General features: G+C 54.1%; 57 protein-coding genes and 3 pseudogenes (2 of these 60 only partly in view). 37 read left to right on the plus strand and 23 right to left on the minus strand.

All coding sequences use genetic code 11. The features are described 5' to 3' along the window. From A3OW_RS0104655 to A3OW_RS0104735, 18 genes and pseudogenes are all read left to right on the plus strand, one after another. On the plus strand, nt 1-199 hold the 3' portion of the coding sequence (locus tag A3OW_RS0104655; RefSeq protein WP_026223334.1) for a VOC family protein. 278 nt of this gene lie to the left of the window's left edge; only the last 199 of its 477 coding nucleotides appear in the window; its start codon lies beyond the left edge, outside the window; it ends in the stop codon at nt 197-199. Nucleotides 200-292: 93 nt separating this feature from the next. Next, nucleotides 293-807, plus strand: a pseudogene (locus A3OW_RS28465) (SRPBCC family protein). A 54-nt stretch (nt 808-861) separates the two neighbouring features. Then, the gene (locus A3OW_RS29005) at nt 862-975 is read left to right on the plus strand and encodes a hypothetical protein (protein ID WP_020562266.1); all 114 of its coding nucleotides are present in this window, start codon (nt 862-864) and stop codon (nt 973-975) included. A gap of 10 nt (nt 976-985) precedes the next feature. Further along, nucleotides 986-1,087: pseudogene (locus A3OW_RS29010) on the plus strand (DUF899 family protein); the annotation flags it as partial. Nucleotides 1,088-1,124: 37 nt separating this feature from the next. Beyond that, a pseudogene (locus tag A3OW_RS25875) lies at nt 1,125-1,700 on the plus strand (DUF899 family protein); the annotation flags it as partial. Between the two features lie 51 nt (nt 1,701-1,751). Next, nucleotides 1,752-2,147, plus strand: coding sequence for a dihydrofolate reductase family protein (locus A3OW_RS24070; protein WP_198291289.1), 396 nt, complete (start codon nt 1,752-1,754; stop codon nt 2,145-2,147). Nucleotides 2,148-2,210: 63 nt separating this feature from the next. After that, nucleotides 2,211-2,612 carry a VOC family protein gene (locus A3OW_RS0104680; RefSeq protein ID WP_020562269.1) on the plus strand — a complete coding sequence of 134 codons (402 nt, stop codon included), beginning with the start codon at nt 2,211-2,213 and terminating at the stop codon, nt 2,610-2,612. A 142-nt stretch (nt 2,613-2,754) separates the two neighbouring features. Continuing rightward, nucleotides 2,755-3,177: a VOC family protein gene (locus A3OW_RS0104685; protein ID WP_020562270.1), complete on the plus strand. Its 423-nt coding sequence runs from the start codon at nt 2,755-2,757 to the stop codon at nt 3,175-3,177. A gap of 96 nt (nt 3,178-3,273) precedes the next feature. Continuing rightward, entirely contained in the window at nt 3,274-3,759 is a 486-nt protein-coding gene (locus A3OW_RS0104690; protein WP_020562271.1) for a VOC family protein, read from the plus strand. A gap of 204 nt (nt 3,760-3,963) precedes the next feature. Next, nucleotides 3,964-5,077 (plus strand): IS630 family transposase gene (locus A3OW_RS26890; RefSeq protein WP_085984325.1). Its coding sequence is split into 2 segments (ribosomal slippage): nt 3,964-4,391 and nt 4,390-5,077, totalling 1,116 coding nucleotides; the frame shifts between segments, so codons are not numbered across the junction. A 39-nt stretch (nt 5,078-5,116) separates the two neighbouring features. Continuing rightward, the gene (locus tag A3OW_RS0104705) at nt 5,117-5,692 is read left to right on the plus strand and encodes a class I SAM-dependent methyltransferase (protein WP_020562273.1); all 576 of its coding nucleotides are present in this window, start codon (nt 5,117-5,119) and stop codon (nt 5,690-5,692) included. 84 nt (nt 5,693-5,776) lie between these two features. After that, complete coding sequence (locus A3OW_RS0104710; RefSeq protein WP_020562274.1) at nt 5,777-6,322, plus strand: DUF4256 domain-containing protein; 546 nt, start codon at nt 5,777-5,779, stop codon at nt 6,320-6,322. A 72-nt stretch (nt 6,323-6,394) separates the two neighbouring features. Continuing rightward, nucleotides 6,395-6,493, plus strand: a complete 99-nt coding sequence (locus tag A3OW_RS26895; protein WP_083918141.1) for a DUF1428 family protein — start codon at nt 6,395-6,397, stop codon at nt 6,491-6,493. Nucleotides 6,494-6,562: 69 nt separating this feature from the next. Further along, on the plus strand, nt 6,563-6,994 hold the full coding sequence (locus A3OW_RS0104715; protein WP_020562275.1) for a VOC family protein: 432 nt from the start codon (nt 6,563-6,565) through the stop codon (nt 6,992-6,994). Nucleotides 6,995-6,999: 5 nt separating this feature from the next. Then, complete coding sequence (locus A3OW_RS0104720; RefSeq protein WP_157385790.1) at nt 7,000-7,410, plus strand: SgcJ/EcaC family oxidoreductase; 411 nt, start codon at nt 7,000-7,002, stop codon at nt 7,408-7,410. A 646-nt stretch (nt 7,411-8,056) separates the two neighbouring features. Then, the gene (ygfZ, locus tag A3OW_RS0104725; protein WP_020562277.1) at nt 8,057-9,061 is read left to right on the plus strand and encodes a CAF17-like 4Fe-4S cluster assembly/insertion protein YgfZ; all 1,005 of its coding nucleotides are present in this window, start codon (nt 8,057-8,059) and stop codon (nt 9,059-9,061) included. Beyond that, entirely contained in the window at nt 9,061-10,083 is a 1,023-nt protein-coding gene (locus A3OW_RS24075; protein WP_020562278.1) for a COX15/CtaA family protein, read from the plus strand. Before ygfZ ends, A3OW_RS24075 begins: the two co-directional genes overlap by 1 nt. Nucleotides 10,084-10,568: 485 nt before the next feature. Then, on the plus strand, nt 10,569-12,218 hold the full coding sequence (locus A3OW_RS0104735) for a SulP family inorganic anion transporter (RefSeq protein ID WP_020562279.1): 1,650 nt from the start codon (nt 10,569-10,571) through the stop codon (nt 12,216-12,218). A 168-nt stretch (nt 12,219-12,386) separates the two neighbouring features. Here A3OW_RS0104735 and A3OW_RS0104740 read toward each other — a convergent pair whose 3' ends face one another. The 13 genes from A3OW_RS0104740 to A3OW_RS0104800 form a co-directional block, all read right to left on the minus strand. Then, nucleotides 12,387-13,829: an efflux transporter outer membrane subunit gene (locus tag A3OW_RS0104740; RefSeq protein ID WP_020562280.1), complete on the minus strand. Its 1,443-nt coding sequence runs from the start codon at nt 13,827-13,829 to the stop codon at nt 12,387-12,389. Then, nucleotides 13,826-14,803 carry an efflux RND transporter periplasmic adaptor subunit gene (locus A3OW_RS0104745; RefSeq protein ID WP_020562281.1) on the minus strand — a complete coding sequence of 326 codons (978 nt, stop codon included), beginning with the start codon at nt 14,801-14,803 and terminating at the stop codon, nt 13,826-13,828. Before A3OW_RS0104745 ends, A3OW_RS0104740 begins: the two co-directional genes overlap by 4 nt. A gap of 24 nt (nt 14,804-14,827) precedes the next feature. Continuing rightward, nucleotides 14,828-15,535 (minus strand): ABC transporter ATP-binding protein, encoded by a 708-nt coding sequence (locus A3OW_RS0104750; protein WP_020562282.1) that lies wholly within the window; start codon nt 15,533-15,535, stop codon nt 14,828-14,830. 3 nt (nt 15,536-15,538) lie between these two features. Continuing rightward, complete coding sequence (locus tag A3OW_RS0104755; protein WP_020562283.1) at nt 15,539-16,699, minus strand: ABC transporter permease; 1,161 nt, start codon at nt 16,697-16,699, stop codon at nt 15,539-15,541. Continuing rightward, nucleotides 16,696-17,337 (minus strand): CerR family C-terminal domain-containing protein, encoded by a 642-nt coding sequence (locus A3OW_RS0104760; protein WP_020562284.1) that lies wholly within the window; start codon nt 17,335-17,337, stop codon nt 16,696-16,698. The genes A3OW_RS0104755 and A3OW_RS0104760 overlap by 4 nt, the downstream gene beginning before the upstream one ends. A 233-nt stretch (nt 17,338-17,570) precedes the next feature. Next, nucleotides 17,571-18,701, minus strand: a complete 1,131-nt coding sequence (gene arsB / locus A3OW_RS0104765) for an ACR3 family arsenite efflux transporter (RefSeq protein ID WP_020562285.1) — start codon at nt 18,699-18,701, stop codon at nt 17,571-17,573. Between the two features lie 10 nt (nt 18,702-18,711). Further along, nucleotides 18,712-19,200 carry an arsenate reductase ArsC gene (locus A3OW_RS0104770; RefSeq protein WP_020562286.1) on the minus strand — a complete coding sequence of 163 codons (489 nt, stop codon included), beginning with the start codon at nt 19,198-19,200 and terminating at the stop codon, nt 18,712-18,714. Between the two features lie 49 nt (nt 19,201-19,249). Further along, entirely contained in the window at nt 19,250-19,702 is a 453-nt protein-coding gene (locus A3OW_RS0104775; protein WP_020562287.1) for an ArsI/CadI family heavy metal resistance metalloenzyme, read from the minus strand. 127 nt (nt 19,703-19,829) lie between these two features. Beyond that, entirely contained in the window at nt 19,830-20,183 is a 354-nt protein-coding gene (locus A3OW_RS0104780) for a metalloregulator ArsR/SmtB family transcription factor (protein WP_020562288.1), read from the minus strand. A gap of 224 nt (nt 20,184-20,407) precedes the next feature. After that, a complete protein-coding gene (locus A3OW_RS0104785; RefSeq protein WP_020562289.1) occupies nt 20,408-21,181 on the minus strand; it encodes a hypothetical protein in 774 nt (257 codons plus the stop codon). Between the two features lie 105 nt (nt 21,182-21,286). Then, nucleotides 21,287-22,681, minus strand: coding sequence for a cytochrome C (locus A3OW_RS0104790; protein ID WP_198291290.1), 1,395 nt, complete (start codon nt 22,679-22,681; stop codon nt 21,287-21,289). A 284-nt stretch (nt 22,682-22,965) separates the two neighbouring features. Next, nucleotides 22,966-23,523 carry a hypothetical protein gene (locus A3OW_RS0104795; protein WP_157385791.1) on the minus strand — a complete coding sequence of 186 codons (558 nt, stop codon included), beginning with the start codon at nt 23,521-23,523 and terminating at the stop codon, nt 22,966-22,968. A 539-nt stretch (nt 23,524-24,062) separates the two neighbouring features. Further along, entirely contained in the window at nt 24,063-25,625 is a 1,563-nt protein-coding gene (locus A3OW_RS0104800) for a sigma 54-interacting transcriptional regulator (RefSeq protein ID WP_020562292.1), read from the minus strand. Between the two features lie 202 nt (nt 25,626-25,827). On the opposite strand from A3OW_RS0104800, the gene A3OW_RS0104805 reads away from it, so the two are divergent. Together A3OW_RS0104805 and A3OW_RS0104815 are read left to right on the plus strand one after the other, a co-directional pair. After that, complete coding sequence (locus tag A3OW_RS0104805; RefSeq protein WP_026223338.1) at nt 25,828-26,481, plus strand: DUF938 domain-containing protein; 654 nt, start codon at nt 25,828-25,830, stop codon at nt 26,479-26,481. 240 nt (nt 26,482-26,721) lie between these two features. Beyond that, the gene (locus A3OW_RS0104815) at nt 26,722-27,456 is read left to right on the plus strand and encodes an SDR family NAD(P)-dependent oxidoreductase (RefSeq protein WP_020562295.1); all 735 of its coding nucleotides are present in this window, start codon (nt 26,722-26,724) and stop codon (nt 27,454-27,456) included. Between the two features lie 80 nt (nt 27,457-27,536). On the opposite strand, the gene A3OW_RS24080 is transcribed toward A3OW_RS0104815, so the two are convergent. The 4 genes from A3OW_RS24080 to leuS all read right to left on the minus strand — a co-directional run bounded on the left by A3OW_RS24080 (nt 27,537) and on the right by leuS (nt 33,827). Further along, the gene (locus tag A3OW_RS24080) at nt 27,537-29,513 is read right to left on the minus strand and encodes a sensor domain-containing protein (protein WP_020562296.1); all 1,977 of its coding nucleotides are present in this window, start codon (nt 29,511-29,513) and stop codon (nt 27,537-27,539) included. A 217-nt stretch (nt 29,514-29,730) separates the two neighbouring features. Next, nucleotides 29,731-30,759: a DNA polymerase III subunit delta gene (gene holA / locus A3OW_RS0104825; RefSeq protein WP_020562297.1), complete on the minus strand. Its 1,029-nt coding sequence runs from the start codon at nt 30,757-30,759 to the stop codon at nt 29,731-29,733. A gap of 1 nt (nt 30,760) precedes the next feature. Continuing rightward, a complete protein-coding gene (locus tag A3OW_RS0104830) occupies nt 30,761-31,258 on the minus strand; it encodes an LPS-assembly lipoprotein LptE (RefSeq protein ID WP_020562298.1) in 498 nt (165 codons plus the stop codon). A gap of 22 nt (nt 31,259-31,280) precedes the next feature. After that, the gene (leuS, locus tag A3OW_RS0104835; protein WP_020562299.1) at nt 31,281-33,827 is read right to left on the minus strand and encodes a leucine--tRNA ligase; all 2,547 of its coding nucleotides are present in this window, start codon (nt 33,825-33,827) and stop codon (nt 31,281-31,283) included. Nucleotides 33,828-33,911: 84 nt separating this feature from the next. Between leuS and A3OW_RS0104840 the strand changes: the two genes are divergently transcribed. The 3 genes from A3OW_RS0104840 (at nt 33,912) to lnt (ending at nt 37,158) form a co-directional block, all read left to right on the plus strand. Beyond that, a complete protein-coding gene (locus A3OW_RS0104840) occupies nt 33,912-34,397 on the plus strand; it encodes a zinc ribbon-containing protein (protein ID WP_020562300.1) in 486 nt (161 codons plus the stop codon). Between the two features lie 63 nt (nt 34,398-34,460). Continuing rightward, nucleotides 34,461-35,240 carry a ParA family protein gene (locus A3OW_RS0104845; RefSeq protein WP_020562301.1) on the plus strand — a complete coding sequence of 260 codons (780 nt, stop codon included), beginning with the start codon at nt 34,461-34,463 and terminating at the stop codon, nt 35,238-35,240. Between the two features lie 334 nt (nt 35,241-35,574). Then, entirely contained in the window at nt 35,575-37,158 is a 1,584-nt protein-coding gene (lnt, locus tag A3OW_RS0104850) for an apolipoprotein N-acyltransferase (protein WP_020562302.1), read from the plus strand. A 278-nt stretch (nt 37,159-37,436) separates the two neighbouring features. On the opposite strand, the gene aqpZ is transcribed toward lnt, so the two are convergent. Next, nucleotides 37,437-38,174, minus strand: coding sequence for an aquaporin Z (gene aqpZ, locus A3OW_RS0104855; protein ID WP_020562303.1), 738 nt, complete (start codon nt 38,172-38,174; stop codon nt 37,437-37,439). Nucleotides 38,175-38,633: 459 nt separating this feature from the next. Here aqpZ and A3OW_RS0104860 point away from each other — a divergent pair, with 459 nt between their 5' ends. Further along, the gene (locus tag A3OW_RS0104860; RefSeq protein WP_020562304.1) at nt 38,634-39,323 is read left to right on the plus strand and encodes a TIGR04283 family arsenosugar biosynthesis glycosyltransferase; all 690 of its coding nucleotides are present in this window, start codon (nt 38,634-38,636) and stop codon (nt 39,321-39,323) included. 133 nt (nt 39,324-39,456) lie between these two features. Then, on the plus strand, nt 39,457-40,080 hold the full coding sequence (locus A3OW_RS0104865; RefSeq protein WP_020562305.1) for a TIGR04282 family arsenosugar biosynthesis glycosyltransferase: 624 nt from the start codon (nt 39,457-39,459) through the stop codon (nt 40,078-40,080). 30 nt (nt 40,081-40,110) lie between these two features. Here A3OW_RS0104865 and A3OW_RS0104870 read toward each other — a convergent pair whose 3' ends face one another. The 3 genes from A3OW_RS0104870 to grxD all read right to left on the minus strand — a co-directional run bounded on the left by A3OW_RS0104870 (nt 40,111) and on the right by grxD (nt 43,400). Continuing rightward, entirely contained in the window at nt 40,111-40,806 is a 696-nt protein-coding gene (locus A3OW_RS0104870; protein WP_020562306.1) for a metallophosphoesterase family protein, read from the minus strand. Between the two features lie 157 nt (nt 40,807-40,963). Continuing rightward, nucleotides 40,964-42,934, minus strand: a complete 1,971-nt coding sequence (locus A3OW_RS0104880) for a cytochrome c peroxidase (protein WP_020562308.1) — start codon at nt 42,932-42,934, stop codon at nt 40,964-40,966. 145 nt (nt 42,935-43,079) lie between these two features. After that, on the minus strand, nt 43,080-43,400 hold the full coding sequence (grxD, locus tag A3OW_RS0104885; protein WP_020562309.1) for a Grx4 family monothiol glutaredoxin: 321 nt from the start codon (nt 43,398-43,400) through the stop codon (nt 43,080-43,082). Nucleotides 43,401-43,565: 165 nt separating this feature from the next. Here grxD and A3OW_RS0104890 point away from each other — a divergent pair, with 165 nt between their 5' ends. From A3OW_RS0104890 to cpdA, 9 genes are all read left to right on the plus strand, one after another. Continuing rightward, nucleotides 43,566-44,744: an acetylornithine transaminase gene (locus tag A3OW_RS0104890; RefSeq protein WP_026223339.1), complete on the plus strand. Its 1,179-nt coding sequence runs from the start codon at nt 43,566-43,568 to the stop codon at nt 44,742-44,744. Nucleotides 44,745-44,748: 4 nt separating this feature from the next. Beyond that, nucleotides 44,749-45,651: an ornithine carbamoyltransferase gene (gene argF, locus A3OW_RS0104895; protein ID WP_020562311.1), complete on the plus strand. Its 903-nt coding sequence runs from the start codon at nt 44,749-44,751 to the stop codon at nt 45,649-45,651. Between the two features lie 43 nt (nt 45,652-45,694). Continuing rightward, nucleotides 45,695-46,369, plus strand: a complete 675-nt coding sequence (locus A3OW_RS0104900) for a TIGR04211 family SH3 domain-containing protein (RefSeq protein WP_020562312.1) — start codon at nt 45,695-45,697, stop codon at nt 46,367-46,369. A 64-nt stretch (nt 46,370-46,433) separates the two neighbouring features. After that, a complete protein-coding gene (ilvD, locus tag A3OW_RS0104905; protein WP_020562313.1) occupies nt 46,434-48,131 on the plus strand; it encodes a dihydroxy-acid dehydratase in 1,698 nt (565 codons plus the stop codon). 4 nt (nt 48,132-48,135) lie between these two features. Continuing rightward, nucleotides 48,136-49,068, plus strand: coding sequence for a DUF5655 domain-containing protein (locus A3OW_RS0104910; protein WP_020562314.1), 933 nt, complete (start codon nt 48,136-48,138; stop codon nt 49,066-49,068). 129 nt (nt 49,069-49,197) lie between these two features. Next, entirely contained in the window at nt 49,198-49,404 is a 207-nt protein-coding gene (locus A3OW_RS0104915) for a type II toxin-antitoxin system HicB family antitoxin (RefSeq protein ID WP_020562315.1), read from the plus strand. Then, on the plus strand, nt 49,401-49,613 hold the full coding sequence (locus tag A3OW_RS26900; protein ID WP_083918142.1) for a type II toxin-antitoxin system HicA family toxin: 213 nt from the start codon (nt 49,401-49,403) through the stop codon (nt 49,611-49,613). Before A3OW_RS0104915 ends, A3OW_RS26900 begins: the two co-directional genes overlap by 4 nt. Nucleotides 49,614-49,647: 34 nt before the next feature. After that, entirely contained in the window at nt 49,648-50,964 is a 1,317-nt protein-coding gene (gene argA, locus A3OW_RS0104920; RefSeq protein WP_020562316.1) for an amino-acid N-acetyltransferase, read from the plus strand. 21 nt (nt 50,965-50,985) lie between these two features. Continuing rightward, nucleotides 50,986-51,780 (plus strand): 3',5'-cyclic-AMP phosphodiesterase, encoded by a 795-nt coding sequence (gene cpdA / locus A3OW_RS0104925; protein WP_020562317.1) that lies wholly within the window; start codon nt 50,986-50,988, stop codon nt 51,778-51,780. A 12-nt stretch (nt 51,781-51,792) separates the two neighbouring features. Here the strand turns inward: cpdA and A3OW_RS0104930 are convergent, their stop codons facing one another. Continuing rightward, entirely contained in the window at nt 51,793-52,350 is a 558-nt protein-coding gene (locus A3OW_RS0104930; protein ID WP_033411565.1) for an RNA pyrophosphohydrolase, read from the minus strand. Between the two features lie 159 nt (nt 52,351-52,509). Between A3OW_RS0104930 and A3OW_RS0104935 the strand changes: the two genes are divergently transcribed. Both A3OW_RS0104935 and A3OW_RS0104940 read left to right on the plus strand, forming a co-directional pair. Further along, the gene (locus A3OW_RS0104935; protein ID WP_020562319.1) at nt 52,510-53,196 is read left to right on the plus strand and encodes a histidinol-phosphatase; all 687 of its coding nucleotides are present in this window, start codon (nt 52,510-52,512) and stop codon (nt 53,194-53,196) included. A gap of 311 nt (nt 53,197-53,507) precedes the next feature. Continuing rightward, a complete protein-coding gene (locus A3OW_RS0104940; protein ID WP_232422334.1) occupies nt 53,508-54,461 on the plus strand; it encodes a transglycosylase SLT domain-containing protein in 954 nt (317 codons plus the stop codon). A 92-nt stretch (nt 54,462-54,553) separates the two neighbouring features. Here A3OW_RS0104940 and A3OW_RS0104945 read toward each other — a convergent pair whose 3' ends face one another. After that, a complete protein-coding gene (locus A3OW_RS0104945; RefSeq protein ID WP_083918143.1) occupies nt 54,554-55,873 on the minus strand; it encodes a TolB family protein in 1,320 nt (439 codons plus the stop codon). 466 nt (nt 55,874-56,339) lie between these two features. Between A3OW_RS0104945 and A3OW_RS0104955 the strand changes: the two genes are divergently transcribed. Then, on the plus strand, nt 56,340-56,973 hold the 5' portion of the coding sequence (locus A3OW_RS0104955) for a lytic transglycosylase domain-containing protein (RefSeq protein ID WP_020562323.1). 50 nt of this gene lie beyond the right edge of the window; 634 of the gene's 684 nt are visible here — the first part of the coding sequence; the start codon lies at nt 56,340-56,342; its stop codon lies off the right edge, out of view.

Raw genomic sequence — 56,973 nt, forward strand, 5'->3', positions numbered from 1 at the left:
GGACGCCACTTTTGCCGATGCCATCGAGGCGGGCGCCAAAGAAACCATGCCGCTGGATAACCAGTTTTGGGGAGATCGTATGGGCGGGCTGGTCGATCCTTTTGGCCATAACTGGCTGATCGCCACGCATGTAGAAGATGTCGATCCGAGTGAATTCCAAAGCCGAATGGAAGCTTGCTTCGCGGCAAAAACGGCTTGAGCTGGATTGTACATGGCCGTTGTTAACCCAACCCACGGAACGATTTAAACAACTTGGACAGAACTTAACGTGTAATTTTATAAGGAGGTGATGATGTCTAACTTAAACAAATTAAAACCGAACCCTGAACTGGACCTTCTATTTGAGCGCGTGGTGGATGTGCCGCGGAAGTTGTTGTGGGAGGCGTGGACAACACCTGAAAAACTGTTGCCGTGGTTTTGCCCATTACCTTGGAAGACTATTGCCTTTGAAATTGACCTGCGCCCCGGCGGGCGTTTTTACACCGTGATGCAATCGCCGGAAGGACAAACCTTCCCCAATGAGGTTGTTATTTGGAAATTATCGAAAACCAAAAGCTGATGTGGACGAATGCGCTCGAACCCGGCTTTCGCCCGGCCAAGCCGCTGGAAGCCAGCCCAGGCCATGAATGCGCCGAATTTTTCATGACGGCGACCATCGCGCTAGCGCCAGACGGCAACGGCACGAAATATACTGCGTTTGTGCAACACGCTAACGCAGAAGCGAGAATTAAACATGAAAAAATGGGCTTCAAAGAAGGCTGGGGGACTTGTCTTGATCAACTCGTGGCGATAATTAAGGCCATGTAAGCAACCGTTTTCAAAATATTTTTCACAGATTGCCGTTTATTCGGAGGAAATACTATGGTGACTCGAATCTTCGTCAACTTACCGGTAAAAAATCTCAATAAATCCGTCGAATTTTTCACCCAACTCGGCTACAGCTTCAACCAGCAGTTAGGCCGCACGAATGTATGAGGAGAACGTCATGAAAGAATCAGCAACTCCCAAAGTCGTTAGCCGTGATGAGTGGGAACGGGCTCGCGCTGAACTGCTAGTCCGCGAGAAAGAGCACACGCGTGCCGGCGACGAACTAGCCGCCGCTCGGAGGCGTCTCCCGATGGCGTCTCCCGATGACGCGGATGGAACCGGTCATGATCGTAGGTTCGGATGGCCCGGTCCGCCTTCACGATGTGTTCGAAGGCCGGCGCATGTTGATCGTGTATCACTTCATGTGGAACCCGGGCGCGCCTCACGAAAAACAATGTGAAGGCTGCACTCATAGTCAGGCGGCGATGAACTCGTCCGTTCGCGCCTACCTGGCCGAACGCGACGTGAACTACGCCGTCTTCAGCAGCGGCCCGTGGGCCGAGATCGCTGCTTATCGGGACTTTATGGGTTGGATGTCGCCGTGGTATTCGACGGCAGACTCCGGAGACGTGCTGGCGACCCGAAACGGGGGTGATCTCCGTTTCTACCTTCGGGTCGGCGACGAAGTGTTCGAATCGTATGAAACGAAGTGGCAGGGGATCGAGGCCATGTTGCCCACTCTCCAGTTGCTCGACCTCACTCCCTACGGTCGACAGGAGACGTGGGAGGACTCGCCGGTCGGCTGGCCGCAAGGGGACGAGGCTGGGTCATGGTGGCGGCGTGACGGCCGACCCGTTGCTCAATGGACGCGCACCAAGACGCCGGTCAAGTAGCGTTGCTGCTCGAACCCGTAGCTCGGTTTATACCTATATGATCGGTCCCTGGTGAACTCCATCGCTGCGGCCGAAACGCGGGCACGTACCGGTTTCGGTTCCGGAGTGGCCTCACGCTACGACAAAACTAGGAGGCGAGAGCGCGAACCTTGGGGCCGGCCGGGCGGGACGACATTCTACTTCGTCAACGACGGCCCGGAAAGCGCCCTTGAGCAGGCTAGAGAGTCTGCGGGCGGCCGCGATATTCGCATCTCGGGCGGCGCGGAAGTAATCCAGCAGTATTTAAACCTGGATGTAATCAATGAGCTGGAGATCGCACTAGCGCCAGTTATGTTCGGTCGAGGGCGACGCCTTTTCGATAATTTACGCGAGCCGTTGCCGCGGTTTCGAATTGACAAGGTGCTTGATAGTCCGGCTGCAACACACTTGCGCTATGTGCGTGAGTAAGGGCGGCCTAACCGTAGCGTTAACATCTTCACTTACTTACCTAAAACCAATTAAGGAGCCACTATGCCTACCCAAATTTTTGTCAACTTACCGGTAAAAAATCTGGATAAATCTATCGACTTCTTTACTCAACTTGGCTACAAATTTAATCCCCAGTTTACCGACGAAACCGCCACCTGCATGATAGTCAGTGACACCATCTTCGTCATGTTGTTGACGCACGAAAAATTCAAACAGTTCACCCCAAAAGCCATTTGCGACGCCACCAAGAACACCGAAGTACTGGTGTGCTTATCTTGCGAAAGCCGGGCAGATGTTGATGAGATGGTGCGTATAGCCGTTGACGCTGGCGGTACAACTTATAAAGAACCGCAAGATCACGGTTTTATGTATGCACATGGCTACCAGGATTTAGACGGGCATATTTGGGAGTTGATTTTTATGGAGCCTGAAACCGTAAAGTAAGCCTAATTGTAACTATTCAGCGAAAGCTGCGGAGGGGCAAGAGAGTTAACCGCCTTAACTGAAGGCATTGTTTCTTCGTAGAGGGCTTTAATCGCTTTTCGCTGAATAGTTACGAAAAAACTTAAACTTGAGGAGAAATAGTATGAATAGCAATCCAAGTAACCCCGTTGTCTGGTTTGAAATTTACGTGGAAAACATGGCGCGCGCCAAAACGTTCTACGAAGCCACTCTCGACGTTAAATTAGAAATAATGCAGCCCCCAACCGATGAAATGTGCAAGGAAGCGAACATGGAAATGTGGAGATTTCCGAAGCCAAAAGATAATGAAACCGCCATGACAACCCCGGGCGCAAACGGAATGCTGGTAAAAATGGAAGGCTACAAACCCGGAGTCGGCGGCACTCTGGCGTATTTTGGCTGTGAAGATTGCGGGGTAACCGCCGCGCGTGCCGCCAACAACGGCGGGCGCATCTGTAACGAAAAAATGTCTATAGGAGAGTATGGTTTTATTGCGCTGGTTCACGATACCGAAGGCAATATGATCGGCCTGCACTCCATGCAGTAAATTTCAAAACATGACATTCCTAATATTGAGATCATGCCCACAAAGGGCACTACAGCGGGACGGTTGTTACCCAGCCCGCCTTTTTGGAGAATTGATATGACAACACCAGCAAAAAATACGATTTGCCTTTGGTTTGACCGCGACGCCGAAGAAGCGGCACGGTTTTACGCCGCCACCTTTCCCGACTCATCTGTCGGTGCAGTGTACCGCGCACCGGGGGACTTTCCGTCCGGGAAGAAAGGCGATGTGTTGACGGTCGAGTTTACCGTGATGGGCATTCCGTGCCTCGGGCTCAACGGCGGGCCTGCGTTCAAGCACAGCGAAGCGTTCTCGTTTCAGGTTGCAACCACAGACCAAGCCGAAACGGATAAATATTGGAATGCTATCGTCGGCAATGACGGTCAAGAGAGCGAGTGCGGCTGGTGCAAGGACAAATGGGGCTTGTCTTGGCAGATCACGCCTCTGGCGCTAACCGAAGCGATTACTGATTCCGACCCCGCTGCCGCCAAACGCGCGTTCGATGCGATGATGACGATGCGCAAGATTGACATCGCCACAATCGAGGCGGCTCGGCGTAGCTGAAATGCAGGCGGTCCAACTTGCGTTCAAGCGGGACGCGCCTAAGCGTGGCGGTTTTGAAGGCTTATAGTAAGTTCGGCTTTGGTGGCTTCGCCAATTGTCCTTCATAGCCGCACCCTAGTAGTCAGTCAATTTAAATCAAAAGGATATATTGGGCTTGTAAGTCACTCTATAGTGGCATTGATGGTTACTGATTGAGGTCAAGCAATGCCAGCTCTTAAATACAAAGTCAATCTGACTGAAGACGAAAAGCGTGGCTTGGAAGCCATGATCAACAAAGGAAAAGCCGCGGCACGCCATCTGACACGCGCGCGAATTTTATTAAAAGCGGCAGCGGGTATTCAGGATAAAGACATTATCCAAGCTTTGGGTGTCTCGGAATCAATGGTGTTGACGACGCGCCAACGGTGTGTGGAAGAAGGCCCGGAAGCCGCCCTGAAAGAACGCCCCCGTCCAGGACGTGCCCCAAAACTGACGGAGAAGCAGGCCGCCCATATTATCGCCTTGGCTTGTAGTGAGGCGCCGACAGGGCATGATCACTGGACCTTGCGGTTGTTGGCGGACAAAGTGGTGGAATTAGCGTATGCCGACCGTTGCAGCTATGAAACCATCCGTCAGCTTTTAAAAAAACACTCTCAAACCCTGGCAGAAGCAAGAGTGGTGCATTCCCGAGGTGAGTGCTGAATTTGTCGCGGCGATGGAAGACGTGCTGGACCTTTATGAAGAACCCTACGATCCGTTGCGCCCGGTTGTGTGTTTCGACGAAAGTCCGAAGCAACTCATTGCGGAAGTCCGCCAACCTCTCCCGCCTGAGCCCGGTCAACCGGCCCGCTATGACACCGGCTATGAACGGAAAGGCGTCTGCGATTTGTTGATGATCTGCGAACCTAAACGCGGTTTTCGGCAGGTGGACATCACCGCGCGGCGGACCAAAATCGAATTCGCGCACAGCATGAAGCATATCGCTGAACTTTATCCGGACGCGGCGGTGATCCGGGTGGTGCTGGACAATCTGAATACCCATAAAATGGCGTCTTTGTATGAAGCCTTTCCAGCAGAGCAAGCCCGTGAATTGGCGCGACGGCTGGAGTTCCACTACACGCCCAAGCATGGCAGTTGGCTAAACATCGCTGAGATCGAACTGGCCGTCTTGTCGAACATGTGTTTATCACAGCGGATACCGGACACAGAGAGCCTCCGGCGTGAGGTCGAAGCCAATATCCTACCGCGCAACACCAAGGCGACGCCCGTCAATTGGCGATTTACGACGCAACAGGCACGACGTAAACTGGCTCGCCTGTATCCTTGTGTTTCTTCGTGACTGACTACTAGTTTTAGTCGGTATCAGGAGTCAGCATTGATGAGCATTATACACAGCATTTTTCTACGCATGTTCGGTCGTCCGAAGGGTATCCTGGGAAAATTAGGCGGCATTATCATGGTGCGCACGAATCAGAAATGCGCTGCGTGGGTAATTGGCTTGCTCGACATTCAAGCGCACGACAGAATCCTGGAGGTTGGGTTCGGGCCTGGAGCAGGCATTCAGCTTCTAGTCAAATCGGCATCCGCAGGCTATGTTGCCGGCGTGGATTATTCTACGGAGATGGTCGAACAAGCCACCACTCGCAATGCGGAAGCAATTGAAAGTGGCCGGTGCGACTTACGGCACGGCTCTGTGGAGTGTTTGCCTTTTGAAGACAATTCTTTCGATAAGGCAATGGCAATTAACTCCATGCAAGTCTGGCCAGATGCTTCGGCGGGGCTACAAGAAATGCAGCGAGCCCTCAAGCCGGGTGGCAGAATAGCGCTTGGTTTTACCCCCTATTCAGGGCAACCGCAGGACGGAGTGCCGGAACGGCTCACCGCTGCAGGCTTCACGGATGCGCACATAGTGGCGACAGAGCTGGGTTTCTGTGCGTTGGCGGTCAAGCCCTGACCAAGGTTCAAAGGTATGCAGGCGAAGGTTCTGGAACCGTAGCAAGCAGAGCATAACCACAGGGTTGCGCAGGAGGATATTAAAGTGGCAACAGAACTTCATGGTGAACTATTCAAAACTCTCAAAGATCGGTTCGCGAAAAACATGCGTCGTCATACTGGAATCGACTGGGGGCCAGTGCAGGCGAAATTGGAGGCGAGCCCTGAAAAAATCCAGGCACTTTATGAAATGGAACGTACCGGCGGCGAACCGGACGTCGTTAGTTATGACGGGAATACGGGTGAGTTCGTCTTCTGTGATTGTTCGCCTGAAAGTCCTATAGGCCGACGCAGCCTTTGTTATGACCGCGAGGCTCTGGACTCAAGAAAAGAAAACAAACCAAACGGAAATGCTTTAGAAATGGCGTCCATGATAGGTATTGAGTTACTTACAGAACAACAATATCGCGAATTGCAAGCGCTGGGAGAATTCGACAGGAAAACTTCGAGCTGGGTGAAAACACCGGACGAGATAAGAACCCTTGGCGGCGCCCTCTTCTGTGATCGGCGCTATGATCATGTTTTCGTGTATCACAACGGGGCCGAATCATACTACGCTGCCAGAGGTTTTCGGGGGCGGCTCAAAGTCTAGCAACCCATGCGAGCTGAATAACAGCATACCCATTGTACTTTATGAAAAAACTTAAACTTGAGGAGAAATAGCATGACTTATGTCGATGGCTTTGTCGCCGCAGTACCCACAGAAAATAAAAGCCTCTATAAAACCCATGCGGAAAAAGCTGCGGCCGTATTCAGCGCTTGATTTACGGCGGATTTGAAATGCTTGTTGATGAATAATCTATGTACTTAATCTACTTATTAAGGAGTTAACATGTCGAATTTATTAGTCCAACCTTACCTAACCTTCGGCGGCCGCTGCCAAGAAGCGCTTGAGTTTTACCGTACCGCGCTCGGTGCGCAGGTGGAGATGGTAATGCGCTTTAAGGACAGTCCTGAACCGCCTCCACCGGGAGTGTTACAACCGGGCTTTGAAAATAAAGTCATGCATTCCAGCTTCCGCATTGGTAATACCACAATCATGGCTTCCGACGGTTGCCAGGAAGGCTCGGCCTTCAGCGGCTTTGCGCTCTCGCTTACCGTGCCGACGGAAGCCGAAGCTGACCGCGCTTTCGCCGCGCTAGCCGATGGCGGCCAGGTAAAGATGCCCTTAGCCAAGACGTTCTGGTCACCGCGCTTCGGCATGCTGACCGACCGCTTTGGCGTCGATTGGATGGTCATTGTCGTGACTGAACCGGCACAATGAGACAGATGAATCCACCAACATCGGAAACACACCTCAGTAATGCTGCGAACGAAGCTGCCGTCCGCGCGCTTTATCAGCAGTTGATGGATGCCTGGAACAACGGTAGCGGCGATGACTATGCCGTTACCTTTGCCGAAGATGGCATTCTTGTCGGGTTCGATGGCACAGCCTTCAATGGGCGGCAGGAGATTGTTTCGTTTCATCAGCCATTGTTTGATAAGTGGCTCAAGGGAACACGTTTAACAGGAGACGTTACGCGCGTGCAGTTCCTAACCGCCGACATTGCCGTAATGCATGCTATCGGCAGTACAATTATGCGCGGTAAATCGAAACCCGACCCTGCAAGAGATTCCCTTCAGACTCTCGTTGCCGTGCGGGAGCATGGCGACTGGAAGCTCGCCGCCTTTCAAAACTAAAGGGGTGCCGATCCCCCAGACATAGCCGATGCCTGGCTGCTTGTTCGCTGGAGCGTTTGAATCGGTCGACTTGTCCAGAATTATTCGAGGCACCATTAACTCTCTGCGTTATGTATCGTCGCCATATCGGAACGATCCATCATAGACTCCAAATACGTACTGATGCGAGGGAAACAATTCAACAATGACCGAACGCCATCGGAAATCACCATAGCGCTGATCCGCGATGAAGCCGCAGCAAAAAAGGCGACATGCTCTTTCCCGTCAAAAACCTTCGAAACTGTTTTATTTATCCGTATTCTCGAGCCAGGCCCCTATTTTATTAATCCGGACGTAAAAAATGTGTAAAGAACGGTCATTTATTTTCGTGCCGGCCGCTCAAATTCTAAAATGATTGCAGGCGAATCCAGTGTTGACCGTTAATCTGTAAAGATCACAAAAAACATCTTTCTACCGTCTGTCGGACGAATGAATTCGCCTCTACAAAAGGCGCCCTAACCTGACATCGTCGGCAGCCGAATTCCGACGGAATGGTTGCCGGGATGACGCAAGCACAGCGCGAGGGCCGCAGGCGCTACCACTGACGATTCAACATCCTAGCGAAAGCGCGGTATAATAACCGCAATCCCATCTCAAGCACGCTTCCATGAATCAGGACTGGACTCAATTTTTACTTTCCCAACACGCGATCTTTACCCAGGATCAGCGCATCGATTTCGACTCGGAAATGCCGCAAGGCGGCAAGCGGATTTATCCCGTTCCGCAGTTGGCTGTATTAAAGGCATCCGGCAACGACGCGGCGAAATTATTGCAGGGCCAGATGACCTGCAACGTCAACGACGTCACCGAACACCGGAGCAGCCTGGGCGCTTTTTGTAATCCCAAGGGCCGAGCCATCGCCACTTTTTTACTGATCAAGCGCGGCGGCGATTTTCTGCTGGTGCTGCCGGCCGTGCTGCTGCCGTCGATTAAGGAGCGGCTGCAAAAATATATTTTGCGGTCCGACGTGCGAATTACGGACGGCTCGGAGGCGTTCTGCCTGATCGGTCTTCTCGAAGAAGACGAACCGAAGGAAGACTTCGGCCCGTTGTTCGCCACCCGTCAAGGGAAGGCCGTTTCGGTCAATCTTTCTTCCGGGCAAAACCGTTCGCTGATCATCGCCGAAGCAGAGCATGCCGCGGATTTCTGGACCGATAGGGTTCAACGGGAAAATTTCCGCCCGTCCGGTTCGGAACAATGGCGCTTTCTCGACCTGGTGGCGGGACTTCCCTGGCTGAGCACCGCGACCTCGGAGGAATTCGTTCCGCAAATGCTGAATCTCGACAAACTGGGCGGCATCAGTTTCAACAAGGGCTGCTATACCGGCCAGGAGATCGTGGCGCGCACCCATTATCTCGGCAAGGTGAAACGATCGCTCTTTCTCGCCGAAGCCGATACCGCCGACGCGCCCGCGCCGAATGCAGCGCTGGTGGACCACGCCGCCGATTCGGCGCAAAGCGCGGGCAATGTCTTGGCCGCCGCGGTCGAGGGCGGCCTTTGCACAATGCAGATCGTGCTGCAACTGGCCGACGATCAGGACCGCCACGCGTACGACTTGGCGCTCAAGGACCGTCCCGAACTCAAACTTCGTCTCATCCCATTTCAATCTTAATGAACCATCAGGCCATCCTTCGTTTTCGCCGTTTAGGCATTCTGACCATTATTGCCGTTTATTTGGTTATTCTGGCGGGAGGCATCGTCAGAGCCTCGGGCGCCGGTATGGGCTGTCCGGACTGGCCGACCTGCTTCGGGCAATGGATTCCGCCGACCGACGAAGCCCAACTGCCGGCCGATTATCACGAAATCTACGCCCGGCGCGGCTATGAAAACACCCAATTCAACCCGGTCAAGACCTGGACCGAGTACGGCAACCGCCTGGTCGGAGCCACGACCGGCCTGCTGGTCCTGCTCACCGCGTGGGCATCGCGTATTTTTCTGAGGATGGACAAGACCATTTTTTATCTGTCGCTCGGCAACGTCTTTCTGATCGGTTTTCAGGGCTGGCTCGGCTCGGCCGTGGTGGCCAGCAATCTGAAGCCGTTCATGATCACTTTCCATATGCTGATGGCGTTGGCCATCGTGGCGCTGGTCGTTTATACCATCGCCCGTTCGCAGCGGGATGCGCTCGGCCGTCTCGACGTCGGCGGCCTGCCGGACAAGTTTAAAACGGTGTTGATCGCCGTGATGGCGATGACCCTGCTCCAGGTCATGATGGGCACGCAAGTCAGGGAGGCGGTCGATTTCATCGCCCATGAACACAGCTATATCGACCGCAAGTACTGGCGTGACGATTTTCCGGTCATCTTTTACGTGCACCGGTCGTTTTCCTCGATCATTCTGTTGACCAATCTATGGCTGGTCTGGAAACTGCACCGGTCGGCGGCTCGGCAAAACCTTTTATACCGGACGGGGCTGGCGATCGTTTCGGTGATCGGCATCGCCATTCTCGCCGGCATCACGCTCGACCGGCTCGGCTTTCCCGCCGTGGCCCAGCCCGTTCATCTATTGATGGCCAACGTGATTTTCGGCTTGCAGTTTTTTCTTTACATCGGTCTCGGGTATGCCGGCAGGACGCCGCTCATGTTCGGGGAAAACGGGGAAATCAAGCCGGACTCCCCGACTCTGACCGGATAGCCTCGATTAGCCGGCCGGGATTTTTCGGCAACGAAACGGTCGTCCTGCCCGGCCCTGATCCAACCGAAAGAGAAAGGAATCTTTTTCCGTTGACACCCTCCACTCGATATCGTCCCGTCAAGGGCCGGCTTGTCTTCATTTCCTTTCTACTCAGGCTCCAGACGGAATCCTTTCATCAAGATTGCAAAATCTTTTTGTAACATGGACCGGACTTGGCCGTCCATTGGCTTGCCGTTCCCGGTTCCGGCTCAATCTGACATGATTGCCGCGCTTCGTTTGGCGTCGTATTAAAAAAACAGTTTGGATCGTACTCGACGACAACTCCGAAATCCGGATGGACGGCCTCGGTCTTCGAGTCTGGCCGGCAAGCCTCGAAAAAAAATCGGCATAAATTGACACGTCCAACGAACTAAAATTTTATATTTTGATTTCGAATCGCTATTATCTTATACTACAGTTGAGTTTCAGAAGCGGAGGACGCAATCATGATACACAAACACGCACAGTACTATCTTAGTCATCTCAAAGGCGATATTCCTGCCGGCATCGTGGTCTTTTTAGTGGCGCTGCCGTTATGCCTGGGCGTCGCCCTGGCTTCCGGCGCGCCTTTGTTTTCGGGCATGATCGCAGGCTTGATCGGAGGCTTGGTCATCGCTTGGCTCAGCGGTTCTCACGTCAGCGTCTCCGGACCTGCCGCCGGTCTGACCGTCATTGTTTTCAATGCCATAGAAACTTTGGGCAGTTTCCAGGCTTTTCTGGTCGCCTGCGTACTGGGCGGAGTCCTTCAGCTTGGCCTGGGTTTTTTGCGCGCCGGAATCATCGGCGCTTTCTTTCCATCGGCCGTGATCAAGGGCATGCTGGCCGCCATCGGTCTGATCCTGATCATGAAACAACTGCCTCATGCGACCGGCTACGACGCCAGTATCGAGTCGGATGAAAGTTTCATGCAGGGAACCGCAGGATCGACCATGTACGATATAGCTACCGCCCTGCACGCGATTTCTCCGGGCGCGGTCGTCATCAGCTCAGTTGCATTGCTGATCCTGATCATCTGGGATTTTTCTTTTTTCAAAAAACGGGCCATCTTCAAACTGATCCCGGCTCCGTTGATCGCCGTCTGCTGGGGCGTGGCTTACAACCTGGCGGCATTGAAATATGCGCCGGAGTGGGCGGTCAATGCCAGCCACATGGTCAATCTGCCTATTTCCGAAACTCCGGCCGATTTTCTCAAGCAGTTTTCATTCCCCGATTTCAGCGCGTTGAGCAATCCGCAGGTTTATTCCGTTGCGGTCACTATCGCTATTATCGCCAGTCTGGAAACGCTGCTCAGCCTCGAGGCGGTGGATAAACTGGATCCATTGAAACGGATCGCGCCGACCAATCGCGAACTCAAGGCGCAAGGCGTCGGCAATATCCTGAGCGGCATGATCGGCGGCCTGCCGATCACCGCGGTGATCGTGCGCAGTTCCGCCAACATCAATGCCGGCGGCAGAACCAGCACCTCCTGTTTTGTCCATGGCCTCTGCCTGTTGATCAGCAGCATGTATTTTGCGATGTATTTGAATTACATCCCGTTGGCCTGCCTTGCGGCGATCCTGCTGCATACCGGCTATAAACTTGCCAAACCGGCGCTGTTCAAGGAATTCTACCAGAAAGGCTTCAGCCAATTGGTGCCGTTCATGGTCACTGTCGGCGCGATTCTGGCGACCGACTTATTGGAAGGCATGGCCATCGGCATGGCGGTCGGCATGGTGTTCGTCATTCGGGCCAATTTCCATGCGGCAGTCACTCTGACGCAAACGAATTCGCATTACGTGTTGGCTCTGAACAAGGACGTTTCTTTTTTGAACAAGGCCAGGCTGAGAAAATTCATTTTGCATATTCCTGAAAATAGCACGGTCGTCATCGACGCCAGCAAAGCGCAGTTTATCGATCACGATATTCTCGAAACCATCGAAGATTTTCTGGCGGCGGCGCCTGACGACAACATCAAAGTCGAGCTGATCGATCTGTACGGCAAGGAAAGGCTGCAAAAATACGAGCCGATCAAGGTCATCGAGGAAGTCCCGGCGAAACCGGCCCCGGCCGTTGTCGCCGATCAGCAGTCTGCCACCGATTCGTTGGTTTTGAGTTAGGCCGTCGGAAAGGTCAAGGTTGCGCATCATTGTCGGGTTATCGATTTTCCTGCCCCCCTTATCGTAAAAACGATATTCCGGCAGTGATGCCTTTTTGACACACTTGGTTTTTTCAATATACAGACACCGCAGGAATGAAGAATTGCTCCTGCAAGATAGGAAGGCGTTTCAAAACCGATTCTCTGTCACCGGGTCCTGCTGCCAGCCGCCGCCCAGGGCCTTGTACAAAGCCACCAGTTGCAGCGCGCTTTCCGCCTCGCTTGCCAGAAAATCGCTCTGTGCCTGGTAAAGAGCCTTTTCCGCGGTCAGCACGTCCAGAAACGACGTCAAGCCTTTAAAATAACGTTCCTTCGCCAAATCCACCGCCAACCGGCTGGCTTCCACGTTCCGGGCCAGGGACCGGCGCCGTTCCTGTTCATTGGCGTAAGCGGCCAGGGCATCTTCGACTTCCTTGAACGCCGTCAGAATGGTCGTGCGGTAGGCGAAAAACGATTGCTCGTACAGAGCCTTTTTGGCCTTGATGTTCGCCTGAAGCTTGCCCCAGTTGAAAATCGGCATCGATAGGCTGGAAGCCATCGACCAGGATTTGCCGATCGGCGTAAAATCGGTGATGCGGCTGTTTTGCAGGCCCAGGAAAGCGGCCAGATTGACCTTCGGATAAAGCTCGGCCGTGGCGACTCCGATCTCGGCGCTCGCCGCGGCCAGTTGCCGTTCGGTCCTCCGGACGTCCGGACGCCGGCGCAATAATTCCGAAGGCAGATCGGCCGGCGCCGGATTCACGGCGGCGGGGATCGGCCGGGACGCTTCGAACCGGCTCAACAAGGCGCCGGGTTCCCTGCCGAGCAGAATGCTCAGCGCGTGCACGGCCTGCTTTTTCGAGGTGTCGAGCACCGGCAATTCGGCGCTGGTCGCGGCCACCTGGGCATCCGCCTGAGCCACTTCCAGTTCCGAAGTCAGGCCGCCCTGCCGCCTTGCCCGGACCAGTTCCAGCGTCTCTTGCTGGCTCGATGCATTGCTGCGGGTGACTTCGATCAGTTGCTGGGCATTGCGGATGTCGATGTAGTTCCGCGCCACTTCCGCCAGCAGGGTGACCAGAATGTCCCGCCTGTTTTCTTCCTGAACTTCGATGTTGGCCTCGGCCACCTCCAGCGCCCGGCGGACGCCGCCGAAGAGATCGACTTCCCATTGGGCGTCGAACCCCATCTGGAAAATATCGATGATCTGCTGGCCGATGCCGAAACCGCCGGTGCCGAAACCGGAAGCCGATGGCGAAAAAGACAGAGCGTTGCGCCGGCGGTTGAGGTTGGCGCCGGCCGACAGGGTCGGAAGCCCGGCGGCGATGGTCTGAACGCGCTGGGTTCGCGCTTCCCGGATGCGGGCCTCGGCTTGCTGCAAATCGAGGTTGGCAGCGATGGCGTCGCGCATCAGTCGGTCCAGCACTGGATCGTCGAACGTTTGCCACCACTGGGCGTAGGTTTTCGAAGAAACCGCTTTCAGCGTTTGAGTTTCGCTCCAGAAGGACGGGACCGCCACGTCGGGCCGGACGTAATCGGGCCCGACGGCGCAACCCGGCAGCAGCAAGCCCAGCAGCAGCCAGCGAACGGATTTCATGACGGAGCCTTCGGGGACGAAGGCTTGCGTTCATCCGGGGTTTCCTCCGGGGCTTCAATGAACACATCCATTTGCTGGCCCACGTAAGCGGGAATCGTCGCCGGATCGAAACTGTAAAGCGCCTGCAGGACGCGGGTGTCGACCCGCTCGGTGCTGTCGCCGGTCAGCGATTTTTTCGGCACGACGTAAGGCTCTACCCAGACCAGCTTCAGCTCGGTGCTGAATCGGCGATTGCCCCGTAGAAATGCAACGGCTTTGCTGTCCTTGCGAAAACGCCAGGCATCGTTCTCGTCGATGTCGACTCTCAGATGCAGCCGGTCCATGTTGCCCATCAGGATCAAAGGCACCGTTAAAATCCCGGTCTGGGCAAATTCTCCCGGTCGGACGTTGACTTGTAGGATCTCTCCGTCTTTCGGCGCGCGCACGATCAACCGGTCCAGCGTGGTGTGAGTCTCGGCCAGATTGGCCTCGGCCTGCCGGACCTGGGCACGGGCGCTTTCCAGTTTCGCCTTCGCAATCAACACGGCGTTGCGGCGCCCTTTCAGATCCTCGATGCTGATTGCGCGGCGGTCCGTCACCGCTTCAATCAGGCTCAACTGGGTTTGAAAATCGATTAACGCGGCTTCCGCCTCCCTCACCCCGGCTTTGGCTCCCGTCAGTTCGGCGTTTCGAATTTTCTGCTGCGCCAGCGCTTCCCGATCGTCCACTTTAAACAGAACGTCTCCGGCTTTGACCTTGTCGCCGACAATCACCGGAACCGACACCACAAGGCCGGGCAGCGACGTGCCGATGGCGATGTTCTGACTTTTGGCTTCGATGATGCCGGAACCGGCGATGAAAGAACGGAAAGGCGCGGCCGCGGGATCGGCGACGGGCTCGGCGACCGGCGTCGGCTGGTTGCTGTACGAAACCGAGTAGACACCGAACAGGAAACCGGCGACGGCCAGAGTGGGAAGCGTGTATTTGGGGAGCATGGGTGTGATCTCTATAACGTCGGGTTAAAGATCTTCGGGCGAAGTCACCAGTTTTTCGATACGGCCGTCGTCCATTTTGGCGATCCGGTCGGCAAACCCGAAAATACGCGCATCGTGCGTGACAATGACCAGCGCCCGATCCTTGTTCTGAGCGATATTCTTGAGTATTTCCATGACCTGATGGCCGGTTTCATGATCGAGCGCGCTGGTCGGCTCGTCGCAGACGATAAGCCTCGGATCGTGGACCAAAGCGCGCGCGATCGCCACCCGCTGCTGCTGGCCTCCGGAAAGTTGAGCCGGCATGGACGCCGCGCGCTCTCCCAAACCGACATGGCCCAGCACCGCCTCGGCCTTGCTTTGAGCCTGTCGGCGTTTTTCGCCGTTGATGATCAAAGGAACCGCCACGTTTTCGGCCGCAGTCAGCGTCGGCAGCAGGTTATAGGACTGAAACACGAAACCGATGTTGCGCGCCCTGAAGTTCAGTTTGTCCTTGCTGCGCATATGCCGTATATCCTGCCCGAATACTTCGCAGAGTCCCTGGTCCTGGTCGAGAATGCCGGCCATGACCGAGATCAGCGTGGTCTTGCCGCAGCCCGACGGGCCGACCAGCATGGTCAGCTCGCCCTTCAGAATATCGAGATCGACACCACTGAGCGCGGTGACTCTTTGCTCACCGATATCGTAATGCTTGATCAAGCCTTCGCAGCGAACCGCGACAGGATCCGTGTTCATCGATCACCCCTTGAAGACCACGGCGGGTTCCAGTTGAATGACTTTCCGAATGCTGATCAGCGCGGCAAAAATACAGATCAGCATGACTCCGGCGCCGCTGAAAACCAGAAGTTGCCAGGGAAACTTGAAAGCCAGAATCGTATTGCGCATGGCGTAGCCGAACAGCGAAGTCAGGCCGACGCCCAGGCCGTAGCCGATGCTGCCGACCAGGCCGGCCTGCAGCAGAATCATCCGCAGCAAGGTCCAATTGCCGGCTCCCATCGCTTTGAGCACGCCGAACTGCCTCAGGTTTTCGAGTGTGAAATTGTAGAAGGTCTGGCCTGCGATCGCCGCGCCGACGATGAAGCCCAGCGCTACCGAAATGCCGAAATTGATCGGAATGCCGGTGTTTTCCATGAAATAATCGTACGTGATCTTTTTAAACTCGGCCTGGGTATACGCGGCAAGCCCGGTGTTTTCCCGAATTCTCCGGGTCAGTTCGTGAACGTTTTCGTCTGCCTTGGCTTTGGCGATCACGAAAGAGAGCTGTTTTCTTTCCCGTGGCGCATACAGGGTGGCCCGGGAGTAAGTGGTGTAGATGACCGGCTGGGACTGGAAAGTCTTAGTGGTCTTGGCGATGCCGACGACGATGGCCCGGTGGTCGTTCAGCTCCAGGATGTCGCCGATCCTGAGAGGCGACGGCTTGCCGCCCTTTCTGGCCGGTGGATGCGCCAGCTTGGTGGTGGCGCCGTCGACGTCGACAATCACGCCGTCGCTGCGGCGCAGATCTTCAAGGCGTCCTTCCAGCATGACCGGAGGCCCGCCGATCAGCGTGGCGTCGTCCAGCCCGATCACGTTGCAGGTCTGGAACGTGCCGTTGGCCAGCCTCGCCTTGAGCAGCCCCTTGTACAGCGGCATGGCCCATTGGACGCCTTTGACTCCCCTCACCCGGTACAGTTCGGTATCCTGGAGCGGCTTGATGTCGTCGATGAATTGCACTTTGGGATCCATCACCCAGACATCGGGAAGACCGACGTCGGAGATGAAGCTGAACGAGCGGGTCATCAGTCCGATAAAAATCGCCGGCTGCTGGGTCATGATCAGCGAGGCGAAAGTCAGGCCCATGACGATGCCGAGATATTTGCCGCGATCGCCCATCAGCATTTTGATGGCGATGTAGTTCATGGCGCCCTCCCCTGATCTGTTGAGGCCATCCGGCTGAAGGCGGCCAGCGAAAACCGGGCGATATGCGCCGCGGTGCGCTCGATTTGTTCGTCGCCGGCAACGAGTTCCGGGCAAATGCGGTCGATGATCGAGCGGGAATGCTTGAACATCAGGCATTGGCCGAGGATTCCGAGAATACAACGGTGAACGTTCTCTTCGCCATGGCCTGGCCCGATCAGTTTCGGCACGATGTCCTTGAGAATCTCGAATTGCGGAACAATGGCGATTTTAACGATGCCGTCGAGAGCCTCGGTCGGATCGGCAATTTCCCGTGCAATCAATTTGCCGTGATAGCCGAGGTTGCTTTCGTCCATCAGTTTATGAAGAAAGACCCGGATGAAGGCGGTCAACCGAACCGCCGCCGGAAGACGGTCATCTTTCGCCTGATCCTGGGGATAACGCCGGTCCGCCTGGCTGAACGCGTATGCCAGAGCCTCGGCATACAGCGAGGCCTTGGTCCGGAAATAATAATTGACTGAAGCCACGTTGACGTCGGCCTTGGCGCAGATTTCGCGTATCGTGGCTTCCTTGAAGCCTTTCCGGGCGAAGATTTCGACGGCCGCCAATAACACCCGATCCCGGGTTACATCATGGCTCATAAGCTCATTCATGAATTTCAAACGACTGTTTAAATCCACTGTATGAAACTTTGGCTGCGTTGTCAAGAAGAACTATTATAGAAAAGAAGGAGATCCTTTCACTTTCTAACCTAAGGCGGAGGATTCAGCTCTTAGGAGACGATCCAAAATAACTTCCACATGGCTAACAACGACCTGCCAGGTTTTAAAAACCTGGCAGGCCTTTGGCAGGAAAATGAGTTCCAGTCATATCCTTAACTGTTTCCGGCATGGGAAAAATAGTTTTGTCTGAAAAAAAGCGCCACCTTGACCAGGCCGATCAGGACCGGCACTTCGACCAGAGGGCCGACGACGGCGGCAAAAGCCTGACCCGATTGAAGGCCGAATACCGCAACCGCCACCGCGATCGCCAATTCGAAATTGTTGCTGGCGGCGGTAAAGGAAAGCGTCGCGCTCACACGATAGCCGGCACCGGCCCTGGCCGACATGGTAAACGTCAGCAAAAACATGACTAGAAAATAGATCGCCAACGGGATGGCAATGCGCGCGACGTCGAACGGCAATTGCACGATGTACTCGCCTTTCAGCGAGAACATGACCAGGATCGTGAACAACAGGGCGATCAGCGTCATCGGGCTGATTTTGGGAATGAATTTTTGTTCGTACCATTCCTGTCCTTTTCTACGCAGCAGAACGAAACGAGTGAGCATGCCGCCAAAAAACGGAATGCCGAGATAGATCAAGACACTTTTTGCCACTTCAAGCATCGTGATCGCCACTTCCAGGCCGGAGGCGATGCCCAGCCAATCCGGCAGCACGGTCACGAACACAACCGTGTAAACCGAGAAGAACAGCATCTGAAAGATCGAATTGAATGCCACCAGTCCCGCGCAATAGTCGGTGTCGCCTCCGGCCAGTTCGTTCCAGACCAGAACCATGGCGATACAGCGGGCCAGGCCGATGATGATCAGGCCGGTCATATACTCCGGATAATCGCGCAGAAAAACGACGGCCAGAGCGAACATCAGCACCGGTCCGATGAGCCAGTTTTGTACCAGGGACAACAGGAGAACCTTGACATTCCTGAAAACCCGGGGCAATTCCTCGTAGCGCACCTTGGCCAGGGGCGGATACATCATCAGGATCAGGCCGGCCGCTATCGGAATCGACGTGGTTCCGACCTGGAAAGTATTCAGCCACTGGATCAAGGCGGGATAAAAATAGCCGACGGCCACGCCTGAAGCCATCGCAATGAAAATCCATAAAGTCAAAAACCGGTCGATGAAACTTAACCGTCCGGCTTCACCGCGCGCGGCATCGGATTTTGAGCGGGATGTTCCCGAAGGCGGGCGATACGATGAAGAATCTGTTTTCGGCAGGCTCATGAAGATCTCCTCAATTCCAGGGATGATCGATTTTACCGATTTCGTTCAATTCGACGACCAGAGCCTCGCGGTTCATTTCTTCCAGAGGCAGCGCCAGCATTTTATTGATGCGGTGTTCAACCGCCCGGTAAGTGGCCTCGAACGCGGCTTCGACTTCCTCGTCGGTGCCTTGCGCATGTCCCGGATCGGCCAGCCCCCAGTGTGCTCTGGCAACTTGGCGCATGTAGGCGGGACAGGTTTCTCCGGCGGCGCTGTCGCAGACGGTAATGGCCACGTCAATCGGCTGATCCTCGAATATTTCCCACGATTTGCTGCTTAAGCCTTCGGTCGAAAGACCGTGCCGTTGCAATAAGGCCACGGCTCCTGCGTTGAGCCGCCCCAACGGCCGGCTGCCGGCCGAATAAGCCCGGATCCGGCCTTTGCCCAATTCGTTGAACAACGCTTCGCTGATGATGCTGCGGCAGGAATTGCCGGTGCAGATGACAAGGACGTTTAGCATGGTGTAATCCGATTTTGTAAGTAAACGAAGGGGTTCAAACAAGTGCTTTCTAACCGCCGCAACAGGACGAGCTCTTGTTTTCGGGCCGGCACGCAAACGGATTTTCGCCGTCCGAGGACGCGGTTTTATCGTTAAAGGTCGGTATTTCGGCCAGCGAATGAAACGACTCCCAGGCAATACCCTGAGGATCGGTAATCCAGTATTTGTCGGAACGCATGTAACAGCAGGCGGCCTGCTCCTGACTCTCGACGGGTCGTTGCGTCGCGTCCAGGCGCTGTTTGATGTCGTGCAGTTCCAGTTCGTTCTCGGTTTGAATGCCGAGATGGTCGACCCCCACTTTTGCGCTGCGGCTGGAAATGGCGAAATTGACGCGGGGATCGTCCAGCATCCATTTCGCATAATCGTCATGCCGAACCGACGGAGAACACCCGAACAGAGTGCTGTAGAAGCGGATGTTTTGATCGAGATCGTTTACCGATAGGTGAATATGAAATCGTTTCATAAAAATGCCTTTAAATAGATATATGAATAAGCGAATGTATTAAACCAAAACCAACCCCGGCGTTAAGTAAGTACGGCAAGGATTACACGTTCTATAGGTAGAATCGACTCGAATTAATCGACCGGGATTAAACGCGGCAATACACGGCCATGTCCGCTCTGCTCGACATGCTTCGCAGGCGCTCCAGATCATTCTGAAACTGCTCGCCCTGCTCGACCGCAGCCAAAGCATTTTTTAACAACGGATACGTCCACTCGGGCAGCTTCGGATTGATTTGATAATACACCCATTGTCCCTCGCGGCTGTCCAGCAACAGGCCGCACTGGCGCAACTGCGCCAGATGCCTGGAAATCTTGGGCTGCGACAAAGCCAGGGCCGCGGTCAGCTCACAGACGCAAAGTTTGCCTTCTTTCTGCAGAATGGTGACGCACCGCAGACGGGTTTCATCGGACAAGCATTTGAAAAATTGAGCTGGGGACATTGAGGTCTCAAATATTTATATATGGATTATCATATATAAAAAGAGTCTGGCGTACAACCTATCAGGCAACGTCAATACGATTTTCCCCGTGCTTATTCCCTTTATGTGCTTCCCCTTGACTGAAGCCTTGAGATTTTTTCCATCTCCGGATATTCAATGCCATGGCAATATGGGCGATAGTAAACAGGGCACGCCTAGTTAAGGCTAAGGCATCGGACTTATCTCTACCTCGTCTCTTGATTTGATGAATAAAACCACATCTGATAGATGCTCATCAGGATTTGTATGCCCATGGAAACGCCCATCAATGCTCCGCAGGTGACCACGACATAGGCAAATTCCGGGAATACCTTGGTAATGAACCAGGACGAAACGTCCAACAGCATCGCAACGAACGGTATCGCCACGGTAATTCGTTTGATGATTACGTTCAAATCGCAAAGAAGAAATATCTTGCCGATAAAGAACAGAATAAAAGCGATCCCGAACAAATGGATATGGGAAACCCGGATTAAAAAGGGAAGCGTTGCGCCCCCGGCATGGGCCACTTCGGCTACGCCGGCATAGTTGGTAAGATCCGGCAGCGACGGATTCACGGAGGGCGTATGGCATCCGATGCAGTCGCGATTGAGAATGGGCGCGATGTGGTCGTTATATTCCGGCTCCTCGGCGCCTTGCTGTATCCATTTCAAAATGACGTCCTTATCGCTCTTGTATTTTAAATTGGGCTCCATAATGCCGTTAATCGCAGATCCCAGACGGGTTTGATCGTGGGATCCGTGGTAGGCCACCATGACGTCGTCAATGGACAAACCGGATTTGCCGTCTTTTCCCTGATAGGTGTAATACAAATTGACGAGCGCCACCAGATACCCGATCCCTATCGTCAGTAAAAAAGCGGTGTTCAAAATTCTTTCGCTGATCGAAATATCCTTGAACCGTCTGTAAAGCCCCAAGCGGGGATCCATTTCGAAGCGTTCGTGAGAAGATTCGCCCATGATTTTTACCTTCGGTTAATAGATGAAGGGAATTAGGATGCAACAGAAGCCGCTCCGGCCTGATAGCGATTTTTCGGACCGGAACAGCGGAAGGGATGGCTTGGTTTAAAAAATCAGCCAGCCGTTCAGGAATAACGTGTTGTTGCTGCTGGCGTTTCTGCTCGATCCGTCGTAGTTGTACTCGGAACCGTCGAATTTGGTGTAGGCCGTATATTGCAAGGCAAAACGCAGATTCAGCCAGGGCGCCCAAGTGGAATCGGATTTTCCGAAAGGCACATAGTCGAGTTCGGCAATAAAGCCTTCGCTGTTGGGTTTCCTGGCGGTATTTCCCGAATAAAGCAGGGGATCGTAGGAACCGGTAGTTCTGAAATAGCCCAGATTGATCGTGTAGGTCTGGTCGTAGGTATAAGAGCCGTTGGTGTGCAACGAAAACAGCCGGTTATTCACGTTCTGAGAACTGCCGAACTGATTGCTGGCCGCCAGCGTCTGATCTTCCCGAATATAGGAGGCCTTGTATTCGAAGATGTGTTTCTGGGAGCCCAGGAATTGATAGTTCGCATCGACGCCCAGGTCGGAATATTCGTCATTGCCGAAGGTGTGATCCCGGCCGGGAACGATATTGGCCCGCAAACCGAAGGTGCCTAATGCAAAATAATGGCCGCCCATTTGATGTTGCAGCGCGACGCGCCAATAGGGTGCGCCCCCGTCGATCTTGTTGGCCGTCGCCGACTCCGCTATCCCGACGTTTCGTTGAAACTGCGTCGAGAATTGAGCGTAGGCGCCCGCTTCCAGATAGAGCAGGTTGTTCCACATCATGTAGGCGGTGGCGCCGCCGGCGTTTTGCGCCAATCCGCCCTCGATCAGCGTCGACGCGCCGGGGGTATTGGTGAGAGGAGATTCGGTATAGGGAAATCCCCAAACCGGCGTGGTGTTCCACAAATCCTGCACCGTTGGACTGTTGTTGAACGAAACGCCATAGACCAAGTCTTTATTTCCCAGTCGAGTCCGGTCCGCCAGCCGGATGTCGGTATTGTCAAGTTCCAGAATGTCTTCGATGCCGTTATAGGTCAATTGAACGAAAGCACCCAATTTCGAATACACCTTGCCGGCATAGAAGAGGCTGGCCTCGTCGAAAGATGCGTTGTTATTGGTGTTGTATCCTGGAGCGGCGGGTTCGGACAGCTTGTTGTCCAGATGAGTGAACGAGCCGACCACCATCGCGCTGATCGGCGGCAATTTGGAGTTGAAATCGGAACCCGAACTGCTCATCGTGTAACCGTTGAGCTTGAAATCCCGCCCCGTCGGCGTCAGATTGGGACCGAACGACTGAGTGTGACAAGTCGAGCAGGACAGGCCGGTCTGGCGCGCAAAGCTGGGCACCGCTTCGGCATTGATCGAAAACAATAAAATTGTCGATAGGATGAATAAACTATTAAAGAAAGAAGATTTTAACTTCTTCTGAACGGCATTTTCCCGAGTGGGCGATAGAAATAAAAGCATGCAATTCCCCTATGATTTTTGTTGCCATTATTAAAATCTATTTCCTCTTAATAAAGCATTAAAATAATATTAATATTTCATTAAATGACTCTATTTTGAAATGTTATGGCTGTCCGTTCGCTCCAAATTCGACTTTGAAGCATTACAGCCTGGGCCGGTAAAATAACTGCCGGGAATCGACAATCGGACATCAACCGCCGTTAACAACAGGCCGTTCAACGGCGGTTGATTATAGGTAACAGCCGGACTTATCGTCCGTCACAAGGCTTCAGGGGCTTGCTCCGCTAGGGATAAGTAGCAGGCGCTTCGAAACCTGTGACCGAGAACCATTTGAATTCCGACCCCGACAGAACAAAAATGATCGGGGCGACGCAAGGGTTGGGAAGTTCCACTTTGGCTTTGATATCCGAATTACCGGTTGCAGTTGCAGGAAACTGGCCTGTCACGACATTTTTAACGACTACCGAGTCCTTGCCGTTTACCGATTCTTCGGACAAACAACTGACCGCTGCCCGAAAATACGGCTCGTCATTGATCCCTCTGAGCTCGGGAGGAACCACGTCGTCGTCGGTAAATACCAAACCGCGCACATGAATGACCAACAGTCCGTCGGAAAACAGTTTTCCCGTGGCGGACTTGGCTACCACCCAGGGCAGTTCGTCGCCCGGAATTCCCCGGATTGCATTGATTTCCTCTATAAAAGGCCCGTCGACTCCGTACATTGTTTTAAAGCTCAGGACTTCTTTCTTAACCGATTGAGAATTCGAATAGCCCGTATTGTCGGCGAAGCTTGCAACTGACAGGAAGCATAGAGCCAACGTGAAAATGATTTTTTGCAACATGACCATCACCCTCATAAATTAAGTTAATAAGCGATTTCCATTAATCCGCGCTCACATGCAGATTAATCTATGGTAAATGGGTAAATTCGACTCATTACATCGCCCGTTAATAATGGAATTTACCGTTTTTGATGCGCTCCTATGACGTACTTGGGGCGAACCACGACCGAATCTCCCTGCACTCCATGGAAGATTCAACAACGCATGAAAAATACCGCAAGCGCCGCTGCTTTACAGCTTATTCAGAAACAAAAGAATAAAGATAAACGACGACGCTCATGGGCTGGCAGACAGCCCTTCCGCAACGGCAATCAGTGTCTCTTTTTTATTTTTCCAAGCGTATAAATCAACTAGATGGATAAACCTCGGTTTTTCGGACGATCAGTTTGACTAGCTTATAAAACTAAAGGGGATGGATTTCGAAAATACATTTCATATCCTGCATTATTTATATCCGCTTCGGAGAAGAAAAAGTTCAATCCACACGTAATTTTTCTGAATAAAACTTTTTTGAATTCAAGGCAATAAATTGTAATTTTTTATCTTCCGCTTCTGAATTTTACGGAATCGATCCGGTATTTTTTCAATTTGCCGTAGACCGCCCTGGGTGTGATTCCCATTTCCGCGGCTACTTGTTTGACATCCCCGAGATTATTCTGCAGGGCCTGACGTAAGTAGGCCTGCTCTGCATCGGCCAGAACTTTTTGCTTGAACCCCGCCCAGTGGCCAAAAGGCAAGAAGGTCTGCTGCTTTTCGTCCAGTTCCAATTGCGTCAATTCGTCTCCTTTGCAGAATAACACGCTGCGTTCCAGGGTATTTTCCAGTTCGCGCACATTGCCGGGCCAGGGATAGGCGCGTATTCGGCTCATCACCTCGCGGCTGACCGACTGGATGTTTTTACCGTATTTGTCGTTGAGCCGCTTGAGTATCAGTTGCAACAGATGCGGAAGGTCTTCCGGCCTTTGCGCCAGGGGCGGAATCCACAGGCGCACGACGTTCAGCCGATAAAACAGATCCTGCCGGAAAAGCCCCTGCTCCACATGCTGCTCCAGTTGCCGGTTGCTGGCGGAAACGATGCGCACGTCGACGCTCAACGTCTGTTTGCCGCCGACCCGTTCCATCTCGTTTTCCTGTAAAACGCGAAGCAGTCGGGTTTGCGCTTCCAGAGACAGGGTATCCACTTCATCCAGAAACAGGGTGCCGCCTTCGGCTCGCTCGAAGAAGCCCTGATGAACCTCGACCGCGCCGGTAAAGGCGCCTTTCTCGTGACCGAACAGGGCGCTTTCGAGCAGGCTGTCCGGAATAGCGCCGCAGTTGATGGCCACGAAAGGCCGGTGGCTGCGATCGCTCATCGCATGGATCGCGCGGGCGATCAGCTCCTTGCCGACGCCGGTGGCGCCGATGATCAGGACGGTCGCCCGGGTCGGCGCCACGATCTCGACTTTCTGCAGAACCTGCTGCATCGCCGGCGATTTGGCGATGATTGCGGGCGGCGGCCTCACCGGGTGCCGCTTGGGTTTTTCCCACCAGATATTGCGCATGCGTTCCTCGATCCTGGAATGCAGCGCCGCCATTTCCGATTTGTCTTCCCGGCAATCTTCCCGGCGGTATACAAGGCCGGGTCTACCCTCGGCCCGAGCGGGGTCGGTATGAATGCAGACTTCGCAGCCGCCGTGTTTTCGAGCGATGCTCTGCTTGATTTCCACCTTGGCATAGCCGAAATTCCGGGCGGCAATGCCGCCGAACACGCTGGAAGTCATGCGGCACAATTCGGGAAAGTTGGTGACGCCCTCGCCGAAGGGACAGCGGCTGTTGACCACGGTAATGCTGCCGGCATCGGCCGACGCCAGTGAAAAATGGCCGCCGATGCGGTTTTTCAGGCCTAAGATCAGATCGATGTAACAAGTACGGTTCAGGTCGCCCTCTTGACCGTATTCGTCGCGATAGGTCTGTTCGAAGTAACGCCCCGCGCTTTTGGCAATGTGTTCGATCAACAGTTCGCAATGATCCCCGCCTTGCTGTTCACAGGCGTGCATCAGTTCGAGAATGAAGGTTTGCAGAAAAAAGACCGGAGACAGATCGGAAAATTCGTGTTCGCTCATGTCGGCAGAAAAGTGAATTTTAATTTCACGAATTGAACCACGAGTTCATACCGATGGCAATTCAGATTTATTAAGCCTTTGATATTTTGGTAAAAATATCCAAAAAATGCTTGGCCCGGATATTGCTTTTGTCATCTTAAGATGACTCCGAAGTGAATTCTTCGTGAACATCTTTAACCCTAATAAATTTCGAGGAGAGCTTATGAATACCGAGAGACCCCCATTGAATCCGCATCCGTTGAGCGAATACGTCGCCTGGGCCGGAAGCCGCAACCGCGAACCGATACTCGGCGTTTTAAAGGAAAAACTTCCTAAAGAAGCCGGCCGAGTTCTGGAAATGGCCAGCGGCAGCGGCATGCACATCAACTATTTCGCGCCGCATTTCGAGCACCTGCATTTCCATCCGACCGACAAGGATGAAGCAGTGTTTGCGAACATCAAAAAGCTGACGACCGAACACGGCAACGACAATATCGCCGATCCGGTCCACCTGGATCTGACCGATCCCGATACCTGGTTCAACCCCGGCAAGAAGAATTCTTTCGATGCGATCTTCTGCATCAATATCTTTCAGGTCGCGCCGATTTCGATTGCCGACGGCATGATGGAATGCGCCTCGCATCTGTTGAGCGATAACGGCATTTTGTTGATCTATGGACCGTTCAAAGTGGAAGGAAGCTTTACCACGGCATCGAACGAAGAATTCCATAATACCCTGGCTTCGTATCAAGTGGCGGAATGGGGCTTGAAAGACGTGGCGGATTTGAAAAAAGCGGCGGCGAATCACGGAATGGAATTGAAAGAAATCATCGACATGCCGGCCAACAACTTTTCGCTGATTTTCGGCCGGAGTTAACAAACCGAAAAACGGACATGGGCAAAAATCTCAATCAGGGCCGTTTTTCCGGCATGGATAATTTTGCCGCCATCGGCCCCGATACTTGAAAACAACGGAAAAAATCCTTGACGATGGACTATGCAATCAAGCTGATCGAGTGGTTCCGCCGGCTATTCCGATTAACCGATTCGGCCAATGCGCCCGGTTCCGCCGATTTGCCGAATTTCTCCCCTCCATTGAAACTGTTGAGATCGACTTATGACGAAGAAAAAAGCTATGGTGATATTGGGCGTCGGGCCGCAACGAGGACTGGGGGCGGCCTTGGCTCAGCGCTTCGCGGACGACGGCCTTCAGGTTTTTATCGCTGGGCGCAGCTTGTCGAAGCTGGAAACGGTCGCATCCTCTCTCGCGGCCCGAGGTGGCGCCGTCAGAGCCCTCGTCGCTGACGCCACCGTGGAAGCCGATGTGGTGCAATTGTTCGAGTCGGTGGCTCGGGAAGGCTGTGTTCTGGAAATTGCCGCGTACAATGTCGACAGCAATATTTCGGCGCCGTTTCTCGAAACCGACATCGACACTTTTACGACTTTGTGGCGGCAAAACAGCCTGGGGGCGTTTCTGTTCGGGCGGGAGAGCATCAAGCAGATGCTGCCGAGACGGCAGGGCACCCTGTTTTTTACCGGAGCGACCGCTTCGCTCCGGGCCAGGCCCCCGTTTACCGCCTTCGCCGCCGCCAAAGCCGGGGTGCGGGCGCTGGCTCAAGGTCTGGCACGGGAGTTCTCGCCGCAAGGCATTCATGTGGTCCATTCCGTGATCGACGGCGTGATCGACGGAGAGCGCGCTCACCGGCAATTTCCTCAGTTCGTCGCCGCGAAAGGGCAGGATGGCCTGTTGCTGCCCGAAGCCATCGCCGAAACTTATTGGCAGTTGTACAAACAGCACCCCAGCGCCTGGACCCATGAGATCGATTTGCGCCCCTTCAAGGAGCCGTTTTGAGAGATTTTGAAACCGCCCGGTGAGGCCTATCCTCCGGGCGCACTTCAATTTCGACGTCCGCCGGGGATGAGCGGTTTCTCTTAGCCCAGCGCGGACTCTTGGGACCGGGAGCCGAGCAAATCCATCAGCTTGTGCCCAGGAACGGGAGGACTCAGATAAAATCCCTGGATCAGATCGCAATCCCGGTCCAGTAAGAACGCCAGTTGCTCTTCATTTTCCACGCCTTCGGCCACGATTTTTTGCCCGAGCGAATGGCCCATGTCGATGATGGCGCGGGCAATGCGGGCGTCCTTGGCATTGAAGGTGATGTCCTTGACAAAGGACTGGTCGATTTTCAGGATATCGATGGGAAAGTTTTTCAAGTACGAAAGCGAAGAATAACCGGTGCCGAAATCGTCGAGGGCGATGCTGATTCCCATTTTTTTCAACTGATTCAACTGAAACTCGATGCGCTGGGTATCTCCGATCAGCATCGACTCGGTAATTTCCAGCTCCAGGTATTCCGGAGCGAGGTCCGCATCTTTCAGGGCGTCTTCGACAATTTGCAGAAAATTGGGATCGGAAAATTGCCGGGCCGAGATGTTCACCGAAACCCGGCGCAGATGATAGCCTTCGTTCAGCCAGGACTTGAGTTGCGCGCAAGCGGTCCGTAAAACCCATGTTCCAAGATCGATAATGAGGCCGGTGTCTTCCGCGATCGGGATAAAATAATTCGCCGGGATCATTTTATTCTGTGCATAGTCTCCCTGAAACCAGCGAATCAGGACCTCGGCGCCGCAAAGTTCCCTGTTGTCGGCCGTGTATTGCGGTTGATAGTACAGTTGCAACTCGTTTTGCGAAATGGCTTTCCGCAAATTCGATTCCAACGCCAGGCGATCCTGCGTCGCGGAAGTAAAATCCTTTTTAAAAAACTGGTAGTTGTTGCGTCCCTTGTGTTTCGCCTCGTACATGGCAATATCGGCGTTTTTGATCAATACCTCGGCCAGCTCGCCGTCTTCCGGGTAAATCGAAATGCCGATGCTCGCACCGATGAAGACTTCCCGGCGCTGAATGTAAAATACTTCCGACAGTTTCTCAATAATTTTGTTGGCGATCAGCGAAGCGGAATAGATCGCCTGTTCATGGGATTTCTCGTTGAGCAGAAGCACGGCGAATTCGTCCCCGCTCAAGCGGGCGACGATGTCTCCCTTGCGCGTGATCGCCAGCAGTCTTTTCGCGGTCTCTTTCAACAGCTCGTCGCCGGCATCGTGGCCGAGATTGTCGTTCACCGCTTTGAACCGGTCGAGGTCGATAAAAAAGATGACGGCGTGTAAATTGTACCGTTGGGAAGTCGATAAAAACTGGCCCAGACGCTCATAAAACATGACGCGGTTCGCCAGACCGGTCAGGTCGTCGTAGTGAGCAATCCTGATGATGCGTTTTTCATCCAGCTTTTGCCGGGTGATGTCGGCCAGCGTGGCGAAATAAAACGCTTGCTCGCTGTCGCCGTTGATGAAAGTAATCTCCAGTTTACCGGGAAAATGGCGGCCGTTCTTCGGCCGGCAGTTGACTTCACCAGACCAGTATTTTTTACGCTTGTCCTTTAACTTCGCGGCAAAGGAAGGCGTGAATTTGACGCCTTCTTCACTGGCAATCATCATCGACAACGGCTGGTTTTCCAACTCGCCCGGCGGATAACCGAAGAGTTCGCAAAATGCGCAGTTGCTTTCTTTAACGTGCAGGCGTTCATCCAGTAAGGCATAGTTTACGTGGCTGACTTCAAGAATATTCGACAGTAATTGCAGCCGGTTGTTTGCCGCCGCCTGATCAATCGATTCCGGCTGTTCCGGTGGCGGAAAGGAACGGCCCGGCGCGATCTGCAACTTGGATCCGCCCTGCCTCGCTGCCCCCGAGTTGACGTTCAGATAAAGAATACCGGCAGCGCCGAGACCGTTGACGAACACCAGAGGCTTTGCAAAATCCAGTTCCGGATGAAAATACGCCGACAACAGGTACAAAAAATCCGTTAAGACAAGGCAAAAAGCCGTAAACATGAGCGTCTTGTATTGGGTAATCATTCGCTTTTCAGTTAAGTACCGAAGCCTGGTGAAATGATTTTTCCGGTTTCAATCCTTCATCAAGTACGGCGGAAAGAGTTCATGCCGGCAATTGAATTAAGTCATTCATGATAATGGAATATGTGCACAATAGCATTAAATTTATCGGCATCCTGCCGGCCGGAAATTCACGATAGCCTTCCCCGGCTGATACTCGAAAGCTTTGCCCGGAGCGCAATCATCGATCCGGCTCCGTCACGATTCCGACCGAGGCCGGCGACAGGCAAAGACTCAGCAATGTTTCCCACGGATCGCCCGGCTCCTGCCCTTTGATCTGCCGGTCGACTCGAGCGCTCCGGAGCAGTATCTTGTCGAGATCGGCCTGGCTCAGCCGGTCGAGAGCAGAACTTATCAGCGCCTTGCGATTGTCCCTGATTTGGTGGTTTCTGTATACGGTTTCCCGATTCCGGCCCTGGGCTAAGGCCTGTTTGATCTTGCTCAATGTCCTCGCCTCGCGCGTCAACGCCCACAGCACGATGGGCGCGGCGATGCCCTCGGCTTGCAAAGCCGACAGTATTTTCATGGTTCTGTGCGTATCGGCGCGCAGAACGCTGTCGATCAGCTTGTACACGTCGAAGCGGGAGCTGTCGGCGACCACGTCGAGAATCTGCCGAGCGCTGAGCGGTCCTGCGCCATAGAGGATGTAAAGCTTTTCTATTTCCTGAACGGCGGCCAGCAGGTTGCCTTCGACCATGGCCGCCAGCAGCCGGACGCCTTCGGCTTCGGCACTCAGCCCCCGGCGCTGCAAACGCTGCTGTAGCCATCGGATCAATTCCTGACCGTCGACCGGCCAGACCTGAACCACGACGCCTGTCTTGTCGACTGCCTGAAACCAGTGCGATTTCAAGGTTTCACCGGTGAGTTTATCCATCGTGATCAGCAGCAACGTATCTTCGGGAGGATGCTGACAATAGGCCATCAGAGCCTTGGAGCCGTCGGCTCCCGGCGTGGTTCCGGGCAGCCTCAAATCGATCACTTTCTTATCCGAAAAGATCGACAGTGTGCCCGCGTAAACAGTCAGATTGCTCCATTCGAACCCGGCATCGGCGGAAAATATCTCGCGCGTTTCAAAACCCGCTTTCCGGGCAGCCGCCCTGACCGCATCGCAGGCTTCGCCCAGTTGCTGGGGCTCGTCGCCGCTGACAAGATAGACCGGAGCCAGGCCTTGTTTGAGATGCTGGTCCAGTTGCTCCGGTTTTAGCCGCATGTTATTTGGAAGCCGCCTGCAGCTCCAGCCGCGCCCGGCTCAAAATGCTTTGAATGGCCTGTTGATACATTTCGTCACGAATCACTCGTTCTTCATTATCCTTGGCGATAATGTCCTGCTGATCGTTGAAATATTCGCGCCTGAGCCGCAGCGGCTGCCTTTCGAGCAATAATTTTCCTTCCTTGTACAATTCGTAATCCAATTGGTAATCCAGTTCGACTTCGTTCGAGCGGCCGCGCGAACTCAGCGACAGGACCCGGTGGCGAAAGTCCTCGTTCAGAATTTTGACCGTCACTCCGGCTTTTTCCGGCGAATCGGCCAGTTTGCTCGCCGACGAACCCAGTACGCCTTTCAATTGCTCGCGAAGCTGGAGAGTACCGCCGTCCCAATAAATCGATTTAATCTCCTGAGCCACTTCGGTGGAGCTTCCGCGCAGATGGTAACCGCAAGCACTCAGCAGTACGGAAAAAACAAGAACAGCTATTTTTTTACGCAACATCCCGACTCTCGGCAACAAAAAATCACTCAACCACGATATTAACCAGTTTTTTAGGCACGACAATCACCTTTCTGACCGGCCGGTCTTCAATAAATCGTTTGACATGATCGTCAGCGAACGCCAGCCGTTCGATTTCAGCGGCAGACGCCGCAGCCGGAACGGTGATTTTGCCGCGCAGCTTGCCGTTGACTTGAATGACCAGCTCCAGGCTGTCCTGGGTCAGCGCCGAAGCGTCGACCGTCGGCCAGGCAGCGCCGACGATCGCTTCCGGATGCCCCAGCTCCTGCCACATCCGATGGCAGATGTGCGGCACGATCGGCGACAGCATCAGAACGATGGCTTCAAAGGCTTCCTGGCGCAAGGCCCGCGCGTTTTCCGATTCGTCATTGAAGCGCGCCAGGGCGTTCACCAGCTCCATGTTGGCGGCGATTGCCGTGTTGTAGGTATAACGCCGGCCGTAGTCGTCGGTGACCTTGGCAATGGTCTGATGCAACTGTCGGCGCAGCGTTTTTTGCTCTTCGGTCATGGCCTGCCGATCGAACGGCCGGCTTGCTCCACCGGATGCCACGTGTTGATGGACCAGTTTCCACAGCCTTTTCAGGAAGCGGAAAGCGCCTTCGACGCCGCTGTCCGACCATTCCAGGGACTGCTCCGGAGGCGCGGCAAACATGATGAACAAGCGCACGGTATCGGCGCCGTATTGATCGATCAACGCTTGCGGATCGACGGTATTGCCTTTGGATTTCGACATCTTGCTGCCGTCTTTCAGCACCATGCCTTGAGTCAGCAGGTTCTTGAACGGCTCGCCGCAGCGCAAAAGACCTTCATCGCGCAGCAATTTGGTGTAAAACCGGGCGTACAACAGATGCAGGATCGCATGCTCGATGCCGCCGATGTAGTGATCCACCGGCAGCCAATAATGTACGCTGTCCGCCAGCATGGCATCATCGCTAATGCCGGCAAAACGCGCAAAATACCAGGACGATTCCATGAAAGTATCGAAAGTATCGGTTTCGCGGCGCGCCGCTTTGCCGCATTGCGGACACTCGACCTGCGAAAAGGTGGGATGCGCCACCAGAGGCGATTGCGATCCGTCCAGCACAACGTCCCGCGGCAATTCCACCGGCAGATCGCTTTCCGGAACGGGCACCGTTCCGCAATCGTCGCAATAGATCACCGGAATCGGCGCTCCCCAGTAACGCTGGCGGGACACGCCCCAGTCGCGCAGCCGAAACCGTACATGCTTGTCTCCGAGATCCTTGGCTTTCAGATCGGCAGCGACCGCGTCAATGGCCTGCTTATGCGTCAGGCCGTCGTATTTACCGCTTTTGACCAGTACCATTAACTCGTCCTTCGCCGCATACCAATCCTGCCAACGGTTCTGATCAAAAGGCAGGTCGATTTGGCTGCCGCCGGCGTCCCCATAATCACTGCCGCTGCCAACTCCGGATGAATTCCGGCTAAAATCGATCGTTTTACGGTGCAAGACTTGTTTAATCGGCAAGCCGTATCTCTGCGCGAAATGAAAATCGCGCTCGTCATGCGCCGGCACTGCCATGACCGCGCCTTCGCCGTAACTCATCAGCACGTAGTTGCCTACCCAGACCGGCACTTTTTCTCCGGTCAGAGGGTGCGTGACCTGAATGCCGGTCGGCATGCCTTTCTTTTCGACGGTCGCAAGATCGGCCTCGGCGGTACCGGTCTGCTCGCATTCGTGAATGAAAGCGGCAAGCTCCGGATTATTCCTGGCGGCCTGAGCGGCCAAGGGATGCTCTGGGGCGACCGCGCAGAAAGTGACGCCCATGATCGTATCGGCCCGGGTGGTATAGACCCACAACAAGTCCTGTTTGCCGTCAAATTCGTAGGGAAAGGCGAAGCGCACCCCGTAGCTTTTGCCGATCCAGTTGACCTGCATGGTTTTGACCTGCTCCGGCCAGCCGTCCAGAGTCTCGAGCGACTGGAGCAGTTCATCGGCGTAAGCGGTGATTTTCAAAAACCACTGGGCGATTTCCTTGCGTTCCACCTGGGTGTCGCAGCGCCAGCAACAGCCGTCGATGACCTGTTCGTTCGCCAGCACGGTCATGTCGTTCGGGCACCAGTTGACCGGCGCGGTCTTTTTGTAGACCAGGCCTTTTTCCAGCAGCTTCAGAAAGAACCACTGTTCCCAACGGTAATAATCCGGATCGCAGGTAGCGATTTCCCGGTTCCAGTCGTAGCCGAAACCCAGGCGCTTGAGCTGGCCTTTCATATAAGCGATATTTTCATAGGTCCAGTCGGCGGGATGGACGCCGTGCTGCATCGCGGCGTTTTCCGCGGGCAGGCCGAACGCATCCCAACCCATCGGCTGCAGCACGTTCTTGCCGAGCATGCGCTGGTAACGGCTGATCACGTCGCCGATGGTGTAGTTGCGAACGTGCCCCATGTGCAATTTACCGCTGGGATACGGAAACATCGACAAGCAATAATACTTGTCCTGGTTGGCGGTCTCGGATACATTAAAGACGCCCGACTCTTCCCAAATTTTCTGTACGGCTTGCTCAATGGCCAGCGGCTTGTAAATTTCTTCCATCCTTCTCGTCTTTTACCGGTCAAAAGCGTTAGAATACCGCACTGTTAAGTAAATCTAAAGAGCCATTTTCAGGAGTAGTACCGTATGAAGAAAAATAAATTTATCCAGGCTTACAACGACATCGTCAGGCATCTTTACGAAACGATGGACGAGACCCTTCATTCCCTTGCGGAAGCGCTTGAAATTTCGAAGGAAAAAGCCGGAAAAGACAGCGACCTGAGCAAAGAGGAGTTGAACCGGGTCGGCGATTACGTCAAGCGCGACGTGGAAACCGCGGCGCACGGTCTGACCGAAAAAAAGGATTCTAATTCTCTTTCGGAATGGTTCAAATTTGATATCGAACTGATCGAAAATTTCACGCTGGACGCCTTCCTCAGCGTGGCCGACAAGACGCGCATCGAACTGGCGAAACTGGGGGAGCTGGCCAAAACCCATCGCTACCAAAGCGGCGACATCACCCTTCCCGGCACTTTCATTTGCGATAACTGCGGCAAGGAAATCGCCTTCAAAACCACCAGCGAAATTCCGGAGTGCCCGGTATGCCATGCAAAAACCTTTGTCCGTATTTGATATTAGCGATCGAAACCTTATAAAATAAGGTTTTTTCATCTTGGCAGTTTTATAGGTAGCAACATGCGCAGAGTCATTTTCAATCAGAAAGGCGGTGTCGGCAAATCGACGATTACGTGCAATCTCGCCGCGATCAGCGCCGTTGAAGGAAAGCGTACGTTAGTCATCGATCTCGACGTCCAGGGCAATTCGACGCAATACCTGTTGGGCGGAAAAGTCAGCGACAGCGACAGGACCATTGCCCACTATTTTAAAGATTGCCTCAGCCTTTCGCTGTTCGGGAACAATAACAATTCCGGGCTTGAAAATGCGATTCACGAAACACCGTTTCCCAATCTGTACGTCATTCCGTCGCATCCCGATCTCGAGCCGCTGCAAGGCCGGCTGGAGTCGCGCTTCAAGATCTTCAAACTGAAGGAAGGGCTCGATAATCTGCGAGGCTTCGATTCGATCTACATCGATACGCCGCCCATCCTCAACTTTTACAGCCAGTCGGCCTTGATTGCAGCCGACAAATGCCTGATTCCGTTCGATTGCGACACGTTTTCCCGTGAATCGCTCTTGACCCTGATGCAGACCATCTCCGAAGTCAAGGCCGATCACAACCAGAATCTGACCATCGAAGGCATTGTCGTCAATCAGTTCCAGAAACAGGCCAATCTGCCGCGCCAACTGGTCGATCAACTGATCGCCGAAGGACTTCCGGTGCTGTCCGCGATGATCTCGCCTTCGGTCAAGGTCAGGGAATCGCACAGTCAGGCTCAACCTTTGGTCCATTACGTCCCCAATCACAAACTGACCGACGAATACCGCGCCTTGCATGCCGAAATTCACGGCGGCTGATTCCGTTTCGACGCGGAGCGCAGGTTGAGAAGACAACCGCCAAGGACGCCGTCGCCATACCCCCTCCGGCCATTGGAAAACTGATCCGGTTGGGGTTCGCAAGCTTCATGTTAACCTCGCGGATGAGCTAAGGATTGCTTTCCGGAAGGCGCGCCATAGCCGTTTTACTCGGCAAGCAACCTGGAACGGTCTGTAATGCGCTGTTGCCGATTCCGACCGGCGCCGGATTGACTTACTGAAACAGGCCGGTCAACCGAAGCAGGATTCGATCATTTCAGGGATGAACCGTTATTTCGCTTCCGATAATATTTTTCTTCCGTAATTTTCAGTCGTCATGGTCAGTCTTTCCCTATCCGGCGCCAAGCCCTGGCTGCTTCCTTTGCTGTCCGGCATTCTGATCGGCACCAGTTACATCCCTTTCCCGCCCTGGGCAGCCCTGTTTTGTTTTGTTCCTCTATGGCTGTTCTGGCAAAGGCAGACGCGCCTGAGGGAGGTTTTCTTGGGCGGCTTGCTGACGTCGTTCGTATTTACTCTGATCGGCTTTAACTGGGTGACCTATTTGCTGCACGAGTTCGCCCACCTGCCCTGGCCCCTGGCGGTCGTCGGCATGTTGCTGTACGCCCTGGTTGCGCACCTGTTCGTTCCGCTCGCGGGCGTAGTATGGTTCTGGGGACAACGGAAGTTTCGCTGGCCCGAGCCGCTGTCGCTGGCGCTGATGGCGATGATCACGGTGTTGTGCGAAGCTTACTCATTGACTTTGTTCGACTGGAACTTCGGCTATTCCTGGTACGGCGCCGGACTTCCCATCTACCAATGGGCGGAAATCGTCGGCTTTAAGGGCCTCAGCGCCGCCACTCTGCTGTGCAATCTGCCTCTCCTGATCGCCTGGCGGAAACGGAAGCAACGTTCCGGCCAGACGATCGCGGCGGCCGTCCTTCTCGGTTTCCTGACCTTGAATGCCGGCGGCTTCTGGCTGAAAAACCGCCTGCCGGCTCCGGATGACCAATTCAAGGCGCTGCTGGTGCAGGCCAGCATCGAGAACTCGGAAAAAATGGCGGCCGAGCTCGGCCAGGGCTACCGTCCGGAAATTTTGAGACGCTATCTCGAACTGACCGACCGGGCGCTGCTGTCCCACCGGAACGAAACCATCGATTTTGCGGTCTGGCCGGAAACGGCCTTTCCGGCGCTGCTGGGAGAGGAGTTCGCCAATGAAGAATACCCTGCCGCGTTGAGCCAGTTTCTGAAGGCGCGGCAGCTCGCCCTGATTACCGGCGCCTACGGCTTCGACCGGCGGCAAGGGCTTCCGACCAATTCGATGTTCGTATTGAACAAAAACGGCGAGTTGACGCCGCCGCATTACAGCAAAACCATCCTGCTGGCCTTCGGCGAATACATACCGGGCGAGCGGATTTTTCCGGCCATTCGCAAATGGCTGCCGCCGACCGGGCAATTCGCAAGGGGTCAGGGACCGACGCAACTGCTGCAATGGAACGGCTACCGGATGGGGGGCCAAATCTGCTACGAGAGCCTGTTTCCGGAGTTTTCCTGGGCGCTGGCCGATCTCGGCGCCCAGTTCATCGTCAATGCCACCAACGATTCCTGGTACGGCACCTGGCAGGAGCCCTACCAGCACATGTACATGACGCTGGCGCGAGGGGTCGAGTTTCGCATCCCGGTGCTGAGAGTCACCAATACCGGCATATCCACGGTTGCCCTGGCGTCCGGCGATATTCTCGAACGCTCGCCGCTCCATCGCACCTGGACCGGTATCTTCGAAGTGCCCTATCGGGTCCATCCGGCTCCTACTTTTTATCAGCGATGGTTCCGGCTGGTGCCCGGCCTGCTTTGGACCGTTCTGTTCCTGTTGCTGGCGCTCGGCGCCTTCGGCCGAAAAATCGACGATCGACAAAAGCATTGATCTTTAAGACTCGGGAAGATCGACATGCCGTGACTTCGCCGAAACGTCAACAGGTTAGCGGCACCGGTTCTCTTTCGGGGCATCATCGGACAACATCGTTAATCGCTCACGTTGAAACGAAAAAATGGAGGCTCCGGACCTGCGAGGTTGCAAAAAACTCGCAGGTCTTCTTTAAGACTCGGTCATTTCCACGGTCAATGCAAACTGCATGAGGGGACTGACGCCGGGTCGGAGGCGGTTTGCGCTTGTCCGGTCAACAAGGGAGTTTCGGGATTTTTTCAGGATCCGCCCACCGGCCGGCTGGGAATTTCAAAAACAGCAGGCTCTTCACTTTCGGCGCTGCCCAGATAACGGTAAATAACCGCTCCCAAAGCGGCCCCGATGATCGGCGCCAGCCAGAACAGCCACAGTTGGGCCAAAGCCCAGTCGCCGACGTAGACCGCCACCGCCAGGCTTCGGGCCGGGTTGACCGAGGTATTGGTCACCGGGATGCTGATCAAATGGATCAAGGTCAGGCCGAGCCCGATGGCCAGCGGCGCAAAACCCTGCGGCGCCCGGCCGTCGGTCGCACCGAGAATAATCAGCAGAAACATCATGGTCATGACGACTTCGGTGACCAGTCCCGCCGTCAAGGAATAGCCCCCGGGCGAATGTTCTCCGTAACCGTTGGCGGCAAATCCGGCGGCCAGATTGAAGTCCGTTTTGCCGCTGGCGATTAGATACAGGACGCCGCCGGCGACAATGCCGCCCAACACCTGCGCGATTATGTAGGGCAATAACTTTCCCGCAGGGAAGCGTCCGCCTGCCCATAATCCGATCGACACCGCCGGATTTAAATGGCAGCCCGAAATATGGCCGATGGCATAAGCCATGGTCAATACCGTCAGGCCGAAAGCGAACGCCACGCCCAACAGCCCGATGCCCACATCCGGAAACGCCGCAGCCAGAACGGCACTGCCGCAGCCCCCTAAAACCAGCCAAAATGTTCCAAAAAATTCAGCAGCATATTGTTTCATGATTGGTACTCCGTAGGTTGTGGATAACGACAACTCGACGGTAAGGCGGTTGGATTCCGCTCTTTCCGGTTTTATTTTTCTTGATTGAACCAAACAAACATCATTTCCCTACAAACTGCATCCAGACTGATGACTGCAGATAGCGGTTACGGTCGATTGATCGTCCCTCTTTTGATTGCCGATGTCCGCGCAGAATCATGGACTGCCCGACCGTTGTGAAAAGCCAACGGCGGCTTGCTTCCGATTCCGAGAACGACCGATCGTACGGCTACGGTTTTGCACTATAGCCAGAGATACCGGGGCTGTCAATTACAGAGTTATTTCATCTTATTGAATTACAATGTAGATCGAATCATTTTCCGCTCGCAAGTCTACTCTTGTTGACTTCGATTCTTCTTAACCGAAGGCGGCCGTTCGTAATAAAATGGAGTTTTTAACGCTGTATTCCGACGATCCCCGATGAAATTCTCCCTCATCGTCCCGACCCTGAACGAAGCACCGTCGATATCGGCCTGTTTGGCAGCATTGCAACCGCTTCGGAACCGCGCTGAAATCATCGTCGTCGACGGAGGCAGTTTTGACAATACCGAAATCCTGGCCCGGAAATGGGCCGACCGGGTCGTTCGTTCGCCCAAAGGCCGTGCCCGGCAGATGAATCTCGGCGCGAAACTCGCCACCGGAGACGTATTGATTTTTTTGCACGCGGATACCTTTTTGCCTCCGGACGCTCTGGACCGGATCGAGCGGCAACTGGAAACGAACGGCGAATGGGGCCGTTTCGACATCCAATTGAGCGGCAGTCATTTCATGTTCAAGATCATCGCGCTGCTTATGAACTGGCGTTCCCGCCTTACCGGCATCGCGACCGGCGACCAGGTTTTGTTCGTCAGCAAAAAGGCTTTCGTCTCGGCAGGCGGCTTTCCCGACATCGCCTTGATGGAAGACATTGCGCTCTCGAAAGCGCTAAAGAAAATATCCCCGCCCGTCTGCCTAAAGACCAAAGTCGTCAGTTCCTCCCGGAAATGGCAGCAGGACGGCATTATCCGTACCATTCTGCTGATGTGGAGTCTGCGTCTACAGTATTTTTTCGGAGCCGACCCGGACGTTCTGGCGCGGCGTTATTACGGGAAGTCCCCGTCAAAACGCTAACGTACGGTCAGAGGCCTTTGTATGGGATTCGAAGCATGACGACCGAATTTCCGGCGTTCACAATAACACCCCCGTCCAGGCCGGACGGATTCTCTTCCCGGCCTGATCATTTTCCATTTTTTCGAAATCCAGGATGACCTACGCCTATCCCGACAGCGTATTGATGATTTTCTGCAAGGCACCCGAGCCCGGCCGGGTGAAAACCCGACTGATGCCGGAACTGACCGCCGAACAGGCGGCTGAACTGCATCAGGAACTCAGCATCCGAACCCTGGAGCTGGCAGCCCGAAGTTCCTTGTGCCCGATTCAGCTCTGGTGCGCGCCCTCGACCGGGCACCCTTTTTTCACTGAAGCGGCGGCAGCTTATCCGCTGCGGTTGAAGCAGCAGCGCGGGCGCGATCTCGGCGAACGCATGCATCGTGCGTTCCGCTCGGAACTGGCCCGTTACGCCAACGCCCTGCTGATCGGATGCGATTGCCCTTCGTTGACGGCGGCGGATCTGGCGGAGGCTCTGGAAGCGATCAACCGGGACTGCGACGCCGTGTTAAGTCCTGCCGAGGATGGGGGATACGTACTGATCGGGTTGATCCGACCCTGTCCCGAGCTGTTCGACGCCATGCCCTGGGGCACGGCGCAAGTCCTGGAGCAAACCCGAACGAGAATCCGCCGGAACCATCTTCGCTGCCGGGAGCTCAAGGAACAGTGGGACGTGGATACCGCCGAGGATTTGCTTCGCTTCAGAAAGCAGACGGCCTGACGGTCTTGACCGAAGCGTTATTGTGGAACGTTAACCGGTCTTCAGAAATTTGTCGGTCAGCGTGTTGCCGACCAAGTCGCAGACGGCCTGATCCGCCACCCCGACCACCTTGATGTGACTGCGGACGGTGCCGATATAATTTTCATGCAGATGCCCATGAAAAATCATGCGCACCCCCATCGCGGCCCCGAGCTCGCTGATCGCGCTGAAACCGTGCCGGTGCGAGCCCGGCGCTTCGTGGGTCACCAGGATGTCGGCCTTCAAACGTTTCAATTTTTCGAATTCGTCATGCCAGATGGCGGACTGATATTTCAGCGACAAGCCGGCTTGGGTGGCATGGCTCGGCTGCGAGTTTAAGTAGTGCTGCTTGTTGATCCATTTGGGCCGATGCGGCGGATACCAGACCCGGCCCAGAAATATGCCGCCCAAGCCGGCAATTTTCAGCCCGCCAATTTCCCGGACCGTCAAATGCAGGCCCCGGTCGGACAGGGAAGAATGAAACAGGTTGTGGTATTTGCCGGGCGATTGAAAATCATGATTGCCGGCGATCCACCAGATCTGGGTTAAACCGATGATTTCGTGAAGATAATTTTCAAGAGGCATGTCGAGATCGTAATCCCCCAGGAGCACGACGGCCTCAGGCCGGTATTCACGCACCACAGCAATCAACGGCTTAAAGTTTCCGTGAGGATCTCCGGCAAATAAGATTCTGTGGTTGTGATTCATGTTGTTGTAACTATGTAATGGTGATCAAACCGTGTCGCTGCATTCAATCTTAAATAGTACCATTAAAATCCTCATTAGAACCATCAAAGAAAAAATCCGGGCCGTCAAACTTCCCCTGCCGTCCTTCCGGACAATGTCCGCTTGCAACCTAGCGCCTTCACTGCGCATCTCCGACCGGGGCCGCATAGGCGTCGGCGACCAGGTCCTGCACATTATCGCCGGTTAACGAAGACAGAAAGGCCGTGATCGCCGACACCTCGTCCGCCGTCAGATTCAGCGGCCTGATCAACGGATCCAGATTCTCGTTGGCGATGCCGCCCCGATTGTAAAATTCGACTACCTGGGTTAACGAGGCCAGGCTGCCGTTGTGCATGTAAGGCGCCGTCAGAGCCACGTTGCGCAGCGACGGAGTCTTGTATTTCCATCGGTCTGCCGGATTTTGCGTGATTTCATAAAGGCCGAGGTCGTTGGCTTTTTCGGCCGAGACCGAGCGGATAATCTTCTCGTCAACGGTCACAAAAACTCCGGGCGCCAATTGCACGGGACGGCCGGACTTCGCGCCGCCCATCGCTTCGGCGTAACCGATGCCGGTATTGTGCAGATTGTTGTCGGTAAACAGCGCGTGTTTCGAAGTCACGGCGTGACACTGGGAACATCCGGCCTTGCCGGTAAAAAGTTTGAACCCTTGTTGCGCCCGGGCCTCCAGGGCTTTTTTATCCTTGCCGTAATACCAGCGGTCAAAGGGGGAGTTCGCCGAATTCAGGGCCCGCTCGTAACTGGCGATCGCCTGACCGATCGTCACCATATCCGGTCCTTTGCCGAAAGCTTTTTTAAACTGTTTCGGGTAATCGGCACTACGGTTGATCTTGTCGACGACATAACCGATCGACGGATTGCCCATCTCGTTAGGAGCCATTAACGGGCCCCACACCTGCTGTTCCAGCGTGGTTTCCCGGCCGTCATGGAACAACGATTTGAAATAGGCGACGTTGTACAGGGTCGGAGAATTCCGCCGAACCGTGCGTCCCTCGATCCCGACGGCCGTAGCCATTTCGTTGCTGGTAAAGCCCTGCTCCGGAATATGGCACATGGCGCAGGAAAACGTATTGTTGTGCGACAGGCGCCGGTCGTAAAACAGCCTGCGGCCGAGCCGGATTTTTTCTCCGGTTACCGGATTATCGGCGGGAACGTCGATTTTCGGCAAGCCCAGCGGCGGTCTCTCCACCCACCGGATTAGATTGGCCGGTTTGCCCTTGCGCTGGCTCAAAGCCACGGAACGAGTCTCGTAGTCTCTGCTTTCATAATGGGTCTTGTTGTCGCCAGCCGAAAACACGGCCTCGGCGGTCGCCTCGGTATCGGCCTTTTCTCGACCGGCCGTTTTCGGCGCCTCCGCGAGCAGCACGGTTTTGACGTCGTTGATCAACGTGTCCGGATGCAGAAACGACACGCTGTAGATATTGCGGATCTGCTTTTCCCGGTCGATCAGATAAACCCGAAGCAGATGGGAGTAAGTTCCGGTGTCCCGGCCTTGCGCATCGTACACTTTTTGCACGAGCTGCTTGTAGCCGGACAATATCGGCTGGAGCTCCTGTTCCGAGTGAGTCGTCAAAAAATGCCATTCGGCGCCCTGATCCTGAAAGCTTCGGCCATACGCTTTCATCGCCTCCGGCGTATCGTGACCGGGATTGAAGCTGAGCGTGACCAGCCGCAAGCGTTCCGCTAGCTCGGGTTCTTTCTTCAGACGGCTCTTGATTTTATGCAGGACCGCGGTCGCCAACGGACAGCCGTTGACGTCGCTGCAGGTCGAATAGATGAAGCTGAGCAGAACGATCTTGTCGCCCATGAGACCGTGCAGCTTGAGCGCCCTCCCTTCGGTATCGAGCACGTCGCCGTCGACGGCAACCCCCAAGGATGGAAGCCGGTAAGTGCCGGGCTCCGGTGGAGAAAAGCTCAGAGCGCCGTAACCGGGCGCGAGAACTGACTGCCCGGCAGAACCTGGAGCATCGGCATGAACGAGGCCGCTTGAAAAAAGGCAGAATAGTGCGGCGAGTAATTTCTTCCGATGCGGCCTACTCGTGAAGCCGGCTACGGGCAGGGCATCCTTTCCCGCCGTCAAAAAACTGGGCATTAGATTCTATCCGGCCTGGAATGAAACTCGGCAATCCCGTTCCTCTTTTCTTGTTCGCCGAAGCGTGAAAGAAGGCGGGTTTACCTTGAAGAGAATGAATCGGTCAGAAGTTCGTCCAGTCCCTGGACTTAACGGCGCCGGTCAATCAGGCGATTGCATCGGCTGCTTCAAGCATCTTGACCAGTTCGCCTTTCTCGAACAAATCGGTAACGATGTCGCAGCCGCCCACCAGTTCGCCTTTAATATAGAGCTGGGGATAGGTCGGCCAGTTGGAAAAGCTCTTCAACGCTTCCCGCAATTCGGGATCTTCAAAGATGTTGACTGCTTTATATTTGGCGTGGCAGGCTTCCAGCACCTGGACCGTCTGACCGGAAAACCCGCATTGAGGAAAGTCGGGAGTGCCTTTCATATAAAGAACAACCGGATTATTTTCAATCTGGCTTTTGATTCTTTCAATCACATTCATGGCTTGGATTTCTCAAATGGTTAATAATCGAAAATTTTATCAACTTTAGGTTATATAAAAAAGCAAAAAGTTCCGGAGCAGCTCTTGCCTGTGCCTTGAGACAAAATTATAATCGGACCTTTTTCACAGGCGGCGGCCGCCTTTCTCGTTTACAGGCACAAAGAAATGAGTAGCCACATTATGCAAACTTATGGTCGTTTACCCGTAACGTTCGAACGAGGCGCCGGCGCCTGGTTGTGGGATACCGAGGACAACCGTTATCTGGACGCCGTGGCCGGCGTCGCCGTCTGCAATCTCGGACATGCTCATCCTGCCATCCATAAAGCCGTTTGTAAACAGAGCGAGACGCTGATTCACACCTCCAATCTTTACGGCATCGCCGTGCAGGAGCGTCTGGCGGATCGTTTGTGCGAAAAAACCGGCATGGACACCGTGTTTTTCTGCAATTCCGGCGCCGAAGCCAATGAAGCGGCCATTAAACTGGCCCGTAAATACGGCCATCAGCTCGGCGTGGAAGCTCCGTCGATCATCGTGATGGAAAAGAGTTTTCACGGACGGACCCTGGCTACGTTAAGCGCCACCGGCAATGCGAAAATTCAGCAGGGTTTCGCGCCGTTGGTGGAAGGTTTTATCCGCGTGCCTTACAACGACGTCGAAGCCATCGAGCAGGCTCTGCGCCGGCACGACAACGTGGTCGCCATCCTGGTGGAACCGGTTCAGGGCGAAGGCGGCGTCAACGTTCCGGCCGGCGACTATCTGAACCGAATACGCGCTCTGTGCGACCGCCACAACCTGCTGATGATGCTCGATGAAATCCAGACCGGCATCGGCCGCACCGGCCGGTTTCTGGCTTTCCAACACAACGGCATTCGGCCCGACGTCTGCACCCTGGCCAAGGCCTTGGGCAACGGCGTGCCGATCGGCGCCTGTCTGGCCTACGGCAAGGCGGCCAACATTCTGACGCCGGGCGCTCACGGCTCCACGTTCGGCGGTAATCTTCTGGCCTGCAGCGCGGGCCTGGCCGTGCTGGAAACTCTCGATAACGAGCAGTTGATCGAGCGGGTAGAAGAAAAAGGCCGGGCCATCGAATCGGGACTCCGGCAGCGCCTTGAAGGCAATCCCCATATCATCGACATCCGCCGCAAAGGCTTGATGATCGGCATCGAATTGGAGCGCCCCTGCGCGGAATTGACGGCTTTGGCATTAAAAAAAGGATTGTTGATCAACGTCACCAACGAAAGGACCATCCGTCTGCTGCCGCCTCTGATCATCGATGCAAACCAGATCGATTATCTCGTCGCAACCTTGTCGGCTCTTGTCGAAGAGCATACAAAAGCATGGTAACTCTATGAAACTTAGACACTTGACCAGTCTGCTCGATTTGACTCCCGAAGAATTCCGCTATTTGATCCAGAGGGCGATCGAGTTAAAAAATCATCGCGATCCGGATTATCAGCCGTTAAAAGGCCGGGTATTGGCGATGATTTTCGAAAAATCGTCGACCCGCACCCGCGTTTCCTTCGAGTCGGGCATGAGCCATTTCGGCGGCAGCTCGATCTTTCTGTCGCCTCGGGATACGCAACTGGGCCGGGGCGAACCTTTGCAAGACAGCGCCAAAGTGATTTCCAGCATGGTCGACTGCATCATGCTGAGAACCAACCGGCACGAAACGGTGACAACCTTCGCCGAATTTTCCAGAGTTCCCGTCATTAACGGCCTGACCGACCGGGAACATCCCTGCCAGTTGCTGGCCGACATGCAGACCTATTTAGAAGTGCGCGGCGACATTCGTGGAAAAACCGTCGCTTGGATCGGAGACGGCAACAACATGTGCCATTCCTATATTCACGCGGCCAGGCTGCTGGATTTTAATTTGCATATCGCCAGCCCGCAGGCCTACCGCCCGCTTCCTGAGATAATCGCCGAAGGCGGGGAGCGGATCCGGCTTTTCGGCAGCGCGCTGGAAGCGGCCCGTGACGCCGATCTGTGCGTGACCGACGTATGGGCCAGCATGGGCCAGGAGCAGGAACAAAAACAGCGCGAGACCGCTTTCAAGGAATACCAGATTAACCTGGACATCATGGCTTCGGCCCGCCCCGACGCCTTGTTCATGCATTGTTTACCCGCGCATCGGGGCGAGGAAGTCAGCGCCGAAGTCATCGACGGACCGCAAAGCGTGGTGTTCGAAGAGGCCGAAAACCGGCTGCATGCGCAAAAAGCTCTGCTCGAGTTTCTCTTGTGCCCAAAATGACGTTAGAATACAGTTCTTTAGACGTCACAACCCAGAGATTCCAGTGAAAAATGCACTCAGCGCTTTTATTTTTCTGCTGTCAGCCTTCGCTTCGGCGGAAGCCAGAACGGTCTATGTCACCGACACCATCAATTTATCGCTGCGCAGCGAAGAGAGCGAAAAAGGCAAAGTGTTAAAACTTCTGCCGACCGGCACGCCGCTCACCGTGATCTCGGAAAACAAAAAAACCGGTTTTTCCCGCGTACGACTGGAAAACGGCCAGGAAGGCTACTTTCCGACCCGCAATCTGATGAAGGATCCGCCCAGCCGTTTTCAACTGGAAGCCGCCAACAAAAGCATGGGATCGCTGCAAATGGAAAACGCCCGGCTGAAATCCGAACTGGAATCGATCAAACAATCCATAACGCCGAATACGTCTCTCGAGCAATCGCTGGCGGCGGAGCGCGACCAATTGCAGCGGGAACTTTCCGATCTGAAAAAAACCGCCGCCAACAGCATACAGATAAAAGAGGAACGGGACGAGCTGCAGGAACACGTAGTGAACCTCGAACGTGAACTCGAACAATTCAAACTCGATAATAAAGTGCTGAAAGACAGCACCGAGCAGGACTGGTTTCTCTACGGAGGCGCCGTCGCTTTTACCGGCGTGCTTCTGGGCTTTATCCTGCCGAGAATCGGATGGCGCCGCAAATCCGGAGGCTGGGATACCTTTCGCTGAAGCCGGCCGCTGCGGCAGCCCGGATAGAACTATTTTTTCAATTTTTTACCAGGACAGGATTTAAATGACTCAATCAGGTGACCCCAAGACCCGCACCTATTCCTCCCAAGTTGTCGACGGCATGGAACGTGCGCCCAGCCGCGCGATGCTGCATGCCGTCGGCTTCACCAACGAAGATTTCAAAAAACCGCAAATCGGCATTGCTTCCACCTGGAGCATGGTCACGCCCTGCAACATGCACATCAATAAACTGGCCGACAACGCGGCGCGCGGCGTCGATCAGACCGGCGGCAAGGCCGTGATCTTCAACACGATCACGATCTCGGACGGCATCTCGATGGGCACCGAAGGCATGAAATATTCGCTGGTGTCGCGCGAAGTGATCGCCGATTCGATCGAAACGGTCGTCGGCTGCCAGGGCTTCGACGGCATCGTCGCGATCGGCGGCTGCGACAAGAACATGCCCGGCTGCATGATCGCCCTGTCCCGTTTGAACCGTCCGGCCATTTTCGTTTACGGCGGCACCATTCTGCCGGGCTGTCACAAGGACAAAAAACTCGACGTCGTCTCGGTGTTCGAAGCGGTCGGCGCCAGAGCCAACAACAAGATCGACGACGCCGAACTCGCCGCGATCGAAGCCAAAGCGATTCCGGGTGCCGGCTCCTGTGGCGGCATGTACACTGCCAACACGATGGCTTCCGCGATCGAAGCCTTGGGCATGAGTCTGCCGAACAGCTCCGCTCAGGCAGCCGTTTCCGAGGACAAGCGTCTCGACTGCGAACGCGCGGGCGCGGCGGTTCTGGAACTGTTGAAAAAAGGCATCAAGCCGCGCGACATCATGACCAAAGAAGCGTTCGAAAACGCGATCACGGTGGTCATCGCGCTCGGCGGCTCGACCAATGCGGTGCTGCATCTTCTGGCGATGGCCAATGCGGCCGGCGTCGATCTGACGCTGGACGATTTTACCCGAATCGGCAAAAACGTGCCGATGGTTGCCGACCTGAAGCCGAGCGGCCGCTATCAAATGGCCGAACTGATCGAGATCGGCGGCATTCAGCCGCTGATGAAGGAACTGCTGGACCGCGGCCTCTTGCACGGCCACTGCCTGACCGTCACCGGCAAGACGCTGGCCGAAAACCTGGCCGACGTCAAACCTTATCCCGAAGGCCAGGATATGATCCATCCACTGGACCAGCCGATCAAAAAAGACAGCCATCTGGTCGTTTTGTACGGCAACCTCGCCGCCGAAGGCGCGGTCGCCAAGATCACCGGCAAGGAAGGTCTGGTATTCACCGGCAAGGCGAAAGTTTTCGACGCCGAGGAGCAGGCTTTGCAGGCGATCCTGAACGGAGACATCGTCAAGGGCGACGTCATCGTGATCCGCTACGAAGGCCCGAAAGGCGGTCCCGGCATGCGGGAAATGCTCTCCCCGACTTCGGCGGTCATGGGCAAGGGGCTCGGCAAGGAGGTCGCCTTGATCACCGACGGCCGCTTTTCCGGGGGCACCCACGGCTTCGTGGTCGGGCACATCACTCCGGAAGCCTACACCGGCGGCGCGCTGGCGATCGTGCAAAACGGCGACGAGATCACGATCGACGCCGAAACCCGCCAATTGACGCTGCACGTGAACGAACACGAAATCGCGCGTCGTTTCGACAAATGGAAACAGCCGGCGCCGCGTTATACCCGGGGAGTTCTGGCGAAATACGCCAAGTTGGTCAGCTCGGCTTCGAAAGGCGCAGTGACGGATAATTTGGATTGAATAAATGCCACTTTTTGAAATGTCGGGGCAAAATCTGGTTCCGATTGAACAGACAAATTTCTCCGTTGAGAAGGAGTTGCAAAATTTAATTGAGAGAAATCTCGGATCTGTTTTCAACTGCCGTTTCGTGGCCTCGGAGTTTTCGACTGGTACGCTGCATGCTGGGCGCATAGACAGTCTCGCACTGTCTGAGGATAATAACCCAGTTATTATCGAGTACAAAAAGGTTGAATCATCTGAACTGATTAATCAAAGTCTCTACTATTTGCATTGGATTCAAGATCACAAAGGTGATTTTGAAATTGCAGTTCAGCGAGTGCTAGGTAATGGTATAGAAGTAGATTGGTCGGATACAAGGGTTATCTGCATCGCTCCCAATTACAAGAAATATGATTTACATGCTGTTCAGGTAATGGGGGCAAATATAGAGTTATGGAAATACCGTCTCTTTAAAAATGGCTCTCTTTACCTTGAAGAAGTTTTGCAAGCAACCAAAATTCCTGCCATTGTCCAGAATATTGGTAAGAATCCGATTATGGTTGAAGCGGGAAAGAAAGCTGCGCAAATACGCGCCACGGCAACGTACACTTTTGATGAGCATCTAGAAGAAAAGCCAAATAATATTCAAGCCCTCATGCATACTATCCGCGAATTCATCGTAGGAATTGATCCTGCTATTGAGGAAGTTCCAAAGAAATTCTATGTTGCCTACAAAATTTCACAAAACATTGTATGCATGGAACCGCAAAGCCGAAACATCAAGCTTTTCCTAAAGCTAAGTCCAGCAGACGTTAAGTCTCCGCCTAAGTCTTACCGTGATGTTACAAAAATCGGCCATTATGGAACAGGAGATTCCGAGTTCACGATAGGTACCGAGGATGAATTCGAAAAAGTTAAACCCTATATCGAGTTAACATACAACAAGGTTGGCGGATAACATTTCTAACACAGAGCTGATCTGTTGATTAGGTTACGCGTTAGCCGTAACCAAACATATTGAAGCTGCAAATGTCATGTTACGGCAAACACTAACCTCCTAAAAACTTTCTTTCAAGAGGCCAACTCCATGAATTTCCACATTGAATACGAACGCGAAGAGGATGGCCGCTGGCTAGCCGAAGTGCCCGAAATTCCCGGCGCGATGGCTTACGGCACAACGGCCGATGAGGCGATGGGCAAAGCGGAAGCGTTGATGCTTCGAATACTTGCAGAACAAATTGAAACCGGCGAAAGCCGTCCGATGCCGATAACGATCGAACTAGCTACACCGTGAGCCAATGGCCTTCGGCTAAAGCCAAACGGGTTTTGGCGGCTTTAATGCATATCGGCTGGGAAATAAAGCGGCAGTCAGGCTCACACCGGACGCTAATTAGGAAAGACTGGCCCGATTTTGTATTCGCTTTTCACGACAATGAAGAAATAGGCCCACGGATGCTTGCTCGCATCGCCAAACATACCGGATTAAAACCGGAAGACTTATAATTTTTATCTTCGCATTCTCGACAAAACTCCTTTGATGGTATCCAATCAATCCTTCGTCAACTGGTTCAGAGACTCCTCTCCCTACATCCATTCGCACCGGAATAAGACCTTCGTGATCAATTTCGGCGGCGAGGCGCTGCTCGACCCCGACTTCGACCATCTGGTGCACGATTTCGCGCTGCTGAAAAGCCTGGGCATTCGTCTGGTGCTGGTGCACGGGATCCGACCTCAGATCGACGAGCGGCTGCAAAAACTGGACGCCCCTGCCCTGTTTCACAAAAACCTCCGAATCACCAGCGATCTAGCCTTGCAATGCGTCAAGGAAGCGGCCGGGACCGCACGCGTGGAAATCGAAGCACTGCTGTCGCTGGGACTCGCGAATACGCCGATGGCGGGTTACGGGTTACGGGTTGCTTCCGGCAATTTCGTGACGGCCAAACCGATCGGCGTAATCGACGGCGTCGATTACGGCCACACCGGCGAAGTCCGCCGCATCGACGGAGCGGCGATCAGCCGGCAGCTCGATCAGGATGCGATCGTGCTGATTTCGCCAATCGGCTATTCGCCGAGCGGCGAGGTTTTCAATTTGTCCGCGGAACAGGTCGCCACGCAGGTCGCGATCTCGTTGAAGGCCGAAAAGCTGATTTTCTTGACCGAGCAAGGCTTCAACTATCCCGAAAGCGGCGAGCCGATCCAACAGATGACCACCGCCGAAGCCCGCTCTTTTCTCGACCACCATCCCGACCTTCCGAATACCGTCAGCCTGCCGCTGAAGGCCGCGATCCAGAGTTCGAACGCAGGAGTCGGCCGGATCCATTTGATCGACCGGAGAACCGACGGCGCCTTATTGCTCGAATTGTTCACCCGCAACGGCATCGGCACATTGGTCAGCGAAGCTCCTTTCGAGGACATCCGGTCGGCTACTCTGGACGATATCGGCGGCATCCTGGAACTGATCAAACCGCTGGAGCTGCAAGGCATTCTGGCCAAACGGACACGAGAAAAAATCGAAACGGAAATCGCCGATTACATTGTCATCGAACGGGACGGGTTAATTATCGGCTGTACCGCGCTTCATGCGCATCGGCACGGTCATTTCGGGGCAATCGCCTGCCTGGCCGTCCATCCCGGCTACCGGGGCGGAGCCCGGGGCAACCGCATGCTGGAACATGCCTACCGCAAAGCGAAAAAACTGGCTCTTAAAAAACTGTATGTGTTATCGACCCAGACCGCACACTGGTTTATCGAACGTGGATTTCAGCCGACCGATTTCAACCACCTGCCCGAGCCGTTAAAAATCCTTTATAACCCGGAAAGAAACTCGAAAATTCTGGTCAGAGACATTGAATAGGAATTGAGGAAAAGTCCGCCGATGAATTCTGTTGCTCGCGCTGCTTCCATTCTGCAGGTGACCGATCCGCACATCATGCCTGCTCCCGGCGAAAAATTTTACGGGCTCGATACCGACCGGACGTTTCGCGCCGTATTGGAGCAGGCTTTTGCCGAAAACACGACCATCGATTTGATTTTGCTTACCGGCGATCTGATGCAGGAACCCAGCCTTTCGGGCTACCAAAGGATCCTAACAATGCTTGAGGATTTTCCTGTCCCCTGCGTATGCCTCCCCGGCAACCATGACGACTACCGGCTCATGCAGCAAGTTTTGAATGAAGGAAACATACGCTGCGAGTCACGTTTATTTTTGAACAACTGGCAAATTCTCTGTCTGAACAGCCAGGTACCGGGTTATCCTGGAGGGCATCTCGAGGCGCGGGAGTTAGCCTTCATGGAAGATTGCTTAAGCAAAAATCCAGATCATCCGACCCTGATCGCCGTGCACCACCACTGCCTGAAAATCGACAGCGACTGGATGGACACCATGATGATCGACAACAGCCGGGATTTTTTGTCGTTAGCCGCCAAATATCCTCAGGTAAAGGCCGTCATCTGCGGCCATGTGCATCAAGCGGTGGATTGCCGGTTCGAATCGATCCGAATCCTCAGTGCGCCTTCGACCTGCATCCAGTTTACGCCGGCCAGCCGGGAGTTCAGCATCGACGATACCGCCCCCGGTTACCGCATGATCGATCTGTACGCCGACGGCAGCATGGACACAAGCGTAGGCTATTTAAGACCGGCCGGCCGTGAATCCGAACCCGGCAGGTAATGTTCATCACGATTAACGATGTTTTTTGACGCCCTTGTACGATTCCGAGACTGTTTTTTCCCTGGCCAGAAAGCCGGCTGCGCTCACCGGAACCGAATCAATGGCCAGAAGCGCGCCCAGTTCGGTCATCGCTCTTTGATACACCTTGCGTTTAAAATAAACCACGTCGTTGAGCGGTTCCCAGTAATCCACCCACCGCCAGGTATCGAATTCCGGCTTCGGACAGCAGTCGAAACGCACGTTGGATTCATGCGTCACCAGCCGCAAGATAAACCAGATCTGTTTCTGGCCGATGCACAAAGGCATCGAATTTTTACGAATATAACGTTCGGGCAACTTGTACCGCAGCCAATAGCGCGTGCGCCCGATCACTTGAACATGCTGTTGCTGTAGCCCGGTTTCCTCCCACAATTCGCGATACATCGCTGTTTCAGGGTCTTCATCATGATTTATGCCGCCTTGAGGGAACTGCCAGGCGTTCATCCCCATTCGTTTTGCCCAAAACACGCGACCCTCGTCATTGCAAAGGATGATTCCGACGTTAGGCCGATATCCTTTAGAGTCTATCATGTTAAAACCTGCATCTTGTATCCTGCCCGCTCCCGATCCCGTCTATGATAAAATGATCGGGAGAAGGCCGATTGAAAAAAATTAGTATCTCATTGTTCCATAATTTTTCTTTAGTTTCCATAGAGTTTTATTCTTTTTATTATTTTAACCGGGATTATTGTGAGTTTAGCGATTTTTGATCTGGACAATACGTTAATAGCAGACGACAGCGACTATCTGTGGGGCCAATTTCTTGTCGATCAGGGCATCGTGGACAAGCATCAGTATGAAGCGGCAAACGCCCGGTTTTACGAAGATTACAAACAAGGCAGGCTCGATATTGTCGAATTTCTGCGTTTTTCGCTACGGCCCTTAACCCTGCACGCCCCCCGGCAGCTCTTTGCCTGGCGAGACCGGTTCGTATCGGAAATCATCACGCCGATCCTGCTGGAGCCCGCCCGTGAACTCATTGCCAAACATAAAAGTCGAGGGGACACGCTGCTAGTCATCACCGCCACCAACCGCTTCGTTACCGAGCCCATCGTCAAGTTGTACGGCATTGACCACTTGCTGGCGACTCCGCCCGAATTTGTCGACGGACGGTATACCGGAAACTTCGTCGGGGAACCCTGCTTTCAGGAAGGCAAGGTCAGGCTGTTGCAGCAATGGCTCGAAGACAACCGGGAAACAATGAACGACAGTTGGTTTTACAGCGATTCTCACAACGACCTACCGTTGCTGAACAGGGTGGACCATGCGGTGGCGGTCGATCCGGACGAAAAATTGAAAGCTCACGCCCGGAAAGCCGGCTGGCCCATCATCAGTTTGCGCAACGGGATCTGCCCCACCGATCATTTTCATAAATGAACCTTTACAAAAAGCATTCATGAATTAGATTTGTTCTGTACGGGAAAGATTTTCATCGAGCCGGGCTTCGCTCCGGCCAGCCGCAATGCACAGTTATCCTTATGACCCAATCGGCCCATTCCGACTCCGACATTTCTGAAGCCGCCCCTCCCCGGCCGAAACCCAAGCGCAAAAAGACGAGTTCGGAATTCTCGGCCATCGAACCTGCCGATAAGCCCGAACAGACGAAGCGAGCGCCACGCAAACCGAGAGCAAAAACCAGAAAAGCAAAGAAAAAACCGACACCGGCTCAGATCAGAAAAAAAATTCTGATGCTTGCTCTCGAAATCCTGGGTCTTTCAGTCACAGCCATTTCGCTGATCATCGCGCTGTTGGGCTATTCGGCGAACCGATTTTCCGGAACCAGTTTTTTCGGCAATCTATTGCCGTTTGCGATCGGCATCCTGGTTATGGTAGTGATCACCGCACTGTTTCTGGTGGGCTGGTGGAAGCTTCGTCAATGGCTTCAGTCCCGGACTGAATTTTTAGCGCCTCTCATGGCTGCCGGCCTTGCCTTGTTGATCGGTTGGTTCGTCGTTCAGGACGAATTTGCCATGGCTTATGGAAGCTTCCGGACTTTGGTGGGGGGCAAACAGGAGGCCGGACGGGTCACCATTGCCCATCAGGTTTATGCTGCATACCGCCGGTACAATTCGGCGCAATTGCAAAAAATGATCGTCCGGGCGAAAGCATTTCAAAAAGTCATCGAAGAAGCCGCCGGAGCCTTTGACGTCGATGTCAATCTGCTGCAGGGCATCGCCGCGACGGAATCGTCTTTTATGCCGAGAAACAGCAACGATGGGGGGCACGGCTTGTTTCAGATCACGCAAGTGCCGAAATCGATCATCAAGGAAGCGCAAACCAAACTGAAGACGGAGAAGCTGTCGCTTGAAAATTCCCGGCATAACGCTTTCATAGCCGCCGCCACGTTCAAACACTATCTGACCGAGATGAACGACGATTTGTTTCTGGCTCTGCTTGCCTACAATATTGGTCCGGCCAACGGAGGATTGCGCTTTATCATGCAGCAATACGGCGCGTCCGATTTTACCAGCATTCAGCCCTATTTACAGACTCTGCCGCGCGACTATCCGATACGGGTTCTGTCCTATTCTCTGGCATTCCGGCTGTGGCAGGAGAAAGGCGAATTACCGGCCTATGAAGAAGGCAACAATGCCGTTCAAGTTCAGCGGGTAGGCATTCCCGGACTGCTGCCGGATCTTTGAAGGACGCTACAGAGCCCGATTGTGAAATAAAAGGGCTCCGAGCACTGTTTGGACCATTACCGGCGCAACTTTAAGTCGGCCGTAAACAAGACCTAACGGCGGCGTACGAAAATATCGATTTCCTCATTCGTATCGTCTGCCGTCAGGTTGTCGGCATACGTTTCGAACGCAACAAAGCGGCCGTTGCCCGAGATGGCGGGGTAGATGCTGGTACTGTTGCCCTCAACGCCCGAATCGCCGAGAGACATCATTTCGGTGCTGTCGGTTCTAAGGTCGCGCACGAACACGTCCGCGGTGACATTGTCATCCCCCGGAATCAAATTGGTAGCGGTTGAATGAAACGCGATGTAACGGCCATTGGCGGAGATAGCGGGATACAGGCTGGTACTGTTGCCTTCAACGCCCGTACTATCGAGTGAAATACGCTCGATAACGCCTTTTTTGAGGTCGCGCACGAACACGTCGATGGCGTAATTGCCGTCCCCTTCGACCAGGTTGCTGGCTTTTGAATGAAACGCCACGTAACGGCCGTTGCCTGAAATTGCAGGCCCGGCACTTTCGTTATTTCCTTCAATTCCCGAATTGCCGACCGACACCCGTTGCGTTTCTCCCGCCACCAGGTCACGCACGAAAACATCGTAGGTGCCGTTATTGTCTCCGGAGACCAGATTGCTGGCGTAAGAGGAAAAGGCCACATACCGGCCATTTTCGGATAAAACAGGCTCGTAACTGAAGCCGTTCCCTTCCGTACCCGAGCTGTCGACGGAAGCCCGCTGGGTGATGCCGGTCTTAAGATCATGTACAAAAACATCGGCGGTGCCGTTGCCGTCTTCGGCAACCAGATTGCTGGCATAAGACAAAAAGGCCACGAACCGGCCATTGGCGGAAAAACTCGGACCGGAACTCGAACCATTGCCTTCCATACCCGAACTGTCCACGGAAATGCGGCTGGTCACGCCGGTTTTAAGATTGCGCACAAAAACGTCATAGGTGTTGTTATTGTCGCCTGCGACCAGATTGTCGGCACCCGAGGCAAACGCCACCAAGCTTCCGTCCGCAGCAAAGGCAGGACTAAAACTCGGGCCGTTGCCTTCCACACCGGCGCTATCGACGGAAACCCGTTGAGTTTTGCCGGTTAAAAGATCGTGGACAAAGACATCCATCGTATCGTTGCCGTCATCGTCAACCAGATTATTGGCTTCGGAGGCGAACGCCACGTTGCGTCCGTTGGCGGTAAGAGCAGGACTTTCGCTATAGCTGTTTCCTTCCGATCCCGTGCTGGATACCGAGGCTCGGACCGTTTTCGGAGATACGGCCAGAACGGAAGAAACAGGCGACAGGCCCATCAGTATTCCGGCGGCCACTGACAGAACGGTTAGCTGACTGAAGGAAGAGGAGTTAGATTTTTTCATTAGCGCCCCATGTTAGACATTTTGATAAACAACTTTTGATTATGCGTATTCCCGGCTGGAGAAGATCTCTTCAACCGCAAAAGCATCAAGGTATTCGGTAGATGGCCCTTCTTATACGATATTTTGCCTTGAAAAACAATATAGAAATTATATTTTTTTAAAAATGAGCGCATCCGTAAAGCCCAAGAGGCCGAGTTTATTTTTTCCGATACCCAAGGAATACTGCCGAATCCGACAGGAAGCCATCCTTTTCTGTCGCACCAAAATATTGCGTCCGGATGAATAATAGGATAAGCTTAAAAAACCTCGATAACTGGTCGATACATTTAGCATTTATTTCTTATCTATATTATTCTGCGGCTGGCACTGGTGGTAGTTTTATCCACCGCTGTTCGACGGGTCTAAAACAAGAGCGCCATCGTACCACTCTTGTTATAAACCCAAAATAATCAATAATGAGGTCGACATGAGAACTAAATTCCTGCTGAAGCGCGCATATCACGACACCGTCTCCATCCCTCTACTGCTCCTGATCAGCGCCGGATTCACGCATCCCGCTCGAGTTCCGCCTTCGTCCCTGACCGTCGATCATAACGAATTCAGAGAAATTCCTCCGCCGCTTCCGGATCACGATAAACCCGACCATAAAATGGCCGATGCGCATGTTCAGAAAAAAAAAGCTCTGGCCAATTACATCCAGCATCAATTCAAAGTCACTGAAAACAAGGCGTCCGTCATAGTGTCGGAAGCTTTTAACAACGGCGTCAAGCAGGGGCTGCAACCGGAATTGATACTGGCGATTATCGCAGTGGAATCCAAATTCAAGGAAAAGGCGGTCAGCCCGAAGGGAGCACGAGGCCTGATGCAGGTGCTGGCCAGCGCTCATCCCAAAAAAATCAAGTCTATTGGCGGCACTCGGGCCCTATACAACGCAAGAAAAAATATCTCGGTCGGTACCCATATCCTGGCGGAATATAAGGATCTGAGCAAAGGCAATATCAGACGGACTCTGTTAAGGTATAACGGCAGTCTGGGAAATAACCGATCGCATTATCCGGACAAGGTTTTTCGCATTTACAAACAAATGAAAAATACAGCCC

The organism is Methylosarcina fibrata AML-C10, from assembly GCF_000372865.1.
Taxonomy (GTDB): Bacteria; Pseudomonadota; Gammaproteobacteria; order Methylococcales; family Methylomonadaceae; genus Methylosarcina; species Methylosarcina fibrata.

Bases quoted from the DNA above. Each gene is read 5' to 3' on its own strand.
- holA (WP_020562297.1), bottom strand. From the start codon at position 30,759: ATGCGGCTAAAACCGGAGCAACTGGACCAGCATCTCAAACAAGGCCTG.
- A3OW_RS0104880 (WP_020562308.1), bottom strand. From the start codon at position 42,934: ATGCCCAGTTTTTTGACGGCGGGAAAGGATGCCCTGCCCGTAGCCGGC.
- A3OW_RS0104890 (WP_026223339.1), top strand. From the start codon at position 43,566: ATGAGTAGCCACATTATGCAAACTTATGGTCGTTTACCCGTAACGTTC.
- A3OW_RS24075 (WP_020562278.1), top strand. From the start codon at position 9,061: ATGAACCATCAGGCCATCCTTCGTTTTCGCCGTTTAGGCATTCTGACC.
- cpdA (WP_020562317.1), top strand. From the start codon at position 50,986: ATGAATTCTGTTGCTCGCGCTGCTTCCATTCTGCAGGTGACCGATCCG.
- argF (WP_020562311.1), top strand. From the start codon at position 44,749: ATGAAACTTAGACACTTGACCAGTCTGCTCGATTTGACTCCCGAAGAA.
- ygfZ (WP_020562277.1), top strand. From the start codon at position 8,057: ATGAATCAGGACTGGACTCAATTTTTACTTTCCCAACACGCGATCTTT.
- A3OW_RS0104800 (WP_020562292.1), bottom strand. From the start codon at position 25,625: ATGAGCGAACACGAATTTTCCGATCTGTCTCCGGTCTTTTTTCTGCAA.
- argA (WP_020562316.1), top strand. From the start codon at position 49,648: ATGGTATCCAATCAATCCTTCGTCAACTGGTTCAGAGACTCCTCTCCC.
- leuS (WP_020562299.1), bottom strand. From the start codon at position 33,827: ATGGAAGAAATTTACAAGCCGCTGGCCATTGAGCAAGCCGTACAGAAA.
- lnt (WP_020562302.1), top strand. From the start codon at position 35,575: ATGGTCAGTCTTTCCCTATCCGGCGCCAAGCCCTGGCTGCTTCCTTTG.
- A3OW_RS0104705 (WP_020562273.1), top strand. From the start codon at position 5,117: ATGAGCATTATACACAGCATTTTTCTACGCATGTTCGGTCGTCCGAAG.
- A3OW_RS0104715 (WP_020562275.1), top strand. From the start codon at position 6,563: ATGTCGAATTTATTAGTCCAACCTTACCTAACCTTCGGCGGCCGCTGC.
- A3OW_RS0104755 (WP_020562283.1), bottom strand. From the start codon at position 16,699: ATGAACTACATCGCCATCAAAATGCTGATGGGCGATCGCGGCAAATAT.
- A3OW_RS0104780 (WP_020562288.1), bottom strand. From the start codon at position 20,183: ATGTCCCCAGCTCAATTTTTCAAATGCTTGTCCGATGAAACCCGTCTG.
- arsB (WP_020562285.1), bottom strand. From the start codon at position 18,701: ATGAGCCTGCCGAAAACAGATTCTTCATCGTATCGCCCGCCTTCGGGA.
- A3OW_RS0104750 (WP_020562282.1), bottom strand. From the start codon at position 15,535: ATGAACACGGATCCTGTCGCGGTTCGCTGCGAAGGCTTGATCAAGCAT.
- A3OW_RS0104690 (WP_020562271.1), top strand. From the start codon at position 3,274: ATGACAACACCAGCAAAAAATACGATTTGCCTTTGGTTTGACCGCGAC.
- A3OW_RS0104745 (WP_020562281.1), bottom strand. From the start codon at position 14,803: ATGCTCCCCAAATACACGCTTCCCACTCTGGCCGTCGCCGGTTTCCTG.
- A3OW_RS0104815 (WP_020562295.1), top strand. From the start codon at position 26,722: ATGACGAAGAAAAAAGCTATGGTGATATTGGGCGTCGGGCCGCAACGA.
- grxD (WP_020562309.1), bottom strand. From the start codon at position 43,400: ATGAATGTGATTGAAAGAATCAAAAGCCAGATTGAAAATAATCCGGTT.
- A3OW_RS24080 (WP_020562296.1), bottom strand. From the start codon at position 29,513: ATGATTACCCAATACAAGACGCTCATGTTTACGGCTTTTTGCCTTGTC.
- A3OW_RS0104770 (WP_020562286.1), bottom strand. From the start codon at position 19,200: ATGCTAAACGTCCTTGTCATCTGCACCGGCAATTCCTGCCGCAGCATC.
- A3OW_RS0104930 (WP_033411565.1), bottom strand. From the start codon at position 52,350: ATGATAGACTCTAAAGGATATCGGCCTAACGTCGGAATCATCCTTTGC.
- A3OW_RS0104945 (WP_083918143.1), bottom strand. From the start codon at position 55,873: ATGAAAAAATCTAACTCCTCTTCCTTCAGTCAGCTAACCGTTCTGTCA.
- ilvD (WP_020562313.1), top strand. From the start codon at position 46,434: ATGACTCAATCAGGTGACCCCAAGACCCGCACCTATTCCTCCCAAGTT.
- A3OW_RS0104840 (WP_020562300.1), top strand. From the start codon at position 33,912: ATGAAGAAAAATAAATTTATCCAGGCTTACAACGACATCGTCAGGCAT.
- A3OW_RS0104865 (WP_020562305.1), top strand. From the start codon at position 39,457: ATGACCTACGCCTATCCCGACAGCGTATTGATGATTTTCTGCAAGGCA.
- A3OW_RS0104775 (WP_020562287.1), bottom strand. From the start codon at position 19,702: ATGAAACGATTTCATATTCACCTATCGGTAAACGATCTCGATCAAAAC.
- A3OW_RS0104785 (WP_020562289.1), bottom strand. From the start codon at position 21,181: ATGGGCGAATCTTCTCACGAACGCTTCGAAATGGATCCCCGCTTGGGG.
- A3OW_RS0104805 (WP_026223338.1), top strand. From the start codon at position 25,828: ATGAATACCGAGAGACCCCCATTGAATCCGCATCCGTTGAGCGAATAC.
- A3OW_RS0104720 (WP_157385790.1), top strand. From the start codon at position 7,000: ATGAATCCACCAACATCGGAAACACACCTCAGTAATGCTGCGAACGAA.
- A3OW_RS0104915 (WP_020562315.1), top strand. From the start codon at position 49,198: ATGAATTTCCACATTGAATACGAACGCGAAGAGGATGGCCGCTGGCTA.
- A3OW_RS0104795 (WP_157385791.1), bottom strand. From the start codon at position 23,523: ATGTTGCAAAAAATCATTTTCACGTTGGCTCTATGCTTCCTGTCAGTT.
- A3OW_RS0104870 (WP_020562306.1), bottom strand. From the start codon at position 40,806: ATGAATCACAACCACAGAATCTTATTTGCCGGAGATCCTCACGGAAAC.
- A3OW_RS0104790 (WP_198291290.1), bottom strand. From the start codon at position 22,681: ATGCTTTTATTTCTATCGCCCACTCGGGAAAATGCCGTTCAGAAGAAG.
- aqpZ (WP_020562303.1), bottom strand. From the start codon at position 38,174: ATGAAACAATATGCTGCTGAATTTTTTGGAACATTTTGGCTGGTTTTA.
- A3OW_RS0104830 (WP_020562298.1), bottom strand. From the start codon at position 31,258: ATGTTGCGTAAAAAAATAGCTGTTCTTGTTTTTTCCGTACTGCTGAGT.
- A3OW_RS0104860 (WP_020562304.1), top strand. From the start codon at position 38,634: ATGAAATTCTCCCTCATCGTCCCGACCCTGAACGAAGCACCGTCGATA.
- A3OW_RS0104685 (WP_020562270.1), top strand. From the start codon at position 2,755: ATGAATAGCAATCCAAGTAACCCCGTTGTCTGGTTTGAAATTTACGTG.
- A3OW_RS29005 (WP_020562266.1), top strand. From the start codon at position 862: ATGGTGACTCGAATCTTCGTCAACTTACCGGTAAAAAATCTCAATAAA.
- A3OW_RS0104680 (WP_020562269.1), top strand. From the start codon at position 2,211: ATGCCTACCCAAATTTTTGTCAACTTACCGGTAAAAAATCTGGATAAA.
- A3OW_RS26895 (WP_083918141.1), top strand. From the start codon at position 6,395: ATGACTTATGTCGATGGCTTTGTCGCCGCAGTACCCACAGAAAATAAA.
- A3OW_RS0104845 (WP_020562301.1), top strand. From the start codon at position 34,461: ATGCGCAGAGTCATTTTCAATCAGAAAGGCGGTGTCGGCAAATCGACG.
- A3OW_RS0104735 (WP_020562279.1), top strand. From the start codon at position 10,569: ATGATACACAAACACGCACAGTACTATCTTAGTCATCTCAAAGGCGAT.
- A3OW_RS0104740 (WP_020562280.1), bottom strand. From the start codon at position 13,829: ATGAAATCCGTTCGCTGGCTGCTGCTGGGCTTGCTGCTGCCGGGTTGC.
- A3OW_RS0104910 (WP_020562314.1), top strand. From the start codon at position 48,136: ATGCCACTTTTTGAAATGTCGGGGCAAAATCTGGTTCCGATTGAACAG.
- A3OW_RS0104940 (WP_232422334.1), top strand. From the start codon at position 53,508: ATGCTTGCTCTCGAAATCCTGGGTCTTTCAGTCACAGCCATTTCGCTG.
- A3OW_RS0104760 (WP_020562284.1), bottom strand. From the start codon at position 17,337: ATGAGCCATGATGTAACCCGGGATCGGGTGTTATTGGCGGCCGTCGAA.